Annotated in this window: 40 protein-coding genes and 3 tRNA genes (2 of these 43 cut by a window edge); 7 read left to right on the top strand and 36 right to left on the bottom strand. The window is 58.2% G+C overall.

The window, feature by feature from the left end:
- Both QZ298_RS02855 and QZ298_RS02850 read right to left on the bottom strand, forming a co-directional pair.
- A protein-coding gene (locus QZ298_RS02855; RefSeq protein WP_296005225.1) for an AsmA-like C-terminal region-containing protein crosses the window boundary here: on the bottom strand, positions 1-2,217 show its 5' portion. It extends 459 nt beyond the left edge of the window; only the first 2,217 of its 2,676 coding nucleotides appear in the window; it begins with the start codon at positions 2,215-2,217; its stop codon lies beyond the left edge, outside the window.
- Positions 2,214-2,651: an N-acetyltransferase gene (locus QZ298_RS02850; protein ID WP_296005224.1), complete on the bottom strand. Its 438-nt coding sequence runs from the start codon at positions 2,649-2,651 to the stop codon at positions 2,214-2,216. The genes QZ298_RS02855 and QZ298_RS02850 overlap by 4 nt, the downstream gene beginning before the upstream one ends.
- A gap of 118 nt (positions 2,652-2,769) precedes the next feature.
- Here QZ298_RS02850 and QZ298_RS02845 point away from each other — a divergent pair, with 118 nt between their 5' ends.
- Positions 2,770-4,797, top strand: a complete 2,028-nt coding sequence (locus tag QZ298_RS02845; protein ID WP_296005223.1) for a cytochrome c biogenesis protein CcdA — start codon at positions 2,770-2,772, stop codon at positions 4,795-4,797.
- Between the two features lie 125 nt (positions 4,798-4,922).
- On the opposite strand, the gene QZ298_RS02840 is transcribed toward QZ298_RS02845, so the two are convergent.
- The 5 genes from QZ298_RS02840 to QZ298_RS02820 form a co-directional block, all read right to left on the bottom strand.
- Positions 4,923-5,111 carry a hypothetical protein gene (locus QZ298_RS02840; RefSeq protein WP_296005222.1) on the bottom strand — a complete coding sequence of 63 codons (189 nt, stop codon included), beginning with the start codon at positions 5,109-5,111 and terminating at the stop codon, positions 4,923-4,925.
- Between the two features lie 167 nt (positions 5,112-5,278).
- A complete protein-coding gene (locus QZ298_RS02835; protein WP_296005221.1) occupies positions 5,279-6,205 on the bottom strand; it encodes a DMT family transporter in 927 nt (308 codons plus the stop codon).
- A gap of 28 nt (positions 6,206-6,233) precedes the next feature.
- Positions 6,234-6,629, bottom strand: a complete 396-nt coding sequence (locus tag QZ298_RS02830) for a thioesterase family protein (RefSeq protein ID WP_296005220.1) — start codon at positions 6,627-6,629, stop codon at positions 6,234-6,236.
- Positions 6,629-7,210 carry an L-threonylcarbamoyladenylate synthase gene (locus QZ298_RS02825; protein ID WP_296005219.1) on the bottom strand — a complete coding sequence of 194 codons (582 nt, stop codon included), beginning with the start codon at positions 7,208-7,210 and terminating at the stop codon, positions 6,629-6,631. Before QZ298_RS02825 ends, QZ298_RS02830 begins: the two co-directional genes overlap by 1 nt.
- Before the next feature lie 10 nt (positions 7,211-7,220).
- Positions 7,221-8,159 (bottom strand): hypothetical protein, encoded by a 939-nt coding sequence (locus QZ298_RS02820; RefSeq protein ID WP_296005218.1) that lies wholly within the window; start codon positions 8,157-8,159, stop codon positions 7,221-7,223.
- 233 nt (positions 8,160-8,392) lie between these two features.
- On the opposite strand from QZ298_RS02820, the gene QZ298_RS02815 reads away from it, so the two are divergent.
- Positions 8,393-8,474, top strand: a tRNA-Leu gene (locus QZ298_RS02815).
- A gap of 856 nt (positions 8,475-9,330) precedes the next feature.
- On the opposite strand, the gene QZ298_RS02810 is transcribed toward QZ298_RS02815, so the two are convergent.
- The 4 genes from QZ298_RS02810 to QZ298_RS02795 form a co-directional block, all read right to left on the bottom strand.
- Positions 9,331-10,452 carry an HNH endonuclease gene (locus tag QZ298_RS02810; RefSeq protein ID WP_296005217.1) on the bottom strand — a complete coding sequence of 374 codons (1,122 nt, stop codon included), beginning with the start codon at positions 10,450-10,452 and terminating at the stop codon, positions 9,331-9,333.
- 6 nt (positions 10,453-10,458) lie between these two features.
- Complete coding sequence (locus tag QZ298_RS02805; protein WP_296005216.1) at positions 10,459-11,460, bottom strand: DNA adenine methylase; 1,002 nt, start codon at positions 11,458-11,460, stop codon at positions 10,459-10,461.
- Complete coding sequence (locus QZ298_RS02800) at positions 11,460-12,458, bottom strand: DNA cytosine methyltransferase (RefSeq protein ID WP_296005215.1); 999 nt, start codon at positions 12,456-12,458, stop codon at positions 11,460-11,462. Before QZ298_RS02800 ends, QZ298_RS02805 begins: the two co-directional genes overlap by 1 nt.
- Before the next feature lie 539 nt (positions 12,459-12,997).
- Positions 12,998-13,156 (bottom strand): hypothetical protein, encoded by a 159-nt coding sequence (locus tag QZ298_RS02795; RefSeq protein ID WP_296005214.1) that lies wholly within the window; start codon positions 13,154-13,156, stop codon positions 12,998-13,000.
- Positions 13,157-13,915: 759 nt separating this feature from the next.
- Here QZ298_RS02795 and QZ298_RS02790 point away from each other — a divergent pair.
- Positions 13,916-14,506, top strand: coding sequence for an HdeD family acid-resistance protein (locus QZ298_RS02790; protein WP_296005213.1), 591 nt, complete (start codon positions 13,916-13,918; stop codon positions 14,504-14,506).
- A gap of 140 nt (positions 14,507-14,646) precedes the next feature.
- On the opposite strand, the gene QZ298_RS02785 is transcribed toward QZ298_RS02790, so the two are convergent.
- From QZ298_RS02785 to proS, 4 genes are all read right to left on the bottom strand, one after another.
- Entirely contained in the window at positions 14,647-14,796 is a 150-nt protein-coding gene (locus tag QZ298_RS02785) for a hypothetical protein (protein WP_296005212.1), read from the bottom strand.
- Positions 14,797-14,861: 65 nt separating this feature from the next.
- Positions 14,862-15,446 carry a sigma-70 family RNA polymerase sigma factor gene (locus QZ298_RS02780; protein WP_296005211.1) on the bottom strand — a complete coding sequence of 195 codons (585 nt, stop codon included), beginning with the start codon at positions 15,444-15,446 and terminating at the stop codon, positions 14,862-14,864.
- A gap of 460 nt (positions 15,447-15,906) precedes the next feature.
- Positions 15,907-16,251 carry a DUF805 domain-containing protein gene (locus QZ298_RS02775; RefSeq protein ID WP_296005210.1) on the bottom strand — a complete coding sequence of 115 codons (345 nt, stop codon included), beginning with the start codon at positions 16,249-16,251 and terminating at the stop codon, positions 15,907-15,909.
- A gap of 285 nt (positions 16,252-16,536) precedes the next feature.
- Complete coding sequence (gene proS, locus QZ298_RS02770; RefSeq protein WP_296005209.1) at positions 16,537-18,021, bottom strand: proline--tRNA ligase; 1,485 nt, start codon at positions 18,019-18,021, stop codon at positions 16,537-16,539.
- Positions 18,022-18,294: 273 nt separating this feature from the next.
- Here proS and QZ298_RS02765 point away from each other — a divergent pair, with 273 nt between their 5' ends.
- Positions 18,295-19,287 carry a manganese catalase family protein gene (locus QZ298_RS02765; protein WP_296005208.1) on the top strand — a complete coding sequence of 331 codons (993 nt, stop codon included), beginning with the start codon at positions 18,295-18,297 and terminating at the stop codon, positions 19,285-19,287.
- A gap of 132 nt (positions 19,288-19,419) precedes the next feature.
- Here QZ298_RS02765 and QZ298_RS02760 read toward each other — a convergent pair whose 3' ends face one another.
- Positions 19,420-21,105, bottom strand: coding sequence for an OmpP1/FadL family transporter (locus QZ298_RS02760; RefSeq protein ID WP_296005207.1), 1,686 nt, complete (start codon positions 21,103-21,105; stop codon positions 19,420-19,422).
- A gap of 53 nt (positions 21,106-21,158) precedes the next feature.
- Complete coding sequence (locus QZ298_RS02755) at positions 21,159-22,253, bottom strand: hypothetical protein (protein WP_296005206.1); 1,095 nt, start codon at positions 22,251-22,253, stop codon at positions 21,159-21,161.
- A gap of 320 nt (positions 22,254-22,573) precedes the next feature.
- Here QZ298_RS02755 and QZ298_RS02750 point away from each other — a divergent pair.
- From QZ298_RS02750 to QZ298_RS02740, 3 genes are all read left to right on the top strand, one after another.
- A tRNA-Ser gene (locus QZ298_RS02750) sits at positions 22,574-22,660 on the top strand.
- A 136-nt stretch (positions 22,661-22,796) separates the two neighbouring features.
- A complete protein-coding gene (locus QZ298_RS02745; RefSeq protein WP_296005205.1) occupies positions 22,797-24,008 on the top strand; it encodes an MFS transporter in 1,212 nt (403 codons plus the stop codon).
- Between the two features lie 157 nt (positions 24,009-24,165).
- Positions 24,166-24,253: transfer RNA gene (locus tag QZ298_RS02740), tRNA-Ser, on the top strand.
- Between the two features lie 169 nt (positions 24,254-24,422).
- Here QZ298_RS02740 and QZ298_RS02735 read toward each other — a convergent pair.
- From QZ298_RS02735 to QZ298_RS02645, 19 genes are all read right to left on the bottom strand, one after another.
- Positions 24,423-27,287 carry a glycoside hydrolase family 2 TIM barrel-domain containing protein gene (locus tag QZ298_RS02735; RefSeq protein ID WP_296005204.1) on the bottom strand — a complete coding sequence of 955 codons (2,865 nt, stop codon included), beginning with the start codon at positions 27,285-27,287 and terminating at the stop codon, positions 24,423-24,425.
- Between the two features lie 15 nt (positions 27,288-27,302).
- The gene (locus QZ298_RS02730; RefSeq protein WP_296005203.1) at positions 27,303-28,433 is read right to left on the bottom strand and encodes a glycoside hydrolase family 88 protein; all 1,131 of its coding nucleotides are present in this window, start codon (positions 28,431-28,433) and stop codon (positions 27,303-27,305) included.
- 2 nt (positions 28,434-28,435) lie between these two features.
- Complete coding sequence (locus tag QZ298_RS02725; protein ID WP_296005202.1) at positions 28,436-31,243, bottom strand: glycosyl hydrolase; 2,808 nt, start codon at positions 31,241-31,243, stop codon at positions 28,436-28,438.
- A gap of 72 nt (positions 31,244-31,315) precedes the next feature.
- Positions 31,316-34,486 carry a DUF4450 domain-containing protein gene (locus QZ298_RS02720; RefSeq protein ID WP_296005201.1) on the bottom strand — a complete coding sequence of 1,057 codons (3,171 nt, stop codon included), beginning with the start codon at positions 34,484-34,486 and terminating at the stop codon, positions 31,316-31,318.
- Positions 34,487-34,498: 12 nt separating this feature from the next.
- Complete coding sequence (locus QZ298_RS02715) at positions 34,499-36,598, bottom strand: hypothetical protein (RefSeq protein WP_296005200.1); 2,100 nt, start codon at positions 36,596-36,598, stop codon at positions 34,499-34,501.
- Positions 36,599-36,818: 220 nt separating this feature from the next.
- The gene (locus QZ298_RS02710; RefSeq protein WP_296005199.1) at positions 36,819-38,699 is read right to left on the bottom strand and encodes a hypothetical protein; all 1,881 of its coding nucleotides are present in this window, start codon (positions 38,697-38,699) and stop codon (positions 36,819-36,821) included.
- Positions 38,700-38,712: 13 nt separating this feature from the next.
- Entirely contained in the window at positions 38,713-40,281 is a 1,569-nt protein-coding gene (locus tag QZ298_RS02705) for a pectate lyase (RefSeq protein ID WP_296005198.1), read from the bottom strand.
- Between the two features lie 80 nt (positions 40,282-40,361).
- Positions 40,362-42,425, bottom strand: coding sequence for a RagB/SusD family nutrient uptake outer membrane protein (locus QZ298_RS02700; protein WP_296005197.1), 2,064 nt, complete (start codon positions 42,423-42,425; stop codon positions 40,362-40,364).
- Positions 42,426-42,446: 21 nt separating this feature from the next.
- Positions 42,447-45,719, bottom strand: a complete 3,273-nt coding sequence (locus QZ298_RS02695; protein ID WP_296005196.1) for a TonB-dependent receptor — start codon at positions 45,717-45,719, stop codon at positions 42,447-42,449.
- A gap of 169 nt (positions 45,720-45,888) precedes the next feature.
- Positions 45,889-46,803: an AraC family transcriptional regulator gene (locus tag QZ298_RS02690; RefSeq protein WP_296005195.1), complete on the bottom strand. Its 915-nt coding sequence runs from the start codon at positions 46,801-46,803 to the stop codon at positions 45,889-45,891.
- A gap of 43 nt (positions 46,804-46,846) precedes the next feature.
- Complete coding sequence (rhaD, locus tag QZ298_RS02685; protein WP_296005194.1) at positions 46,847-47,650, bottom strand: rhamnulose-1-phosphate aldolase; 804 nt, start codon at positions 47,648-47,650, stop codon at positions 46,847-46,849.
- A 2-nt stretch (positions 47,651-47,652) separates the two neighbouring features.
- Positions 47,653-48,666 carry an L-rhamnose/proton symporter RhaT gene (gene rhaT / locus QZ298_RS02680; protein WP_296005193.1) on the bottom strand — a complete coding sequence of 338 codons (1,014 nt, stop codon included), beginning with the start codon at positions 48,664-48,666 and terminating at the stop codon, positions 47,653-47,655.
- A gap of 11 nt (positions 48,667-48,677) precedes the next feature.
- Positions 48,678-49,832: a lactaldehyde reductase gene (fucO, locus tag QZ298_RS02675; protein ID WP_296005192.1), complete on the bottom strand. Its 1,155-nt coding sequence runs from the start codon at positions 49,830-49,832 to the stop codon at positions 48,678-48,680.
- Positions 49,833-49,835: 3 nt separating this feature from the next.
- Complete coding sequence (locus QZ298_RS02670) at positions 49,836-51,092, bottom strand: L-rhamnose isomerase (RefSeq protein ID WP_296005191.1); 1,257 nt, start codon at positions 51,090-51,092, stop codon at positions 49,836-49,838.
- Positions 51,089-52,537: a rhamnulokinase family protein gene (locus tag QZ298_RS02665; protein ID WP_296005190.1), complete on the bottom strand. Its 1,449-nt coding sequence runs from the start codon at positions 52,535-52,537 to the stop codon at positions 51,089-51,091. Before QZ298_RS02665 ends, QZ298_RS02670 begins: the two co-directional genes overlap by 4 nt.
- A gap of 9 nt (positions 52,538-52,546) precedes the next feature.
- The gene (locus QZ298_RS02660; protein WP_296005189.1) at positions 52,547-53,986 is read right to left on the bottom strand and encodes a glycosyl hydrolase family 28 protein; all 1,440 of its coding nucleotides are present in this window, start codon (positions 53,984-53,986) and stop codon (positions 52,547-52,549) included.
- Between the two features lie 244 nt (positions 53,987-54,230).
- The gene (locus tag QZ298_RS02655) at positions 54,231-55,832 is read right to left on the bottom strand and encodes a glycoside hydrolase family 28 protein (protein WP_296005188.1); all 1,602 of its coding nucleotides are present in this window, start codon (positions 55,830-55,832) and stop codon (positions 54,231-54,233) included.
- A gap of 12 nt (positions 55,833-55,844) precedes the next feature.
- The gene (locus QZ298_RS02650; RefSeq protein ID WP_296005187.1) at positions 55,845-57,653 is read right to left on the bottom strand and encodes an FG-GAP-like repeat-containing protein; all 1,809 of its coding nucleotides are present in this window, start codon (positions 57,651-57,653) and stop codon (positions 55,845-55,847) included.
- A gap of 5 nt (positions 57,654-57,658) precedes the next feature.
- Positions 57,659-57,671 carry the final stretch of a glycoside hydrolase family 88 protein gene (locus QZ298_RS02645; RefSeq protein ID WP_296005186.1) on the bottom strand. It continues 2,504 nt past the right edge of the window, so the window shows 13 of its 2,517 coding nt (coding positions 2,505-2,517); its start codon lies off the right edge, out of view; its stop codon occupies positions 57,659-57,661.

Below are 57,671 nucleotides of genomic sequence, written 5' to 3'. Positions count from 1 at the left end.
GCTCAAGGTAATGTTGGTGCCGGCGACCTTCAGATCGAAAGGCTGCGTGGCGACACGCCCGTCGCGGATGGCGAAGCGGATGGCCACGTCCCTGGCCTCGATATTACTCAACTTTTCGTTGTCCAGCGCCTTGGCGAGGGCATCGAAAGCCGCGATCCGCTGCACCTGGATATTGGCCGACTTGATTTCGCCCGAAGCATTGACCGAATGCAGATCGGGCGTCATGGTCTGATCGAGAAGGGCCGACATATCCATGGACAGCGAGTAATCGCCGCCCGTCTTGGCGAAGACCGGCACCAATCGGCGCACCATGTCCAACTGCTCGAACGTCTGCGAGAACGAAGCACCGGCCAGTCCGAGCGAAAGCCGCAGCGCCGGATGACGAGGATCTTTTGCAGTCGAATAACTGCCCGAAGCGGCAGCCTTGCCGCCGAAAAGACGCATCGCCAACTTTTCGAGCGAGAGCGTGCCGCCGGCCATGCGCATTTCGCCTGTGAGCGCAGATATTGTCATCTTGTCGAAGAGAATTTCGTGCAGGTCGGTATTCAACGACAGATTGAGGTTCTTGGGCACTTCGATCGCCTGCATCGGCTCTGAAGCCGCCGCCTCGGCGGGTGCCGCCCCTGCTTCGTCGGAAGCCGGCAGCGCCGCCATGATCTCGTTCAGATCGAGCAATTCCGACCTCACATAGAGCCGTCCCGACAACTTGTCGCCGCGCAACAGATAACCCAGGTAATCGGTCAGCTGGCCGTTGGCCGCCAAGTCGCTGCGTCCGACCGTCACGCCGAACTCGCCCAGAGTCATGGCCTGGGGCGTGATCGTTGCAGCGGCCCGCTTGATATGCACGGGCGGCAGATCATCGAGCGTCACGCCCAGACGCTCGATGACGAACGTACCGGAAGCCCCCAGGCGCTCGTAACGCTGCTTTTCGATGTCCGACATGCGGCCCGAAAGCTTCACATCGGCAGTAATCACACCGTCCAACTCGGTATCCTTGTCCAGCGGATAGACCTCCTTGACCGCTCCCAGGTCGACCTTGCCGGCCGCTGCCGCCCGGAATTTCGGATCGCTCGTCAAATTCGTGGCATAAGCCGTAGCGGACAGCGAATTGCCCGCCATCTTGAGCGTGAATTTCGACAGATCGGCTTCCGTCTTATCCATCGTACCGCCCGGATTGGCAATTCGGGCTGCGATGTTGATGTCCGTAACCGCCTTCGGCAACGAGGAGTACTGGAAACTGCCGTTGCGCACGTCGGCCTTCAACTCGAACGCCGGGAGCACGGCACCCTGCATCTTGCCCCGCGCCCAGAGCGAGAGCGCCAGCTCGCCCGACGCCAGAAGATGACGGAAGTCTTTGGTATAGAACGCCGGAATGAGCGACAACACGTCCTTGAAAAGCACCTTGTCGCAACCGGCCCTCATGTCCATGTCCATCGCCTCGTCGCCCAACTCGACCCAACCGTCGAGCGACAACGTGATGGCATTCAACCGCAGCGTATTCTCGGTAAGCGTGAAACGACGGGCAGCCAGATCGGCGGCGATCACGGCGTTGAGTTCGGCTTCGGCACCGCTCAACAAAGGCACGCCGTTCGAAACGAAGTGCATCCCCTGGGCCATGAAACGCAGCGCAAGATCGGTGCGGTCGGCCGCCATGTCGCCCCGCAGGCGCAAGGACAACGGCGCGGTCGAAAAACACATATGCGTCGAATCGTCCTCGTAGCGGATCGCGGCGGCGGAGATGCGGAAATCGCGGATCCGCAACCGGAAAGCCGAAGGCTCCCCGTCGGGAATCTCCTCTTTCTGGGGCGCCTCCTCCTCGGAAGGCTTCATCACATCCCAATTGACAGCGCCGTCGGCCAACTTATGCGCATGCACCGAGGGTGCGGCAAGAATCACTTTCGTGACCTCGAAACCCTCATCGCTGAAAAGCGACAAAAGATCGACGACCACCGAAATGCGCCGCGCCGCCACGATCGTATCGCCCGCGAAACGCTCCGTGCCGATCAACGTGAGACCTTTCAGATCGACCGAAGCATGGGGGAAGTGGCGCAGCAAACTGATGTCCAACTTCTCGAAATCGAGTTCGGCACGCAACATGGCGTTGGCCTCGCGTTTGACGATGCCGGCGACCTTGCCGCGCAGGGCCATCGGCGCCACGATCAACACCACCAACAAGACGGCCACAACGATGGCCGCGACTTTCAAAAGTTTCTTCATTTTTCCTTATCCGTTTTTCGGACGAAGAGCGTCGTCTCCGCCTCGCTGAATCCCTCTTTGCGATAGAGCGCCCGGGCCGCCTGACGTGCGGGCGACGAAGTGAGCTGCACCTGCGAAACACCGATCTGCCGGGCATAGGCCAAGGCGGCCCTGACCAACGCTGTGCCGGCGCCGCAACCCCGGGCTGCGCCGTCGGTCACCACATCCTCGATCCAGGCCTTGCGGCCCGAGACGGCATCGTACCAGACCAGAGTCAACATCCCCACCATGCGCTCCTGCATCCATGCGGTAAAGAACGCCGCGCCAGACGCTGCGGCCACGCGCTGCAACTCCTCGCGCGTCGGAACGGCCAACCGCGGCGAGAGCTGCGGGACGAGCTGCGCCACGGCGGCGGCGATGTCATCGGTGATCTCCTGGATGCGTCTAATTTCCATGGGACGTACATGTCTTCGCTTTTCCCGACAAAGATAGAGAATTCATCCCTGAGAATGTACAATTCGGAACTAAAAAAATAAGCATTATCTTTGCATGTATAAAACCAAATAACCGATCATGCGAAAAATTCTGTTGGCACTTACGGCGATGCTGGTCTCGGCGACGGCATCGGGGCAAAACGTGGCATGGACGCACCGCGTGGAACCGCTCGGCGGCGACAACTACCGTATCGTGCTGGAGGCAGCCATACCGGCACGCTACCACATGTACGACATGGGGCCTTACGAAGACGGGCCGAATGCCACGACCATCACGTTCGCACCGGGCGCCGGCGCAACGCTCGACGGCGGGGTCGAACTGCTTACCGCACCGCACCGAGCCTATGACGCGACCTATGGCATGGAGATCGGCACGATCGAAGGGAAGGCACTCTTTGCGCAACGTGTGCATCTGACCGCTCCTCATGCAACGGTCGAGGCAACGATGGAATGGATGCTCTGCACCGACACGCAATGCACCCCGCCGGACGACCTGCGACTGACGATCGGAATACCGGAAGAATCCGCAGAGACGCTCCGCACGGCGGAGATTCCCCCCTCCGCCCCCACGCAGGACACGGAACTTTCCGCGACCTCGAACGCCGCCGCTTCTGCCCCCATAAAGGATGCGGCCGGCAGCAAGGGGATGTGGGCCTTGATCGTCGAAGCGGTTCTGTGGGGATTCGCAGCACTGCTTACCCCGTGCGTCTTTCCGATGGTGCCGATGACCGTCTCGTATTTCCTCAAAGGCGAAGGCGGCCCGGCCTTGGGACGTCTGCGGGCCGCGCTCTACGGACTCTTCATCGTGGCGCTCTACACGCTGCCCATCGCGGCGATCATTCTCATTACCCGGGCGGCTGGCGGCGATGCCGTGACAGCCGACATCTTCAACTGGCTGGCGACGCACTGGCTGCCGAACATCGTATTTTTCCTTGTCTTCATGCTCTTTGCGGCATCGTTCTTCGGAGCCTTCGAAATCACGATGCCCTCGTGGATGGTCAACAAGGCCGACGCCAAGGCCGACACCAAAGGTATGGGCGGCATCTTCTTCCTGGCGCTGACGCTGGTGCTGGTGTCGTTCTCCTGCACGGGGCCGATCGTCGGCTCGGTGCTCATCAAATCCACGGCGGGCGAATTCTGGACGCCGATCATCACGATGCTGGCGTTCTCGGTGGCTTTCGCCCTGCCCTTCACGCTTTTTGCGCTTTTCCCGTCGGTGCTGAAAAAACTGCCCAAGAGCGGCGGCTGGCTCAACTCGGTAAAAGTGGTCATCGGATTCGTGGAACTGGCCCTGGGGTTCAAATTCCTCTCGGTAGCCGACCAGACCTACCACTGGGGGCTGCTCGACCGCGAAATCTACCTGGCGATCTGGATCGTGGTCTTCTCGCTACTGGGTCTCTACCTGCTGGGCAAACTGCGGTTCGCCCATGACAACGACCTGCCCTGCATAGGCGTAGGGCGGCTGGCGCTGGCCATCGCAGTCTTCTCGTTCGTAGTCTACATGATTCCGGGGATGTGGGGCGCACCGCTCAAAGGTCTCTCGGGCTACCTGCCGCCGCTGACGACGCAGGATTTCGTGATGAATTCCCCAGGCGCCGCCATCCCGCAGGGAGAAACAGGAATGCCGCACAACCGCAAATATGCCGACTTCCTGCACCTGCCCCACGGTCTGGAGGGGTTCTTCGACCTGCCGGAAGCCGAAGCCTATGCAGCCCGGGTCGGCAAACCGCTTTTCATCGATTTCACGGGGCACGGCTGCGTGAACTGCCGCGAAATGGAATCGCGCGTATGGTCGGATCCGGAAGTGTTGCGAATCTTGCGCGACGACTATGTGATCGTGGCGCTCTACTCGGATGACAAGAAACAACTGCCCGCAAGCGACTGGGTAACGACCGACGGGGGCAAAGTGCTGAAAAGCCTGGGCAAAATCAACTCCTATTACGCCCGGAAAACCTACGGAGTGAACGCGCAGCCCTACTATATCCTGCAAGGCCGCGACGGAAAAGTTCTGGTGCCGCCGCGAGGCTATGATCTGGATGTCGCCGGATTCGTAGCGTTTCTGAAAAACGGACTGGAAGCGTACGAGAACGTTGAAAATCAGGATTAGGAAACGGCCGCACGCCCCTGATTGAAGAACGGCCCGACGGACGGTATCGAAAACACCGTATACCATAACGCCGACACTGCACCATATTAAAAAGCCGGCGCCCACTCTTGGGCGCCGGCTTTTCGCTACTTGCCGGAGGAGCTGCCGGAGTTGCCGACCGGCTGTCGGGAGTAAGCCTCCTCGACTTCGCGGGCCTTTTCCCGGTGTTCCTTGGCCGTAGGTGCCTCGCCGTCGTGCACCAACTTGTCGACCGTGCGCTCGAAATTCTCCTCGCAGGACGAACAAGCGTTCTCGTTTTTGCTGTAATCTTTCATAATCCGAAGTATTGAATAACACAGAAAGAACAGCAAATCGCACGCCGAAAAACAAAAAGAAGTCGAAAAAGACGACCGCCGAACTCCCGCAGAAAAACCTGCGGCAACCTTGCAACATCCCCGCAACCACCCCACGGAAAGCCCTACCCAGAAAAAAGTACGCAGCTCTATGGTCTCTCCTTTTCCAGCTGCGCCCGCGACTTGGACTTGGTAACGAGCCAGACACCCGCGAAGACGCACAACGCAGCCGCAGCCTTGGTAAAACCGAACGAATCCAACCCGACGACGACAGTAAACACGACCGCGACGACGGGCTGCACGTAATTGTACATGGAGACGACCGTAGGCCGCAAAAACCGCTGTCCGACCGGCACCATGAGATAAGAAACGAACGTGGAGCAGACGACGACATACCCGATGCCGGCCCAAGCGGCAGGCGCCAAGGCAGCATAATCGACGCTCATCAACGGCCGGAAATAGATGGCGACGGCGACTACGGCAGCAAAGAGAAACATCCACTTCATGGTGGTAACGGGCGAATACTTGATGATGGTATCGCGAAAAGCAGTAAGGTAGACGGCGTAACTTATGGCACTGACGATGCACAACACGTCGCCGGCGACGCTGGACGTATGCCCTGCCCCGTGCTGACTGACATACACCAACAACAAGGCCCCGAAACACCCCAAAGCGACGCCGCCCGATTTCAACCAGGTAATCGGCTCACGGAGAAAAACGGTGGCGAGGATCATGGTCAACACGGGAACGATCGTGGCGATGATCGACGAATCGATGGGCGAAGTGAGCGACAGCCCCCACAAAAAAAGCATCTGGTTGAGCTGGATGCCGAACACCGACGCGAAAAGCAACATGACGACATCGCGCGGCGCGACCCGCTCGCGGGGCAGGAAACACGAGACCGTCCAAAACAACAAGGCGGCGCCCACCATGCGATAGACGCTCAAGGCGAAAGGGTTGACGCCTCCGGGATTGGCGCCGGAGATCAAGACGCTTTTACAAATCGGGGCATTCAATCCCCAGACGATGTTGGCGACCCACAAAGCCGCATGCCCTTTGAACCTACCGCTATCCATACCTAACCCGAACAAACGCCAAACGCCGCTACTCAGCCAACAACCGTTCGCGCCACGCATCGGGCACGGGACGACTGACCTGCACGGCGAAATCGAAGACTACCATGACCGACCGGCTCTCGGAACGCACCTCGCCGTCGACGGTCAAACGCTGCAAAAGGACGATGCTCTTGGTGCCGACCTTCTCGCAAGTGGTGGAGACGCAAACATCATCGTAGAAACGCACCTGCCCGAGGTAGGAGGTGGAAGTGGAAGCAGTGACGATACGCAGATCGCCCATCAAAACCTCGGCGCCGAGCACCTGCCGATAATAATCGACCTTGCCGACGTCGAAATAACTCTGCTGGGCGACGTTATTGACGTGCTGGAACGGATCGATGTCTGCGAACCGCTTCTGGATGGGAGTTTCGAGCGTACGGGCCATCACTCGCGGATGATTTCGACCTCGCCGCCCTCGCCGAAGGCAATGATCGACGAAGCCTTGCGGGTGGGTTTGCCCTCGAAACGCGGGTTGACGACGAAATCGACGCCTTCGACCACCTCGCGGGCGATCTCCTGCAAACCGACGGGCGTCTGCTGCCCGGAGAGGTTGGCGGAAGTGGAGACGACAGGCCGGCCGAAAGCACGGAGCAACTGACGGCAGAACTCGTGATCGGGAATCCGCACGCCGAGCGTACCCTCGTCGGGAACGAGGTTGGGAGCGACGCCGACGGCACCGGGCAAAACGAGAGTCAACGGCTTGGTGGCCAACTCCATGACCTCGAACGCGATACCTGGCGCACGGTCGACGTAACGCACGACCATGTCGGCCGAAGCGCACAACACCAACATAGACTTTTTATTCTCGGACTGCTTAAGACGGTAGATTTTGGCCACGGCCTCCGCGTTGGTCGCGTCGCATCCCAGGCCCCAAACCGTATCGGTGGGATAAAGGATGACGCCGCCCCCGCGCAAAACCTGCACGGCGGCGGCGACTTCCTGCTGCATGGCATTCTGCTGCTGCATAACGGAAAGGCTACTTCATGACGACCTCGGACGAACCGATCAAACGCCCCTCGCAATAGAGCTGGATGCCGTAGGTGCCGGCGGTAAAACCGCTGCTGTTGAAGTAGATGCCGACCTCCAGATCCTGGTTGCGGTAATCGACCTCGCGCATGGCGGAATAAGGCAGCCGCTCGCCCTCGAACTCGAACGTAGGTGTGGTCTCGGTCGTGAGCACATAACCGTCGGGCGAAGTGATGCGGACGTAGATGGCTTTCTCGCCGGGAGCAGCCAAGTCGTTGGCCGAGAGAATGAAATCGACACGCAGCCGCGCAGCGTTCCGGACGCGCGACACAGGCTTGCTCTTGCTGTTGAGACCTGTCATGATGATGTCGCGGGCGCGGATGACCGAACCGACGCGCACCTTGTTATCCAACTCGGCGGCCTTCTCCTCGGCCATGTCGGCGCGCAGATTGGCGGACGAAATCTCCTTGCGGAACGAGACGTTCTCCTGGATCAACTGCTTATTGAGCGTATTGAGCGAATCGATCTGCTTGATGTAACCGCGCATGATCGAACGCAACGTCCCGACCTCCTTCTCGTACTGCTTGATCTTGGCCAGGCTCCACGAACGCTCCTGCTTGAGCCGAGCCATCAACGAATCGGCCCGCCCCCGCTCGAACGACAAACTGGCGGAGATGGTGTCGTTGGTAATTTGCAGGTTGTCGAAATCGGTCATCAGACGGCCCAGATCGCTCTGGATCGAATCGCGGTCGGCCTGCAAAAGCCGGTTGTCGAGCATCTGCTGGCGATGGATGCTGAAATAAAGCGCCGAAAGCGCCACGAGAATTACCGAAAGAATGATGATGACGATGCGGTAACCGCGGATCGACTTGGCGGCGCCGGATTCCGGAACGCGGAAATCGTCGTCCTCGAACTCCGAAGGATCGTATCCCAACTTCTCCTCTTCCATAACAATCTGAATTTGAAGTCCCGGCATGGCACGACGCCCAGAGCGAGAATCCCTCCCCGGCCTGCTGCACGACGGCCTGCCCGAACTACGGTTTGCTACCGACAAAGATAATGCAAGCCCGGCGCAAAACCAAACATTGCCCACACTTTTCCTCCCTTTCCCCACCGACACCGGACGAATTCGCCGCCAACGGTTGGGATTCGGTTTTTTTATTGTATATTTGCGAACAAGAAGCGGATATGGTGTAATTGGTAGCCACGTCAGACTTAGGATCTGATGCCTTACGGCGTGGGGGTTCGAGTCCCTTTATCCGCACAAAAGAGACCTTTCGGGGTCTCTTTTTTTGTTGCACCTCTCGGCAACAAAAGGCAAATTGACTAAAAATCATCGCTTTATAAATTCCTCCGATTTTTCCGCAGTGCAACCGGATGCAACGGGAAGCAGCTTATCCGGCGACGAAAAGGGAGCAGAGCCTTCGGTAAAAAGTTGCTCCCAAATTTGAACATAATGCACTGTATTGCAGTGTTTTGATTCGTAATAAATTGCATTTTCAAGCGTATTTTTTAAGGTAATTCGGGAGCAGATTTTCGGTCGCAAGCTCTGTTCCCGATTATGCTCCCAAATTAGCGTTTAATAATCTGAAAACCAAAGCATTAATGCGCACAAATTCGATTAAACAGACAAAGACAACCATAAAATAATTTGAACAATGAAAAACCAGAGTTTCAACATCTTATTCATCATGCGGAGCACCCGCATAAATAAAGAATGGACTTGCATCAATTTATGCACGCATCACGACAGGCGGAATGCGGCAGCATGAATCGGACATAAAATCATCCACCAAAATGCCCCAAAATTGATCTTCCGGAATCCAGAGATTCCCCGCATGAACGGGTTATCATATCATTGCAATAAGGCAAAGCAATGCAGACTATGCACCACTATACAAGCCGATTTCCCAGATGCAATATGATGATTCCGGAAAGTAAAAAAGCTCGCCGAACGACTATAAACAGATAGGAACAAACACAAATTATAGTAGGCTAAAAAGTCATATAACCAATATGACAGCAAATTTTTTCAATTTTATCCATCAATCAACCTTTAGACAGCAAAGGGTCGAGCAACTTTAGAACATCAACGGTTTGAATAATAGGGACAATGCAAACTATACTGCGTTTTCCTGAAATACATATTTTCGCGCAGATAACGATTTGTATCTTTTTTCAAAAATATGATTGCGATGATACTCCATATACTCCATTCTCTTTGCATTAATAAAATCTTTATGAAGCCTATATTGCGACAAATAGTTAATCATATCACTATCGAGCACTCTGGAAGGGACAATAATACCATTGTCATCAAAAGTCATATAGCCTAAATCGAACAAAGAATCCAAGTTCCTACTAAGCAAAAGACCGTTATTTACATCAAATTGAGCCAAAGCGTCTGATTGACAATGACTATACGGTTTAATATGACTTGCAATAAGCACCGGATGCCCCAACCCTTCTAACATACACCTTGGTGCTTCACATCCAAAATGCGCACAACTTTCGTCTTCTAACTCGGATTTATAGATTCGTTGCAAATACGGATCTCGCAATTCTTTGTTGATTCTTTCACTACCAAATAAACGATCTGCATCAGACTTAAAATAAACACCTCCATCATGTATTCTCAAATCGTCTAAATCACGCAACAAACTCATTAAATGAGATATTTGATTGTACTTCCTTTCAACAAAGGACATATCTGTCACTTTATTGTATTGTTCGGCCAACTCTTCTTTAGTGAGATACCCTTTAGGATAATCATTAATATCAACAGTCATCAAACTAACCAATGCCCTCTTATCAAGACGCCCGACTTCTTCCAATGTGTTGATTAAAAATTTTATTTGAGCTGCCGTGTCATAATCCGGTTTGGTCATAGCATTTTGAAGATTGCTATAATTGTAAACCACTTTTGACAAAATATGAGACTTTTTCTTATTGGTCGACGCATTTATAAACTCTTTCGCTTCAGGAATATATCCCTGCATTTCAGTCTTTAGAAACCCTATTTTTACAAACTGATTTATACCTTTTCTCAACGATGTTCCCGACAAATGAGCAACCCGGCTAAGTTGCTCCTGGAAATCCGCATAGTCCTTCGAAGAGTAAGGCCTAATTCCATGAATGTCAAAATATTCAACACACGCTTTTAACGCCGCATTAAATTTCGGAGCGTATACATCAGTCCACGCAGCTGTGTATGCCCAATAATCTTCATAAATCTGAACCATCGCCACCTACCTATTTTTTATTAGAAATAAGTATTCAATATCCTTTTGTTTCTTTTCCTTTCCTGTAACTCTGTATGCATAAGACATTTCATGAACTTCGACATCAGAAGAGTATTGAGAAAGAAGTTTTAGGATTTCTTCTTTTGTCGGCTTAGAGCGACTATTATAACTCAACATCCAATATTTGTATTTCCACAATTTACTGAATAATCTATCAAATTGATCAATGATCGTGTTTTTATCTGTAAAATTATTGTCAAAAGGATGAGGAACAGCACTTTCGATGTAAGCATCAAGAAAACCGTAGAATGCAAAATAATCATTCATTGTGCCCGCATAAGGAGGATCTAAATATATTATATCCGCATCTATTGATTCTACTGCATCATAAACATCGAGATTGAATGCCTTATTTTCTTTCCCGTTATTAAAAACAGAATTATTATATTCTTGCAAGTTATCCTTGAAATGAAATTCAAACGACTGATTATGATAATGCCGCCTTCTTCCATATTTCGCATAACTGAATTCTTCATCTCTTAATTCTTTGACCTTATCCCATTTAATCGTAAACCTCGAATAAGGCATTTTTCGAATCATGGCCCGGCGCATCAATGTCAGAGCTAAGGCTTTCTTATATTTGTCAGGAATCTTGGAAATATTCTCTCGAATCATATCCAAGTCTTTGCATTCGTCAGGGAAATAGTAACGGTCTGCAAAATTATGAAACACAAAACCCTCTATAGGCTCTCCTGCAAATATACAATCGACATCAGCATCCTCAAGTATTGTGTGATTATTCTCTATAAGAGCTTGTGCTATATGATAATTAATTTTTAAGATATCGTTTGCATAAACAGTCAGCCCTTTTAATTTGGCCATATATCCCACAGAACAGCCACCACAAAAAACATCAAGAATAGATGAGGCATCTTCTGGAATCAGAGACGATATCCATTCAACTATTTTTTCTTTATTACCTATATAATTTATTTTAGGATAAGCCATTATAACATTTTTTTTACCGCCGCGGCTATAGCTTCGGCCAATACAGGGGGAACGGAATTACCAACCATTTGCTGCTGCTTAATCTTATTTCCCAAGAATATAAAACTATCCGGATAGCTCTGAATAGCAGCAAGTTCTCTTACTGTAAGCGCTCTATTCTGGTCGTAATGAAAAACCTTTCTCATGTCTCCAGTAATACAAATCGATGGCTTCGAGCTATCATATCTTATATATTTTCTAACATCTCCTTTTTGCGGCCGGATAGATTCCGGAATATCCTCTCGCCCTCCTCCATCTTTGACATAAGACATCTTCTTCAGCATTTGTGCTGAGTGAGCCATTGCCTCGTGATTCGGAATATTGGAATTTTCTCCGCTCTTAAGCGACGGATAATGACCAATAGCATCCTTAATAGTTTTTGTTGGTTTATTTACCTTTTTAGGGAATTCAATGCGATATTCTGTATTATTAGTTAATTTACCAATAAAAAGCACTCTATATCTGTTTTGAGCAATTCCATATTCCGATGCACATACAATCTTAGCCTCTACGACATACCCAATATCTTCAAACCTTTTTATAATCTCCTCCCTTGTCTGACCATTTAGCCGTGTATATAATCTAGCCACATTCTCCATTACAAAGCAAGTTGGCCGAACTAATTTAACAATCCGTATAAACTCCTTAAACAGCTGATTTCTTGGATCATCCATGAATTGCCGACCAATATTACCAGCCATACTAAACCCTTGACACGGAGGCCCACCTATAACGACATCAATCTTTTTATTTTTTACGAGTTCTAATACAGTCTCATCTCTTAATACAGAAATATCGCATTCTATAAGCTGATGATAAGGAAAGTTGTGACGATAGGTCTCACATATCTCATGATCATATTCAACTGAAAACACATTTTCAAAGCCCGCCCAATCAAAACCCAACGAAAATCCTCCTGCTCCAGAGAATAAATCTATATAGTTATAACTTTTCCGCATTCCTTGATTTTACAATTAAGTTCCGCCCCAATAAGATCTTTGAAATTTATTTTTAACAGCAGCGTATTTCTACAAATGAGTCATTGCTGGTTGAATCTATTTGGTTCTCCAACACGGAACAGCCACGCGCTCCCCATTTGCTTCCTCAACTAACAATTGGGCACTCCTTTCCTCTCTAAAACAATGTACAATCAATTAGAAGTCCTTTTTTATCACTACATTTTTTCTCACATAATTGTACAAATATATATACAAATTGTTAGGGACACAAATTAGAAAAGGAACAACGTGTGCTACAAACTCAACCAGATGCCAAACAAAGCGTAATAAATCTAAAAATATGATTTTAAGATAAAATACCCCTTAAAAACCAATGTATTACTATCCAACAGACGCGAATCGTCGGGACGGTAGAGAATCTGGTTATTCCCAAGAACCAGAGGAACAAGGATACGCTTGTTGTCGCCGCTAAACGAATGATTCTTGACCATCAAATAAAGTAAATTGGTCGCTTTCTCTTCGACGCTCAGGTAAAGATACTATCCACCGAACGTTTGGCAAATAGCGTCCATCGTATTTTTGAACGATTCATCCTTTTCGTAAGCGCCCCATTCGCTGCCGCCAAACTTGTCGCGCAACACTTGCAACGCCGCCATTACATTTTCACACATCGCCCGAAACGGCTTTTCGGCAGTCATAGCAGAGACTTTCAACTGTTGCCATCATAATAATCAAGCGCATCAATCCCATAGGTATAGCCCGTAATTACGCGCAACACTCCGACTTGCCTTGAACCTTGCAACCTCTTTTGCGGATAAGACATTGGAGAGCAGGCGAGCCGTCGTTTCAATTCCTTCAACTGCTCGATTTTCTCGCCTGTGCATTAACGGCATAGCCCTTTATAAGACATTCTTTCAACACCTTATTGGCCCAAATACGTAACTACATAGAATATTGCAAATTAGAGCAATAATTTACCAACAAAATCATGTCAAGATTATAGGTGTCGATCCAGCGCTTTACGCTACGTTCGCCTTCCAAAGGAATTCCATTTTGGAAACAGTTGCCTCACGCTCCGACTCTCTGCTTTGAAAAATATTGCAGATATCATAGATATTTTTGTTGTGAATAATTACGCAATTTGCGCCTGCGCCAACTACACGCTGTCGTTCTCCATGCGAACGTCTAAACGGGCCTTCCCGTCAGTTGTCTGATAAACAATGCTTCCTCCTTTATCCGCAAGACTTACCATGACTGCTGGGGAGTCGAAAGGATTGTCGTGCAATTTATCATTGCACGCATATCGCTCGCATCCGAGCAATCGGCAAACACACTCTTATGAGGTCTCTTTTATCGAGACAGCCACAAGGCAGGGCGCTCCCGCAGACGGCCGCACCTGCGCCGCAACTTCTTCGGCACGCAAATTGTCCGGACGGGAAGCGGTAAAACCATTCGCTATGAAAAACATCTCCTTATTGATCGAACGGTCGAAGCAGGCCGTACGCTACTGGTGGCTGATGCTTCTGATCGGCATCGCCCTGCTGGTACTGGGCATTCTGGTATTCGTCTATCCGGCGCAAAGCTATGTGAGCATGGCCGTCATCTTCGGCTGGGCGATGCTGGCAGCAGGTATCCTGGAAACGGTAATCTCGACAGCCAACGACCACTTCGTGACGGGCCGCGGCTGGATGCTGGCCAGCGGCATCATCCAGATCATCCTGGGTCTGATCCTGATCTTCAACGTGGCGCTTTCGGCCGCCATGCTGCCCATCGTTCTGGGGTTCTGGCTCCTGCTTCGCGCCTTCGCCACAATCGGCCTGGGCGGCGACATGCGTGCCTTGGAAGTGTCCGGCTCAGGCTGGACGATCGCCAGCGGAGTGCTGCTGCTGATCTGCGCCCTGTGGATGCTCTTCCAACCGCTGGTCTTCGGCACGACCGTAGTCATCGTATGGGTAGGCATCGCGCTGCTGCTGGCCGGAATCGCGGCCATTACGCTGTCGCTCCAACTCCATGCAGCGCATCGCTGCGCCGTGAAACACGAATGCTGAAACTTCCGGCAACCGCACAACGGGGAAGCTCGCGAACCGAGGCTTCCCCGTTTTCATTTGCCCGGACGCACGGCCCGAAACCCGAGAAAAGCGAAAGGAACCGGTCGCCCGATCCCTTTCTCCCATCAAAAAATTAACCCTTAAAAATTATCCCCAGGCCGAAGCATGTCCGAAAGATAGTGATGCAGATAGAAAAGATCCGCATCGTCTTGAATGACCTCTTTCATCATCATGTCCTCCTCCTCGGAGATGGCATTGTCTGCGACTTCGTTTTTGTCGATATCCTCCATAGGCTTGCAAGTTTTACGTTGTTATCCGAATAACGGAAAGCCTCCGGCGAATATTGTGCAAAAAGTCAACACAAAACCAGATTTTTTTCTTTAATCATGCGCCGCAGGTTGATGAGCGCATAACGCATGCGGCCCAACGCGGTATTGATGCTCACGCCCGTCTGCTCGGCGATCTCCTTGAAACTCGCCCCGGCGAAGTAGCGCATCATTACCACCTCGCGCTGCTCGGGCGGCAGAAGTTCGATCAAGGCCCGCACGTCGCACTCGGTCTGCCGCGCGACCAGATCGTCCTCGACGGTCTTCTCGGCCAGGCGCAGAGTACCCAACACATCGAAACCGGCTTCGGCCTCGGTAAGAGTCTTGTTCTGGCGCCGGGCGCGGAAATGATCGATCACTTGGTTGTGGGCGATGCGCAGAATCCACGAAAGGAACTTGCCGTTATCGGCATAACGTCCCTCGTCGATGACCCGCACGGCCTTGATGAATGTCTCTTGGAAAATATCCTCCGCCACATCGCGATCCTTGACCAGCATCCGAATATAATCGCGTACGCGTCGGCTGTGTCGTTCGATGAGCTGGGATATGGCGCTCCGATCGCCCGAAAGATAACGGCCGAGCAACACCCGGTCGCTTGATGCTTGTACGTTCATACTCTTCCTCCTAAATTAGTTGCAAAGAGTAGAATTTTCCGATAGGCAATCTTCGTTTTAAAGTTGAAAAAACCGTTCCGTACGACGGTGCAACCCTCGGAATCCGCTATGATCGGAATCCTCGGCGTTGGCAAGATAACCACTTTTTCCGAGAAAACCAAATCGCTTCCACTCCGTCCCGATCCGTCCGGACTGCATTTGCAACCCGAAAAACCTGCAAATATTGTGCCGCAAGAGGTCTTCGGAGCGGCTTCTCGGAGGACTTTGCGCAGCTGCCTCCGTACCGGCGAAACGGCAAGAACAACGGGTAAAGCAGAAAAAACCGGACCATCCCAGAACGTTGCGCTCCGAAGCCCCGGCCGGCCTACGGCGAAACCCCGCATAAACGAGAGACTTCCGGCTTTTTGGCCGGAAGTCTCCAGAATTTTGCAGCCGCGCTTTGCGCGGTCAGCATGCCAAGTTAGGCCTTGGGATTGGCACCCCACTCGTTGGCCTCGGCCTGGCTGTCCTGGCACCAGAGGTAGATCAGGTAGATGGCGCCTACGATGGGTACCAAGGCGATCAGATACCACCAGCCGCTCTTGCCCATATCGTGCAGACGACGAACGCCGACGCCCAGGGTGGGAACCAATACAGCCAGGCTGTATATCGAACCCAGGAGGGTAAAGTGGATCAAGCCGCCGATGATAGCCAGAACCATAGAGATCACCCAGTTGATGAGCATGAACATCCAGAACTCCTTACGACGGGCACGGCCCTTGAAATCTGCATAATGCTCCTTGATAACAGTCAAATACCAATTCATAACAATAAGAATTTGAGTTAATAATTTATTAAGCGCCTACTCTTTTAGAGGATTTTCGGCAACTTCCATATTAAATTCACAATATTTTAATATCCGCAAAATACCCGGGCCGGAGACACCGCCCGACACCGCTCATATGACCAGGAATGCGTCCTATCGGCAAGCAAAGATAATAAAAATCGGGCAAAATAAGCCATGCCGGCGCTCCAGATACTGCAAAAATCAAAAAAGAGATGGCAAAAGCGGCGCTGAAGCGCCGCTTCCCATTTGTTATTCTGCTATATATCAATAACTTCGAGCAAATAGCACGCGGCGATGCGACGGCTTGCCGGAGAAGACGCAGACGCCCTCCTCGTCTTCGGCATCGACCGGAATGCAGCGGATCGTAGCTTTGGTAGCCTCCTTGATGGCGACCTCGGTCTCGACCGTACCGTCCCAGTGGGCCGAGATGAAACCGCCCTTCTCGTCGAGCACGCGCTTGAACTCGTCCCACGTGTCGACGCGCGTAATCATCGAGTTGCGGTAGTCGAGCGCCTTCTTGAAGATATTCTCCTGGATGGCGGTCATCAAACCTTCGATATGATCGACCAGCCCCTCCTGCGGAAGGGTCTCCTTTTCGAGCGTATCGCGGCGCACGAGTTCGACGGTGCCGTTCTCCATGTCGCGGCCGCCCATGGCCAGGCGCACGGGTACGCCCTTGAGTTCGTATTCGGCGAACTTGAAGCCCGGACGCACGTTGTCGCGGTCGTCGATCTTCACGCTGATGCCCTTGGCACGCAGACCGGCGGCGATTTCCTCGAAGCGGGCGACGATTTCCGCCAGCTGCTCCGGTGTCTTGTAGATCGGCACCATCACGACCTGGATGGGCGCCAGCTTCGGCGGCAGGACGAGACCGTTGTTATCGGAATGGGCCATGATGAGAGCGCCCATCAGACGGGTCGAAACGCCCCACGAAGTGGCCCACACATATTCGAGTTTGCCTTCCTTGTTGACATACTGCACGTCGAACGCCTTGGCGAAGTTCTGCCCCAGGAAGTGCGACGTGCCGCTCTGCAACGCCTTGCCGTCCTGCATCAGCGCCTCGATAGTCAACGTATCCTCGGCGCCGGCGAAACGCTCGTTGGGCGACTTGTGGCCCACCACCACCGGCACGGCCATCCACTCCTGGGCGAAACGCTCGTAGACATGGATCATCTTCGTGGCTTCCTCGATAGCTTCCTCGCGCGTGGCGTGGGCCGTGTGGCCCTCCTGCCAGAGGAACTCGGCCGTACGCAGGAACAGACGCGTACGCATCTCCCAGCGCACGACGTTGGCCCACTGGTTGCAGAGGATAGGCAGGTCGCGGTAGGACTGGATCCAATTCTTATAAGTATTCCAGATGATCGTCTCCGACGTCGGACGCACGATCAACTCTTCTTCCAGCTTGGCGTCGGGGTCGACCACCACGCCCTTGCCCTCGGGATCGTTCTTCAGCCGGTAGTGGGTTACCACAGCGCATTCCTTGGCAAAACCCTCGACATGGTGCGCCTCCTTGGAAAAGAACGACTTGGGGATGAAGAGCGGGAAGTAGGCGTTCTGATGTCCCGTATCCTTGAACATCTTGTCCAACGCGTCGTGCATCTTCTCCCAGATGGCATAGCCGTAGGGTTTGATGACCATACATCCGCGCACGGCCGAATTTTCGGCCAGTCCCGCCTTGACTACCAGGTCGTTGTACCACTGCGAGTAGTTGTCGTCCGACTTGGTGAGGTCTTTGAGTTCCTTTGCCATAATAATATGCTGTTTCTTAAATTTTCGCACCGCAAAATTAGAAAATATAATTCATAAATCACAATTTGCCGTTCACAATATCCTAAAACCCGGAACACCTGGCTGCACATGTCCTACCCGAACCGGACAGCACCGTTTCTGGCAACGGTTTTGCACGTTCCGACACACGCGGCGGTCTTTTCGGAACAAACCCGGAGACGGAATCCGGGATTTCCATCCCGACGACCGCTGGGAGCACGCACGAAAATAAACCGAGTCAAAAAAAACAAGCCTATGTTCTATCACTCCAAGGAACTCCAGTTCAAGGCCCGGGTGTCGAAACCCGACCCCCGGTTCGCACGCCTGCTGCTCGAACAGTTCGGCGGCGGCAACGGCGAGCTGAAAGCCGCCATGCAGTATTTTGTGCAGGCATTCGCCTGCCACAACCCCTATCCCGACAAGTACGACATGCTGATGGACATCGCCACAGAAGAGTTGGGACACCTGGAAATCGTGGGCGCCACGATTCAGATGCTGCTGGCGGGTGTCAACGGCAATCTGAAAGATGCAGCCGAAAGCAACGACGTTTTCGGCGAAACCGGCTTCTCGAAAGACGACTTCATCCATGCAGCCTTCTCGGTCAACCCCCAGTTCGGTGTGGTAACGGGCGGCGGCCCGTGTCTGACGGACAGCAACGGCATGCCCTGGCAAGGCAGCTACGTCAACGCCAACGGCGACCTGACGGTCGATCTGCGGTCGAACATCGCCGCCGAGTCGCGCGCGAAGATCGTCTACGAATACCTCATGCAATTTACCGACGACAAGGACGTGCTGGCCACGCTCAACTTCCTGCTCACACGCGAAGTGGCCCACTTCCAGCAGTTCGAGGCGGCGCTCGACACCATCCGCCCCAACTTCCCGCCGGGCGTGCTTCAGAGCGATCCCCGGTACAGCAACATCTACTCGAACCATTCGACCGGCGACGATGCGCGCGGCCCCTGGAACGAAGGCCGCAGCATGGGGCTGGACGAAGAATGGCTCTACGTCGAAGACCCCGGGCGCCAAGCGATGGAAACCGACGGACTCACGCAGCTCGAACCGCAAGGCACGTCCCGCACCGAAGCCTCAGTGCGCAGCGACGACCGCAAGCTGAGCAAAGAACGCAGCCGCGAAATCCGCCGCGCCACACCCGAGAGCAACCTCGAATGGTGCGACTATTCGACCGCGGAACGCGAGAAAAAAGGGACGACGGCTCGTGCCCGCCGCCGCCCGGTCGAACAAGAATGATCCCTAATGCCTGCAGGCAGCCGCCCGGATATGCCGGGCGGCTTTTTTCACAACATCCCGGCACCGCGCAAGCCGGCAAAAACAAAGGCGGCCGAACAAATGTTCGGCCGCCTTTTGCTCCCTGCACTCGGATCAGAAGCGGAATCCGAGCGTGAGCGCCACGTTATGCCGTTTGAACTCGGTACTATATAAGGCACTTTTCGCATAACCGACCTCGTCCTCGACGAAGAAAAGATAGTAATCGGTGGTATCCTGCGCCATATACTGATAAGCCAGATCGAGCGAACAAACCCGCGAAAGGGCCAATCCGAGACCGGCCCCGCAATAGACCGTGCGCTTGATGACCGGCGTCATAAAGGCAGCGTCGTCGCGGAGCATCGACCCGCTGTAACCGAAGCCGGCACGCAGCGCCAACGCCGGTGCAGGCTTGAACTCAGCACCCACACGCACGACGTTCGCCCCCTTGAAGTGCTGGCGGAACTTGTCATTGTAGAAAGTCCGGGTGTCGAGTCCGGAAGGATTATCCTTCAAACGGATGCCGTTGTACCAGTCGCGCTCGTAATCGATCGAAATCAACCCTCGGGCGCCGAACGCATAGGAAACGCCCAACAACAAACGCGCAGGCGTGCAAAACGACCAGTTGTAGGGATTTTCATCCACCCACAAAGGGGTCGTCATGTACTTCGTGCCCGAGGAGACGAAGCCGTTGATGGGATTCACATTGGGATCCGTATCGTGGTTGGCATAGGCCATGCCGGCGGCCGAACTCTGGAACTTGCGGTCGACAGAATAATAAGTTGGCGTATGGAACGCGGCACCCAGCCGCAGCCCCACCACGGGCCGATAGACGATGCCCGCCTTGAAATTGACGCCGGCGCCGCTGACGGTCGTCGCCTGGTTGAGCTTGGAATAGAGCAGCTGGTAATCGAGCGAAGGATCGGTGCCGTAAGGATGCAACGCATTAGGGTCGGCATAATAATAATCCTCGCCATAGTCGACATAGAGCTTTTGATGGATGTCCTGGATGCCGAGCGTAGCGCCCACATACAACTTGTTGTTGATGTTGGCACCGATCGACAAGGCGAACTCGCCGGCCGATCCGCGGCTTTTGACCGTCGTATAATGCGTTATGGATGCCTCCTCGCCGATCCAAGTCGGCACCCAACTCTGCGGATCGGACGCATCGACCTGATCGATCATAAAAGCCCGGTAGGCCAGAGCGGCGTTCCACAACTCAAGCGGAATATTGTCCCAACTCCACTCGCCCGCACCGCCATCGGTATAGAAACTGTTCTTCGAACGCCCGCTCCATATCATCTGCCGGGCGAACACGTCGGCGACCGTCGCGGCCTGATCCTGCCGCTGGAAAGAATAATCGTAGTTGAAGTCGGCGATGCGGTTGTAACCGACCCCGAACGTCAGGCTCACAAGCCCCCGAGTGCCCTCGTAAGCCTTGATGGCGACGCCGAAGTTGGCGATCGAAAACCGGGAGGTGGAATTTTTTCCGAATGGCGAAGCATCGGTGCGGCTTCGGCCGAAAGTCATCGCCGGCGTGAGCGACACATCGTTCTTGCGGTACATGCCCAGACCCGCCGGGTTGATGGTCATGGACGAAACATCGGCGCCCAACGAAGTGAAAGCCCCGGCCATAGCCATGGCGCGCGCCGACCCGAAGTTGAACTGGGTCTGCGAAAGCGAGAAGATGTCGGCAGGCATCAACAGATCCTTGTCCATCAACAAACCGCCCATGCTTCCCTCCTGGGCTGCGGCCGATCCGACGACGGCGACCGCGGCCAACATGATCACAATGCGCTTCATAATTGCCTCACTTTAAATTATTAACCAACGAACAGCCCCGCTCCTACTCTCGTCTAACGCCCGCCGGCATTGCGATAGCTGCCGCCCGACGAACGGCTTCCCGAACCGCCCGAGAACCCCGACGAACCGCCGCGCGACGGACTGCCCGAATTGTAACTGCCGCCGCGGTTATAACTATTTCCGCCCCGGTTGTAGGAACTGCTGCCCGAATTATCGCGGGACGAAGAACCCGATCCCCGATTGTAACGGTTACTGCCGCCCGACGAATTGCGCACGCCGAAACTACCGCCGTTGCGGATGGACGAAGCCGCCGAACCGCCGCCGAACCGCTGTCCGGGGCCGCCGTAACGCTGGCCCGAAGGCGAAGTATTCGGATCGGCACGATGCACGATGTCGGCGGCATAACGCCGGTGCGGATGGCCGTGGCCGCCGCCCCAATGGGGATGTCCGGGCCGGAGCGGCCCCCAGGCAGGCCCCCACCAGGAATGATACCAGGGATGATACCAGGAAGCGTACCACGGATCATACCAGGGATCGTACCAAGAATAACCTAACCCGAAGCCCCAGCCCCAGCTGCCGATCGAGAAGCCCCAGCGGCTACGGGAACTCCAACCGTAATACCACGGATCGGCATAGATGGCCGGACGGCCCCAAGTGCCGAACATGGCGGTAATGTATTTAGGCTCCACCCACACCTGGTCGCCCATGACCATGACGTTGTAGAACGCCGGATCATAAGCCGAGACGTAATTGAACGCATTGCCGTAGCGGAAGTTGTAGTAGCTGCTCGGCATGTTGTAGGTCGGCGACTCGAACCCTCTCAACCGACGCGCATAAGCACTCTCGTAGGTATCGGCCAGCACCTCTTCGTAAGGATTCGACGAAACCGCAGACTGCGAATAATAGCGGTTCTGCGCCGCAGCGGCTTCCGCTTCGGCGATCCGGGCCTCCCATTCGGCCCTGCGGGCCTCGGCCTCGGCTTTCTTGGCAGCCGCCTCGGCCTCCTTGCGGCGGGCGATCTCCTCCCGGCTATGCACGGCATACAAATCGTCGTTGGCATACCCTGCCGTAGCAAAGTAAGCAGACGAACATCCGGCTGCCCCCACTGCGAGGAAAGCCGCTGCGATGATATATCCCCACTTTTTCATAACGCACTTGCTGTTAACGTCATCCATCTACCGATCAAACGAAAGCCATACCGGTTTTAGTATCGTCCGGCGCAACGAACGGCCGAAAAAAATGCTCCCGGCCGAAAGTTCCCGGGCAAAAATAATGCAAACCGTTACCCTGCACGGCCCGTATCGGTCTGCGACAAAGGTAAAAATTATTCGACAACTACCAACAACGAACACTGCACGAGGAAAGATTTTTTATGATCCGACGATTTTTTCGGCCGGAAAATGCGCAAAAACAAAAATTATGTCTATATTTGCACTCCTGAAGTCCCGATTCAAGGGGCCGAGGTCACGGAGAGATGCCGGAGTGGTCGATCGGGCCGCACTCGAAATGCGGTGTACGGGCAACTGTACCGGGGGTTCGAATCCCTCTCTCTCCGCAGAACAAGCCCAAGGCGACAGACTGCAAACGAATGTTTGCAGTTTTTTTGTTTCCGAACACACCGCGCAACCCGCGTCTTGCGACAATCCCGAGGTTGCACGCCATTTATAAGATTGCACGCCATTTTCAGACCGATGAGCAAAAACGAATTCCATACGACAACCGGATGCCGCACCGTCTACCCGGTTCTGCTGGCCATCGGCTTCGCCCATCTGCTCAACGACATGTTGCAGTCGGTCATTCCGGCCGTCTACCCGTTATTGAAAGATAAATTCGGTTTCACGTTCGCGCAGATCGGGGTCATCACTTTGGTATTCCAACTCACATCGTCGCTGTTGCAACCTGTCGCCGGACGGCTTGCCGATAAACATCCGCAGCCTTATTCGCTTGCTATCGGGATGGGATTCACATTGGTCGGTTTGTTGAGTCTTGCCGCAGCTTTCTCTTTCGGCTGGATGCTCGTGGCCGTGGGATTGATCGGCAGCGGATCGTCGGTCTTCCATCCTGAATCGTCGCGCGTGGCCCAACTCGCCTCGGGCGGACGCAAGGGATTGGCCCAGTCGATTTTCCAGGTCGGCGGCAACGCCGGGAGCGCTTTGGGACCGTTGTTGGCCGCAGCGGTCGTCATTCCGTTCGGCCAGCGATCGATCGGATGGTTCGCCCTGGCGGCGCTGCTGGCAATCTTCGTGCTCGTACGCATAGGACGTTGGTACGCCCGCAGACTGCATGCCGCAGCCCGACGACCGGACATCGCATCGCCCGACGCTGCGCCCCTGTTTCCGAAGCGGACGGTGCGCAGGGCGCTTTTCATCCTGGGTCTGCTGGTCTTCTCCAAATATTTCTACATCGCGTCGATGACCAACTATTTTACTTTCTTTCTGATGGATAAGTTCGCGATGTCGGTGCAGGGTGCGCAATACTGCCTTTTTGCCTTTTTGGCGGCCTCGGCGGCAGGCACCTTTTTCGGCGGGCCGCTGGGCGACCGCATCGGACGCAAATATGTGATCTGGGGGTCGATCCTCGGGGCAGCGCCTTTTACCTTGTTGCTTCCTTATGTCGGGCAAACCGCAACCGTTTTATTAGCTGTCATCATCGGACTGGTAATCTCGTCGGCCTTTTCGGCGATTCTGGTCTATGCCACCGACCTGATGCCTGACAAGGTGGGTATGATCGCCGGAGTCTTCTTCGGCCTGATGTTCGGGTTGGGCGGCTTGGGATCCGCATTTTTCGGATGGCTGGCCGACAAGACGGGCGTGCAGTTCATCTTCCAGATCAGCACATTGCTTCCGCTGCTGGGCATAGTCGCCGGATTCTTGCCCAACATCGAGACCCGACGGCAAAACTAAACGCCTGCCCCGCCGGAAACCCCTCGCACACCGCCCGAACGACGACAAGCAATTCGCCGGAAATCCGTTTTCCGATGATTCGAAAACCGTTTCGGGTAAATTAACGGCGGCGGGGTTTGCAGATTTGCAAAAGATTGTCTACTTTTGGGCCATCGTTGGAGAGGTGCAGGAGTGGTTGAACTGGCCCGCCTGGAAAGCGAGTAAACGTCAAAAGCGTTTCAGGGGTTCGAATCCCCTTCTCTCCGCAATAAACAGCAAACACAATGTTTGCTGTTTTTATTTTCCGAACCGGCAACGGGAAATCACAAAAACCCCATATCGGAACATTTTTCCGCAGATCAAGAAACGGCGAACATTCTGTTTCTTCAGCCGGAAGACGCCGAACATTATTTTTTCTGCCGGAAACTACCCACCTTATTTCTTCTGCCGGAAATCGAACATCAGGTCGATGTGCAGTCCCTCATCGCCTTTCTTGATGCGGATGTTGCCCGGCTGGCTGCCGGGGCCTTGCTGTTCGATAGGTTTGAACGACCGGATAGCCGGAATATCGAGCAGAAAAGAGATGTCGCCCGCAGGGAATGCCGGCATCGTATCCTCCTGCCGGCCATCAGGTTCGCGCGGCGTGAAGATACGCAAAAAAATCCCGTCGCTCAACGCATGGACGCTCCACGGCGCTGTGTCGCTTTCGAGCGTCGCCCAATAAAGCCCCGCATGGTAGCCCTTGAACTCAGGATATACCAGGTTCTCGAAACTCTCGCCCGTTACCGTATCGTTGTAGACCTTGTGCCAGATGCCGTGGCGCGTACCCTCGATGCGATTCTTCCACACCCGATAGGGGCCACGGCCCAGCCAACGCATGCCCGTGCAGCTCGTCTCCGGATAGGAAAAGGAGAATCCCAAGTTGTAGACCTCCGTATCGGTAAACGCGTCGTCGAAGCCGCCGCCGCCCGAAGCGCGGTTCAGCAACAGCGCTTTCATCTCCAGCAGTCCGCCGGGTGTCAGGCGCCAGACGATCGAATCGACCCCGCCCCGATAACGCGCACAGAAAACGGCACCTTCAGGCGTATTGCGCACGCCGCTGCGGGACGGATCGAAGCGCATCTTCATGCCGATGGCCACCGGGCCGTTGTTGAACGGCACTTCCCGATCTGCCGACCGCACCCCGCGCAACATGCCCGTAACCGCATCGAACGCGACCTGCACGTCGCAGCTGCGCAGCTCGATCGTCGAATCCGTACAGATCGCCACGGACGGCACTACGGTCGACGACCCGGCATCGGCATGACGATCGAAATAATCTCGGGCGAACCGGATCGGCCAACTCCACTCGCAGATGCTCCGTCCGTCGGGGCCGAAAGCCTCCAGCTCCAGCACATCGCCCTCGCGGAAATCGGGAGGCAGCGCGAACCGGGCCGTGCGGGTCTCGCCCGGCGCCGCATCGGGCAGCGCCACATCGCCCGAAGCGATCGTCCGCACCTCGGTCTCTTGCCCCTCCAAAGGCGAGGGACACGTGCGCACGGCATAGGTCATGCGGCACTGCGACAAGGACGTGAACAAATATTCGTTAGTTACCAAAAACGAGCCGTCGAACCTTTCGGTAACGACAAAAGGCTTGATCCTCAACGGCGACCATTGTGCACGGATGGCATGGAAGCTCCCCTCTTTCTCGCGTCGAGGCCCCACCACGCCGTCCGGAGCATTCGACCCGTCGGAATCGAGCACGCCCCCGCGGTCGCTGCGGCGCGGCGCCTCGTCGCAGAAGGCCCAGACGAACCCGCCGGCGAAGAAAGGCGACGCACACCACCGATCCCAGAAATCGCGCAAGCCCGCGCCGCCGCCCTGGTCGTACATGGCGTGCATGAACTCGGTGGGCAGGAAGACCTTATGACCATTGGTAAACCGCCCGACCCCCGTCAGGTAGGCGGGATAATGGTGTGTATCGATGCCGTCGAAATCGGCCCACGGATGGATCGTGTGCCGGCGCTGCAAGCGGTCGCGGCATGCGAAAAGGGTGTCTACTTTTGTGTTCCATCCGCCCTCGTTGCCGTTGCTCCAAAGCACGATGCACGGATGGTTCGCATCGCGGTCGATCATCTCGCCGAGGAGCTTCGTCCCCGTGGGCGTATCGTAGGCGCCGTGCCAGCCGGCCAGCTCGTCAATATAGACCAGCCCCAGCGAATCGCACATGTCCAGAAAATGCTCGTCGGGCGGATAATGCGAACGCACGGCGTTCATGTTCATGCCGCGGATCAGTTCGGCGTCGATCCGGCTCAACGCCGCGCTCGTCGCCCGGCCGCCGTCGACCGAGAACGAATGGCGGTTAATCCCCTTCATTACCAGTTTGCGGCCGTTGAGATAGATGCCGTCCTGCGGCACGAACTCCACCGTGCGGAAGCCCACCCGCGTTTCGCGCTGCTGAATTGTCCGGCCTGCGGAATCGAGTAGTTCGAGCCGCGCCACATAGAGATTCGGGGCCTCGGTCGACCAAGGGCGGACATCGGCCCAAGCACTCTCCGACAGGGTTTCGGCACCGGCGAGCGGCACCGTGACGCTCGTTGCGCCGCCGACCGTCGCCAAAGGCGCGCCATCGGTCAAGGCCCGCAGCGAAAGACGGAACGAATGGCCCTGCGTGTCGCCCTCGGCATCCACGAGCACCCGCAGCCGGCCGTCGTGCGAAGCGTCGAGCAGATGACGACGGATGTTGGTTTGCGGCACCGTCTCCAGCCATACCGGCCGGTAGATGCCGCCATAGAGCCACCAGTCGGCCCGGCGCTCGGCCGCGTTGACGCTCTTGTTCGCCGAGTGTTTGGCGACCCGCACCTCCAGCAGGTTGCGCCGCCCGAAATGCACCAATGGCGTGATGTCGTAGCTGAAGCGGTAGAATCCGCCCCGATGGACTTCGCCGGCCGGGCGTCCGTTGACCCAAACCTCTGCATCAGTCAGCACGCCGTCGAAAAAGAGCTTTACCCGACGCCCCGCCCACCCGGCAGGCACGTCGAAGCGCCGCCGGTAGAGGCCCTCCTCATCGCTGGGCCGGGCACCCTTGACGGTGTACCAGCGGCCGTAGGTGTAGTCGCCGAACCCTTGCAGTTCCCAGCAGCCGGGCACGCCGATCTTGTGCCAGGCGCCGCTGTTCCGCCCGGCCGAACAACGGAAATCCCACATCACGGCATCGTCCGTTCCCCGGCCCGAAAGATAGACGCGTTCGGGATGGGGAGCCTGGGCAAAGAGGCCGACAGAGCAAAGAAGCAGTGAAAGAACGAACAGGAACCGGCGCATATACCTCGCTTAAATTTATTGCAACTTATAGACTTCCGACCCGGCCAGCAGGAAGCACCCCGTGCCGTAGTCCTCGAAATCGGGCACCGAATCGTACTTGACCGGCTGTCCGTCCTTGGGTTCCTTGCCCGTGCCCTGCACATAACCCAAGAAACCGTTGGGATGCACGGCCTCGGAGACCATGGCGTTCCACGCCTTGAGCACCACGGGCAGATACTCCTTGCGGTCGAGCACGCCGTTGTTGATACCCCACGCCATGCCGTAGACGAAAAGCGCCGTGCCGCTGGTCTCCTTGCCGCCGAAGTTCGATTCGTCGTGGAGGCTGACGTTCCAGAAGCCGTCCTCGCGCTGGCAGGCTTTCAGCGCCTTGCACATGGCCTTGAGGTCGGCAATGTAAGTGGCGCGGTGCGGCTCGTCGGCCGGAATGTCCTGCAATACGCGCACCAGAGCCGCCACGACCCAGCCGTTGCCGCGCGACCAGTAGCAGTTGCGTCCGTTGGGTTCCTTGTAGGGCGGCACGAAATCCTTGTCGCGCCACCACAGCCCCTCCTTGGGGTTGTAGAGTCCCCCGGCGAGCGTATTGCGGCTCCAGGCATACATCTCCCAGGCTTTTTCGAAATAGCGGGCATCGCCTTTCAGCCGGCCCAGCTTCGAGAGCACGGGCATCCCCATCTGGATGGCGTCGATCCATGTCCAATCGTCGATCTGCGGCGTGTTGACCAACATGTTCATCGAAGCCAGCGTTTTGGTCAGCCGGTGCGGCTCGGGGCACAGCTCGTAGAGGTCGATGTAGGTCTGCGAGCAACAATAGTTGTCGGCATTGCGCGTTGTGGTGTCGTCCTTGCGCATGCCCCACTTGTGGAAATCGGCCCAGCGGCAGGCATAGTCGTAGTAACGGTTCTCAGGATAGACCGAATAAAGCGCCATCAGTCCCTCGTAGTAGACGGCCCGCGTCCAGATGTTGGACTCATAGACTTTTTTGCGCGAATAATAAGGCATGACGGCCGTCGGATCGGCGAACTTCTTCATGAAGTAGTCGTTGACCCGCACCATCGTCTTGAGGGTCTCTTTGCGCGAGGGAATCTCCTGGGCGCCGGCCGTCGCCGCCGTCAGGCAGAGCAGCACGAACGTAAGCAGTTTTTTCATGGTTATCGAATGGTTTTTGTTGTGACAGGATAGAGTTTTACGGCACCGTTCAGTCCCGAAGGCTCGGGCGCCCACGCCGAGGTGTCGAGCGGCCGGTTGAGCGCGCTGACGACGTTGGCATCCTTGAACTTGCGCCATTGTATGCCGCGCCGGTCGTAGTCGGCGATGCGGTTGGCCGGCAGATTGGTAACTTCGATTTCGAAGAGGTTGTCGCCCGCGACGAGCCAGCGCCCGACCTCCAGCCGGAACGGCACCGCCCAGACGATGCCGGCATCGTGGCCATTGATCCGCACACGAGCCGATTCGCACAGGCCGCCCAGATCGAGCACCCATTCGTCGGCCGCCGCAGGATCGGGCACAGTAAAGCGGGCGGCATAGCGCCCCGTGCCGCAAAATACGGCCAACTCGGGCGAAAGATCCGTCCATGAACAAGGGCCGTCGAGCCGGAAAACGCTGTCGACGGCCGGCTCCGCATCGGGGAACGACAACTCCCAGTCGCGCCCCTCGATCCCCTCGCCGAAGCGCTCGGCATAGCGCCAGACGGGAACGTCGCCGCCGCAAGACTGCATGCGCGTCTCCAGCAACAACGACTCGCCGGGCTGCAACTGGAGATAGACCTCCGTGGTGCCGCGGCCGGTGGGACGCGAAGCCGCCGTGCCCCGGCGCCCGGTCAGCGGATCGGCAACCACGACCTGCCGGGCCGCAGCGCCGATTTCGTACCAACCGTCGAGAGCCGGCCCCCGAGTCAGCCAAAGGAAGTAGCGTTTGCCGGCATCGCCGCTCTGTCGGATCAGCTGGCAGCCCGCCTCCTTGAGCGGCTCGCGCGTGGCGCCCGCAGCGGCCAGCAATTCGGCGAGGTCGCAGCCGGTAAGGATACGCCCTCGGCCGAACGCATGCTCCGCCGAACGTCCGAAGTCGGCAGCGGGAAGTTGCCGAAGGAACCGGCCGAGCGTCTTGCGGCGGCTTTCGAGACGGGCGAATCCCGGCACGTCGTCGGGATAACGCCCCAGAAAGACGACCGTGGCCCCGCAGCGCGCCAACTCCAGCACCTTGGCGAGGGTTTCGTGCGGGATCAACCGGCAGTCGGGCAGCACGAGCATCTTATAGCGGGTGCCGGCATCAGTAACGCACATCCCGTCTGCTACTTGCAATCGTTGCAGGTATCGGTCGGAAATGTAATCGGCATCGTAGCCGCCGCGCACGATAGCATTCATGGTGCGCTTCAAGGCGGGCATCGTCCGCTCCATCTTGTGAATGTCGAAAAGCAGCAGATTCTTGCCCTGCTGCGAACGTCCGATATCCTCCATAGGGATGTACAGAAGCACCTCGTTGTCAGGCGCGCCCTCCTGCAAGAAGCGCTGGCAGCGGGCCACGTAGTCGAACAACCCGCCGGCATCGCGCCAGAGCGTAGCTGCGGGCGACAGGTTGATCGAAGCATAGAACAACCACCCCGGGAATGCCGCGCCCTGCGGCGAATAGGGTGCGCCGTGGAAATAGACATGGTTGACGCCCGAAGCCAGAATCTGGTCGATCTCGGGCTTGCACTGGGCCAGCGAAGTATGGAAGTGCTCGGTCAGCCAAGTGAGCGTCTCGCACGAAACGAGGCGCTTGCCCGTGACGTGGGCAGCCGACGAAGCGAACTTCAGCACCGCGGGGTCGGCATCGCTGGGCTTGGCGTCGGAATCGCGGCGCAAACCTGGAATCGCGAACTCCGTACGGCCGAACGACTCGCACTCGGGGATGTCGACCGCGGCATAGAAATCGAAGATGTTGCCCGGCGAGCCGTGGGCCTGGTTGCGGACGCGGCAGCCGCGGGCATGCGCCCAGCCGACCCACGTCTGCGTGAAGTTGCGCAAGAGCATGTCGGCCAACGTCTGCCGGTAATCGCGCACGATGCGGGCCGAGAGGTCGTCGGCACCCGCCGCAGCGAATTCTGGCAGATAATCCTGCAAGCGGTAGCCGTGGTCGCGCTCGAACTCGTCGAAGAGCGTCGCATCCCAACTGGCGCCGTAGACCTCGAACGAATCGTTGAAAAACGTGTCGGGCCACGGAGCGTCTGATGCAGCGAACGCCCGGTCGAAACGGGCCAGATAGCGCTCGACAGCCGCGCGGTTATAGTGGTTGAGCACCAGTCCCTCGCCGCCCGGCGCGGCGCGCTTGACTTTCTGGAACGTGCGCCCGGCATAGAGCGCATAGAGCGTCCAGTCGCCCCCGGGAGCCGTCCAGTCGAGCGAGCCGTCGGCCGCGACATGGGGCATCAGATCGAGGCGCCGGTCGCCGCACACGGCTTGCAGGGCTTGCAACTGCGCCACGGCCTGCTGCCGGGCGTCGGCCGGGCGCAACGGCCCATCGAGCCGCGCGCCGGCCCGCAACGCATGGGTTTCGAGAATATATTTCTGGGCGCTCTCGTCCGTCGTGACCCACGGGCCGCCGAAAGGCCACCCCGTGCCGTTGTTCATGTCGACCTGCAAACCCAGCTCGGCAGCCCGGGCGACGGTATATGCGTAGGCCTCCATCCACTCGGGCGAAAGGTAACGCAAGTCGTTGGCTTCGTTGCCCCGCACGCCATAGATGGGCGTGATCTCCACCCCGCCGATGCCCTGCCGGGCGAACTCGGAAAGGTTCCAATCCAGTCCCCGGCTGTCGACAGCGCTGCCCAGCCACCACCAACGCACATAAGGCTTGTGCTCGGGACGGGCCGGCACCGAATCCGCAACGGAAACGGGAGCCGACGGCCGGGGCGATGCTCCGACCGGCACCCACGCGGCCCATGCGGCGAACCAACAAAACAGAAGAAGCGATTGTCTCATGTTATTATCTTTTCAAAAATCGGCTGCGGCACGGCAAAACACAAACAAGATTGCTCCTGCCCTCGCCTTGCACTACCTTTGCAACGTAATGGCCATCAAACCGATTACCACGTCGTTCGACAAAGTTTCCAATTCCAGCGCATCGAGTTCGCGCGACGGATCGAGCCGCACATCCAAAAGCAAGCCGGCACCGCCGTCGATCGACCGGCCGTAAACCCCCTCGATGCCCAGTTCGTCGCCCAGGCAGCGGCTGACAAGCCCCGATCCGAAGTGGATGCGCAAAGGACGCACGGCGCCCTCCTCGGGGCGGAACGCATAGTCATCGTAGTAGATGTCCTGCTCGATGGGCACCCAAGTCGTGGGGTTGACCAGATCGAGCGTCTGCACCGTGCCGTCCTTATAGCGGATGCGCACCGCGCCGTTGGCGATGCCGTACTGCATGTGGTTGGTCGACCCGGCCAGCAACAGGTAGGCGTGCGACGCCCGGCCTGCCAGCGGCACCATGGCTGCATCGGGATAGTTGTCCCACAAGGAGGTGTAGAGGATGTTGCGGCCCTCGCGAGGCGTGCGGAACGGAATGCCGACGGAGGTGTTCAGCACCCCGTCGTCGCCGACCAGCGCACGCAGGCCGCTGTCGTCGATCTCGGCCGTCTGGGTAGGATGGCACCACTCGCCGATGCCCTGCACGGGAATCTGCAAGGTGGTGCACGCAGGACGGGGCGAAAGGTAACGGTTTCTGAAGATATCGTCGACCGATGCGTTGAAATCCATGACGACCGGCTCGCACTCGGAAGTAACGATTTCGTCGAAGCCCGCCTCGACGACAGGCGCAGTCTCGCGCGGCAGCTCCTCGGAGCGCCACCACCGCAACCCGCCGGCCGCGACCTCGCGGAAAAGCGTATGGCCCAAGCGTTTCTCGGCCCCCATGAAGCGAACTTTATCCTCTTTGCCCCACACGACCTCGACGGTCGCACGGCGCGCCGACCCGACCTCGACGATCACGGTCGCGGCGCCCACCGAAGGTTCTTCGAGACACCACGAAGCCTTGCGGCCGTCGACGAGCACCTCGCGGACGCTTCCGCGTGCCCGCAAGCAAAGCTGCACAGCGAGGGGGTGTTCGAAACGCTGCTCGATCCGGTAGATGTCGCGCTGCCCCTTGCGGACGAACTTATAAGCCAGATCCTGCATCGAGACCTCGGCATCGTTCCAGGCCGCGGGGAATCCGGGCCGGATCGCCAGCCGCCCGTTGAGCGCATCGGGCCGGATGCCGTAGAGGCCCTCGACCAGCGCTCTGGCCCACACGCCCACGGGATCGCCGAAGTCGCGGTAACACTCGCCGCGTGCGGCGTCGTAGTGGCTGATCTGGCCGAAATTGAGCGGCGAGGCGCCCATGTACATGTTGTCGAGCGCGACGCTTTTCATCAACCGGAACGCCTCCTCGGCGCGTCCGGCCTGCCAATAAGCCAACGCCGTGTGCATGACCTCGGCGACGGCCACATTGTTGATGCTCCACGAATAGGGCTTCCAATCGGTGGTCGAAACGACGGCATACCCCTCCTCCACTCCTTCGGCTCGAAGAGGAATGTGCGGAATTTCGGTATCGACGTACCGCGTGGCGGCGTAAGCCTGGAATGGATCGGCGGTTTCGGAATCGATGGCATGGTAGATCGTCCACAGGGCAGCATCGGGGTGCAGCCGGGCGTGGCCCATCAAATCCTTGCACTCGGCCCAATGGCCGCGGTCGTCCATCCACAACGTGGCGTTGAGCGCCTCCAGAATGGCGTCGGCCTCGGCCCGGTAAGGCGCCGGATCGAGTCCCAGCAGAGCGGCTATTTCGGCCGCCTTGCGGTTGGCATAGTAATTATAAGCAGTCGAATGGGTCACGGCGCCGCCCGAATAATAAAGCGCATCGCTGGCCCAGATGCAACAATAGGCATCGTAGAGGTGGTCGCCGTCGGGGTCGAAGTTGCGCTTCTCCCACGCCAGATGCCGCTCGATGACGGGGAAAATCTTCCGGGCATACTCCCGGTCGCCCGTCCAAGCCAGATGGCGCAGCAATTCGTCGATGTAACACAAGTTCATGTCGTAGTGCGACATCTCCTCCTTTTTGCCGGGGCGTCGGGCGATATACCCGTCGCTGTACATCTGCGTGCCCCACAGCTTTTCGGCCCGGGCCAGGTTGAGCGCCGAATCCTGCCGCGGATGACCATAGAGGGGCGGGATGCCGGTCGCCTGGTTGGCAGCGTAGGTGTCGAAATGCTTGCGCGCCCGCTCGTGCCAGCCCAAGGCATCGCCCACATAGGCGCCGCGCCAGCCGCTGTACGGGGCGCGCCACCCTACGGCGCCGTGCAGCCACACCTCGCCGCTCCACAGACCGTCGGCGGCCAAGGCCAACGCTTCGCCGATGGGCGTGATGTAGGGGTCGGGCGTACGCATGGTCAACGCACCGGCCAACTCGGCACGCCGGGACTCGGCTTCGGCGAAGCGGGCGGGCAAAGCATCGGACGAGAAGTCGCCGCCCGAAATTTCGGGATAGACGGCCATATAACGCGTTTCGCCCGGAGACAGAACGAACGTCGCCGTCAGGGCCGGAGGGTCGGCAACTCCGATGTCGTCGGTCGGCAGCGTGAGCCGCAGCACCGAACGCTTTTTCCGGCCATATTCCACCTCGACCCGATCGCGGTCGACGGTATAGACGTTGCCCCGGCAATATTCGGGCTTGAACGCGAAGCAGTCGGGTTTGTCGACGCCGATGTCGCCCTCGCGGTAAAACTTCACGTCGGCGACTCCGCCGAAACGCAGGCCTACACGCAGCGGCTGGGCGCCGAGGTTGGCGATGCGCCACAAGGCCGCATCCTCCGTGCGGAGCACCTGCGCCTCGATCTCGGCCCGGTCGTCGAGCCGGTAGAGCATGCGCCCCGCCTCATAACGAGCCGTACAATGTTCGTAGGGGATGTCGAACAGCAGGTTGCCGCCCATGCGTGGCAGGTACAGCCCGAATTCGGGCACATCGCTGCACTCCAGACGGAAACCCGTGTAGGCGCCGTAGAGCGCCCGATTGAAACGCCGCCTGCCGTCGATGATCTCCACGCCGTTGCCCGCAGGCCGGTAACGCAAGGTGCGCCCCCCGACGGACGGGTCGTTCCACGAATAATCCTCGTTGACGGCGGCAGGCTTCACACTCTGCGCCACGGTCGGCACCATGCCCGCAAGCAGGGCCGCGACAAGTAAAATGGATCGCATCGCTGATCGGTATTAAGGCATCGGCTTGAGTCCCTCCCAACGCACGTCCCAACGGCCGTCCTTGGGGAATCCGGGATTTTCGACCGTGCAGCCGTCCCAGCCGGCGCACATCAACGCCACAGCGGTCAACAGACCGCCGTTGCCGGGCAGGTAGCAGCGTAGACGGGTATCCTGGTAGTTGTGGCCGTTGACCAGATAGGTATTCGTACGCTTATCCATCAGCAGGGCGTCGAGCGCCTTTTCGGGTTCGCCCAGACGCACGGCGTTCATAGCCGTCATGGGATAGTCCCAGCCCCACGTGCGGCCCCAGTTCCAGTTGTCGTAAATCCAGTCGAAAGTATTGTGCATCAGATCGTCGCGCACCAACGGGCACTTGGGCAAAATGCCCAGCGCCCCCAGCACGGCCATGTGGTCGGAAGTGAAGCGGATGTCCTTGTAGGTGTCTTCAGCGGTTTCGGCCGCGAGGTACAGCCCCTCCTTGGCAGCCAGGGGCGAGAGCTTGTCGATCAGCTCGTCCCATTGCAGGTTGCGCCCCTCGCCCCTGCGCTCGCGCCACTTCTGGGCGGTGGAGAGGGCGAAGTGCCAATAAGAAAGCTCGAACGGCGGATTGACCGTCTCGGCGGCCCGCAAAGTCTCCTGGGCGGGAATGGCGCCCCGCAAGATGTAGCGGTTGCCCAGACCGTCGTACTCGGCGAACGAAGCCATGAACTGGGCGGTCTTCTGCACCAGATCGTAGTAGGTCTCCAACGTCTGCGGCGAGGGATCGGCGCGGTAGACCAATTCGGCCAGATAGATGTAGTGGGGCTGCTGCCAGATGAGGAACGAACCCACCTTGGAGGGGGCTTCGGTGCCCGAAGGGTCGGTCATCTTCATCCAACGCAGGCCCTCGAAACCCTGTCTGCGAGCGATTTCGCGCGCAACGGGTTCGACGGACGGATACCACTTCAACGTACGGGCCAACAACTCTTCGCGGCCCCACAGCGCGAACTGCGCCTGGTGCCACCAGATCATTTCGAGGTGGAACTTGCCGAACCACGAGTTGTACGTGAGACCCGTCTCCTGCGGAGGATAGCTGCCGGCGCACTGGATGCCCAGCAGATACTGCGACAACACCACGCGGCGCTCCAACTCGGCGGCCCGGGGGTCTTTGCAGCGGCTGAAATCGACCGCAGCGCCGTCGCTCCAGTAGCTGCGCCAATAATCGGCCGCAGCGGCGATGACAGCCTCGGTATCGGGCGCCGGAAGCACGGGCGGCTCGGCGCAGAACTCGGCCCGGAGAGTATAGTGCTCGCTGTCGGGAGTGAGCACGAAGCGGTTGCGGCCCGTCTGCGCGAGGGCGGCTCCGGAGAAGTGCAGGTCGACGTAATAGGTCGTTGCATCGAGCGTGCGACGAATCAAGGCATGGCCGTCGCCCTGCTCCACCAACTCCGACTTGTGGGCCTCGTCGCGCGTCCAGTCGCAGGCGTCGTCGCAATGGCCGCCGGTGGGATAGGCGAAGCGGATGACCACGGGCAAGGCGGCCTGCGTACGGATGTCGGCGGCCAACATGTCGCGCTCGGGATGGCAGACGGTCGTCACCTCGACAGGATGCCCGTCGACCATGAAGCGCGAGTCGATGCGTCCCTGCCAGAGGTCGAGCGTCTGATCGATACGCTCCACCTGCCCGGGCGTCAGTCCCTCGAAGCCGATGGTTCCGAGATGGAGCCGATGGGGATTGACGCGATACCAGTCGGCAGCTCGCTTGGGCCGCCCCGGCTCGTTGAACTGCACAGAATAAGGCTCCGTGCGGCCGCGGCCGAAGTCGTAGCCGCGCATCGTTTCGTCGTGGGTGTAGCTTTCCGGGTTGGCGAAACTGTGCCAGCCCCACTGGCTCTGGGTGCCCAGCGGCACCCCCTTGCTGTACAACTCGGGGAAACTCTGCAAACCGGTCGCATCGACCGTCACGGCGAACTCGCCGTTGCCCACCGAGAGCGAAGCGAGCGAGTCGAGACGCACGACCTGCGGGTTGTTGCGGGCAACGAGCGCTTCGCGGTCGATGGGTTCCTGCCGGGAACATCCGCCGGCCGTCCACAAGGCGGCCGCAGCACTCAAAACAATCCAAAATCTATTCATGTCGAAAGGGTTCTTCGCCGGAAACTCCGGCCTGGAAAGATGGCGCACGGCCCGATCGCACCTCGCAACCAAGCCAACGCCGAAATTCTGTAACAAATATAGTCGTTTTTTCGGAGAAAAAAACCGCACGAACGAACGAAAACGAGCGGATAATAGAAGATGGCCCGTGCCGCAGCGCGAAGCCATCTTCCGAAAACAGACCCGGAAACCGGGAAAATCGCTATCTCTCCTTCACGCAACGCACGCAGTAAGCATTACCGCGGGCATTGCCCTTCTTGGCCACATCGGGCTTCTTGCCCTTGACGATGATGTAACCGCTGTTGCTCTTGGTCTTGATGGGACAACTCTTCTGCGTCGAACCGTCGACACCGATATCCTGGAGGTTGCCGTTCGAACGGTTGTAGATACCCGAAGCAGGATAGAACGTGCGGTTGCCGTTGATGGTCACGAGCAGGCCCTTGTTCTTGTTGACCTCGACCCAACCCTCGCCGGCGCCGAACTCGGCTTCGGCCGGGAAGATCGACGTCTCGGAACCGGCCTTCCACCAAACGTCGTTGGGAGCGACCATGTAGCCCTCGGGGCACGGGTCGTAGACGCTCTTCTTGATGGTCGACGGATCGGGGTTGTCGAAGCCGGTCGGGTTGCCCCACAAAGCATCGTTGTAGACGATCATCCAGTCGTTGCCGATGTAGTTGCCCGACGATGACTTGCTCTTGTACTTGATGTAGGTCGTAGGATGGGCCACGGCATAAGCCACCGTACCGTTGGTGCTGTTGCTTGCCACGGCCGTTTCGAGCGACGTCTCGCCCGACTCCTTGTAGAGCTTGTGGGAAGCGGAAGCGCTGGCCGAAGCATCGCCGCTGGGGAACGGATCCTTGCGGCCCCACTGGTAGAGGAGGCTGTTGGCCTGGTAGGTGCCCGGCACGATCGACACGGCACCCAGGTTGCGATCCATGACGGTATACCCGTTGCCGTAATCGTGATCGGCGATGTCGGTTACCCAAATGTGGAACGACCACAAGATATTGCCCTTGGTATCGCGGATGGCGACCAGCGCATTGCCCTTTTCGCCCGAGAGCTTGGCCTTGATCGACTTCTTGCCGTTGGTCAGCTGCACGCCTGTGATGAAGTCCTTGGAGACGTCGTTCCAAAGCACCTCGGCCTTGGATGCGAGCGGCTGGGCAGCCTCATCGGCGGGCGGCAGCAACTCGCCCTTGTCGTTCTTGGTATAGGCGTAAGTCAGCGACTCGGAAGTATGCGGCGCACAATCGAACTCGACTTCGGTGCTGCCGGGCGCTACGACGATGCAGTTCGCCGAACCGTAGTAGGGCGTGAGCACCTTCCACTGCGGCTCGACAGCGACGGCCAACGCCTTGCCGCGCTCGATGTACTGGCCCTGCACCTTCAGGGGAAGCGTCTGCGTGACCTTCTCGTTGACGAGCTTGACGGTCAGGTCTTCGAGGAACCGCATGGGCGGCATGGCGCAGTAGACCTCGGCGCCGTTGAGGATGTTGATCGTGCCGTTGACTGTCAGTTTCTGCGTGGCATTGCCCAAGATGTAGGTTTCGTCCGTAGCGGCATCGACCTGCAAATCGCTGGTCAGCACATAAGCCTTGCAAGTGATCTCGACGCTGGAAATCTCCTTGAACGCCTCCTCGCCCGAAGGCGGGATGACGATTTTCAAAGCACCCACGGCGGGCTTGAAGACGATATGCGCCAACCCGGCATTGTCGGTAAGCGCATAGAGCGGGCAGGCAGCCTTGGAGAGACCGCCCTCACGGTAGGTCTGCGTCGAAGGGATGCCGAAACCGACTTTGGTGCCCTCGACCATGACGGCCTCCTGGGTGTGCACCACATACTGCTCGGCTCCGGGGATGTTGTGGAAACCGGCCTCGCCGGTAGGCAGGATCGGACAACGATAACCGTTGACGTAGAGGTTGTCGCCCGGCTCGGGAAGCGCGGGGTTCAACTCGCACTCGACCACCTCCCCGACGGTCATGGTCGTGGGTTTGGTAACGTATTCGATGTTCGTCTTTTCGCATCCCGCAAAGCCGACGAAAGCCAACGCCGCGGCGGCGCACGAAATTATCTGTTTTTTCATCGTTTTTTAAGCATTAGTTGTTGGCAATCTTGGCTTCCAGCTCGAAGAAGTAGTTTTCGACGTTGGAGTAGCCGTTCTCGGCGAGCTTGGCGGCGTCGGACGGATCGTTCTTGTCCAGACCGTGGGCATCCTCCCACTCGTCGGGCATGCCGTCGCCGTCGGTGTCGAGGGCGGGAGCGACCGTTACGGGCGTAGCGAAATCGTTCATCCATGCGTTGTAGACGCTCGTGCCATCGTCATAGCGGTACTGGGGCGCCTTGCGCTGGTCGCGCAGGATGGTACCCTTCGTGCCCAGCGACTTCAGCTCCTCAAGCATGAAGGCATCCACGCGGTCGCGGGCGGGCAGCGTAGGGCCTACGTTTTCGACGATCCACTCGTAGGCTTCGGCAGCCGTCATCATTTCCGGCAGAGCAGGATGCAGTCGTGCGGGAGCCGAAAGAAAGACGGGCTGAGCCGAGCAGTACTGATCCCAGTTCTCCTGCGTCAATTCGATACCGTTGAGCTGGCCGTCGAGATTGTCGTCGTAGAAGTTGCCCACGCAGTAGGTGTCGAAATCGCCGTCGCCGTCGCCGCCGATGAACGGAGGCGTGGGCGTCACCTGACGCAGGATCTCATAGTATTTGCCCGGGGTCGTTTCGCTCGCAATGTCGGGATTCTGAAGCATGGCTTCCCAGTCGTTGGGCCATTTGGCCTTGATGTCGTCGATGCCGAAGTTCTCCCACGTCCAGGCCGGACCCTTGATGAAGTAGTTGTTTTCGATCTGCGTGTCGGAGTGGCCCGCCGAGTCGCCGCCCATGTTGTAGGCGGCGCCGTTGCCCCAGTTGTAGACGACGTTGTTGACATACTGGTTCAGACCCTTGATCTTGAAATTGCGGGTCTTGTTGTCGATCAGCAAATTGCGGTAGATGGTCACACCCTCCTTGTCGCCGGTCTGAATCAGACCGCCGCACGAGTGGTTCATGCAGCCCTGGCCGATGATGCAGTTCTGGATAGTGATGTTCTGCGGACGCGTGCCCTTGTTGTCGGTATTGATCGAGAAGCACTCGTCGGTGCCCCACGTGAAGGAGCAATGGTCGTAGATCACATCCTTGCCGCTGGCCAGGCCCGCAGCGTCCATGTTGTCCTTGCTGTCGACCTGACGGCCGCAGCGCACGCGCATGTAGCGCACGATGACGTTCGAAGCGCCCGACGAAGAAACGCGGCCGTTGTAGATCACGATACCCGGAGCGGGTGCAGTCTGGAACAGCAGGGTCTGATTGCTCTTCAGCACGAGCGTTCCCTTGTTCAGATCGATGCGGCCGGCAACGTCGAAGACGATGATGCGGCCCGACTTGCTGACGGCGTCGGAGATGGAGCCGTCGCCAGTCAGATCGGTCGTAGTGACGTGGAAGACCTCGCCGCCGCGGCCGCCCGTGGCGAACCGCCCGAAACCTACGGCACCGGGGAACGCCAGCGTCTCGCCGTAGTCGGGGAACTGCCCTTCGGGTTCGACGACCCGGATTTCGGTCTTATCGTCGCCGCATCCTCCCCCTAAGGCGACGGTAAACAGCGCGCAGATAATATATGCAATATAACGTTTCATGGTTCTAAAACTCGATTATTCGTTTGTGATTTTAATGGGGAGCCTTCCGCGGAAGGCTCCCGCACATGCTTGCCGACGGCTTACTGGAGGTAGCCGGGGTGCTGGCTCAAGTTGGGGTTGTCTACGCGGGGATGCCCTGCCGACGCATCGGCCAGCGGCAGCAGCTCGCAGCAATTCTCCTTGAACCCGTAGTAGATGCCGTCCGAATTGTCATCGGTGTAGATCCACACGGGGTACTTGTCCTTGTTGAACTTCTTGCCGGTGGGCGACTCGGCGATGTTGACGCCCACGTGCACCTTGTTGGTGGTAAAGCCGACGGCCTTGCGGCAATTGTTGTTGAAGTCGGAAACCATACCCTCGAACATGTTGCAGGCATACCACTTGTCCTTCTCGTCCCACGCATAGCCGTGCGCCTCGACGATAGGCTTCAGAGCGGCCTGGTAAGCGGCTTTGCCCGGCTCGGTAAGAGTGGGTGCGACCGATACGACAGCCACTTCGGCGGGGTCGGTAATGTCGATGTGGTCGATGGCCAGCACCGAGTTGTCGGCCCACTTCTGGGGATCGGCCGTCAACTTGTAAAGCCGGTAAGTCGGCGTATTGGAATAGTCGCCTTCCTGGGCCGACAGCTGACGCATGGAAGTCTGGGTGGCGAGCACCTGCTTGGTAAGCTGGCCCATGCGGATGAGGTCGGTGCGCAGCCACAGCTCGCCGGCGAACTCCCATTTACGCTCCTGGGCGAGCGCCTCGGTAAAGCCCTCCATGTCGGACGGCACGGCCATGTCGCCGATGCCGGCACGGGCACGCACCTGCTGGAGCGCATCGATGGCGGCACCCGTAGGGCCATTGTTCAAGAAGTTCTGCGCCTCGGCATAACCCAGCAGCACATCGGCATAACGCAGGATGGGGATGTCCATGTTCATCTCCTTGGCGGCCGAGACCGACTGCACGCGCCACTGCTGGCGGAACTTGCCGAGCGTGATGCACGAGTAGGTCGTGCCGACCAGCACCACGTCTTCGAGGTTCTTGCCGGTCATGGAGTAGCTGCTATATGGCGTGCAAGTAACGTCGCGGCGCTGGTCTTTCTCGTCGAACGACAGATAATAGGTCGGCAGGACGATCTGCATGGCCTTCTCGGTGCCGTAGATGCCATAGCGGCAGCCGGGGTGGGCGTAGCGGTTGAAATCGGAGTTGGTGTTCTTGCCGTAGCAAGCCTGCTGCCACAACATTTCGAGGTTCGAAGTGGAGAACGAACGGCTGTCGTAACTGTACCACAAGTTCTGGTAGGCGGTCATCTTGCCCGACGGCTGCACCAGGCCGTTGCCGGCCATGCCCATGACTTTCTCGCAGGCGTCGCTGGCGATCTGGTAGAGTTCGCGCACGCGGTTCTCATCGCTGCGGCGCGCAACCTTCATGGTGGCGGGGTCGAGCGTCTGCAAATCCCAGCGGAGCGAGTAGCCGGCGGCGTAGAGCGCGATGCGGGCCAGCAAGGCGTAGGCGCCGTCGCGCGTCAGACGCTGCACCGAACCGCCGTAGGCTCCCTCGGCCTTGGCAGGCAGGCAATCGATCGAACCCAGCATGTCGGCGATCACATGATCGTAGATCTCGTCGCGCGAAGCACGATGGGGATAGAACGTCTCTTCGGCTTCGGGATCCATCGACTCCATGGGCTGCCATACGGCAGGCATGTCGCCGTAGATGCGGATGAGGTTGTAGTACATGAAAGCGCGGATGCAGTAGCACTCGGCCAGCAGGGCGTTGCGCTTGTCGCTCTCGGGCATCTTCGAGAGGCGGTCGATACCGATGTTGGTCGCCTCGATGATGCGGTAGGACTCCTTATAACTGGTGGTAAGGGTATAGGGCGACTTCGAGTCGTAGAAGAAGTTGCTCAACGCGTTCTTCGAACCGCCGGCGGCATCCTCCGAAGCGTGGATCACGCTGTCGCCCGAACCGAGCTGGTAATACATCTCCTTGGAAATCATGCCGCGGTAGCAACCCTCGACGTACATTTCGGCCGTCTCCTCGCTGGAGAAGATCTTCTCCGTGTTGGTCTCGTTGTAAGGCGGCATCTCCAACCAATCCGCACAAGAAGTCAGACCCGTCGTTGCGAGGGCCAAGGCGGAAAATATGATGAATGCTTTTTTCATAATGCTTGCTGTAAACTGTGATTAGAACGTCAGATTAAGACCTACAACATAACTTCTTGCACGCGGATAGGTCGAACTGTCGTAACCCGGCTTGATGACCACGTTGTCGTTGGACTCGGCGGCCGGAATCTCGGGGTCGATGCCCGAGTAGCCGGTAATGGTAGCCAGGTTGTTGACCGTGAAGTAGATGCGGGCCTTGTTGATGCGCGCCTTCTGCATCCACGAACGGGGGAACGTATAACCCACCGTCAACTGGGCGATGCGCAGGTAAGAACCGTCCTCGACGAAGTAGGACGACGGGTAGGTAATCTTGTCGCGGTTGGCCGACGAGAGGCTCCAGGTGCGGGCGCCCTCATCGGGGTTCAGCTCGCGCAGACGGGCCAGCGAAGCGGCACGATCGCCGGTCACGGGGTCGATCATACGGTAGAAGTTGGTGCCGAACTCGGTCAGCGGAGTCTCGAACGAAGCGTAGGGCGACATGCTGTGGCGGGTAGCGTTGTAGATGTCGTTGCCGATCGAGAACTTCATGAACACCGAGAGGTCGACGCCATAGAACGTAAAGGTGTTGTTGAAACCGCCCACGCACAGCGGCGCGCCGTTGCCGATCTTGGTCATCTTGCCGCGCGAGAAGACGGGGTTGCCGTTTTCGTCGTAGGAATCGGCGGCGAACTTCATGTCGCCCGGCTGCACGGTGCCCGTCGAGGGGCGCACCACGCCGTCGCGGACGATCAAGGTGCCGTTGGCCAGCTCGATGAAGTCGTCGGTGGTGTAGATGCCGTCGTACTTATAACCGTACATGTCGCCCAGACGCTGACCGACGGTAGCATAGTAGGTTACCGTACCCGAACGGTTGCTGCCCTGGCTGAAAGTCATCTCCTCCTGGTCGTCGTTCAGGCTGATGACTTTCGAACGGTTGAACGTGAGGTTCAGGTCGGAAGTCCAGCGGAAGTTCTTCTTCTGGATGTTGATCGTATTGAGGGTAACCTCCCAGCCGCGGTTGCGCATCTTGCCGACGTTGCGGTACTGCTGCTTGTAACCCGTGGCATCGGGAATCTTGCACTTGAGCAAGAGGTCGTTCGACTGGTTGTTGTACCACTCGGCCGTGATGTTGAGCCGGTTGTTGAACATCGAGAGTTCGAGGCCGACGTTCGACGTGATGACCGTTTCCCAGCGCAGTTTAGGGTTGCCCAGGGTCTCCTCGGGCAGGAACACGGGATGGTTCTCGTTGTCGAGCATCGGGTAGGACGACGGCTTGAGGCTGGTGCTGTAGCTGTATGAATCGATGCTGTTGTTACCGGTCGTACCGTAGCCCACGCGGAGCTTCAGACCGTTGATGACGTCGGCCACCTTGTGATCCTTCCAGAAATTCTCCTCCGAGATGCGCCATGCGGCCGACACGGCGGGAAAGACGCCCCACTTGTGACCGGTCATGAACTTCGATGAACCGTCGCCGCGCACCGTGGCGGTCAACAGATAACGGTCGTCGAACGAATAATTCACACGCGCAAAGAGCGACACCATGCCGCTGCGCGAATGGGAAGTCTTCTTCTCGGAAACCTCGGCGTTGCTGATGTCGTCGAGACCGAAGTTGGGATCGGGGAATTTCTTAAGCGACAGCGAATTGCCTTCGGACTCGCTGTAACGCGTCTCCTGGCCGAGCAGGATGCCCAGCTTGTGTTTTTCGTTGAACGTCTGGTTGTAGCTCAACGTATTGGTAATCTGGTAGGAATAAGACTCGCTGTTGCTGATGCTGCCCTTGATGCCCGTATTTTCGGGGTCGGTCAGATAGTCGGTCGAATTCTTATCGGAGAACGACTTGTTCTTGGAATTGTTCCACGAATAGCTGCCGGCCGTGCGCCAGGTAAAATATTTGAGGAAGTCGAACTCCAGACCTGCGTTGACGTTGAACGAACGGCTGCGTTTTACCGACTCGGTGGACAACGACTGCACGATGGGGTTCAGAGCGCCGAACGCATCGTCGTAGGCACGGTAGTCGAGGAGCGTCTGCTGGTTGAGCAGGTGATCCTCGGAGAACATCGTACCGCCATGCAGGGGCGACATCAGGACGTTGCGCAGACCGAGACCCGCGCCTTCCACTTTCTTGTTGTTGAAGCTCGTATTGAGGTCGAGACGCACGCCTTTCCACAACTCCGACTGCACCTTGGCGCGGATGGTATTCTTATAGGCGCCCTGGGCCACCGACAGACCGTCCTGGCCGTTGTAGTTGTAGCTCAACATGACCTGCGTCTTATCGGTGCCGGTCATGATGTTGACGTTGTGGCTCTGGGTCAGGGCGTAACCGCCGAAAACCTGCTCCTGCCAGTCGATGCCGCGGGCGTTGCCGTAACGCTGGGCGATGCGCGAATAGACGCCGGGGCCGAACTCGGGGCTGTCGGCGGCCAGTCCGTCATCGAAGACGGCGGCATAGCTGGGCCGCTTGTTGTTCAAGGCCATCAACTCGTACTGGTACTTGACGTAATCTTCGACGTCGGAAACCATGTCGATGCTGTTGGCCAGCGTGTCGAACGAGAAATAGGTGTTGTACGAGACCTGGGTCTTGCCCTTCTGGGCGGACTTGGTGGTAATGAGGATGATACCGTTCGAACCGCGCGAACCGTAGATGGCGGTTGCCGACGCGTCCTTGAGCACGTCGATGGTCTCGATGTCGTTGATGTCGACGTTCTCCAGGGCGTCGCCCATTTCGAAACCGTCGACGATGTAAAGGGGCTTGGTCGAACCCGTGATGGAGGAACCGCCACGGATCGAAATCTGCGACGAAGCGCCCGGGGCGCCGCTGGTGGAGATGATGTTCACACCGGCCGCCTTGCCCTGCAAGGCCTGCGCGGCGGTCATGACCGGAACGGCGGCCAGTTCCTGACCCGAAACGGAGACCGTAGAACCGGTTACGTCCTTACGCTTGACCTTGGCGTAACCGATGGCCACGACCTCCTCCATCATCACGGAGGAGTCTTTCAGCGAAAAGTCATAGACGTTTCTCCCCCCCCCGATAGAAATCGTTTGCTGTTCATAACCAATGAATTGCGCCGAGATAGCGCGTGCATTGGCAGGGATACTCAACGAGTAGCGGCCGTTGGCATCGGTCGTCGTACCGGCCAGCGGGACATTGACCTTCTGGCCGTCCGTGGCGAATACCGTAGCACCGACGACCGGCAGATTGTCAGGCCCGACGACCGTACCCGTGACGGTACGGTTCTGAGCCGACACGACCGTCGCCGCCATGCAGAACAATGCGGTCAAAGCCAGCATTGCGACACGTTGTAGAGATGCTCTCATAAATTTTTAGTTTAGATTAGTGTTCGGTTCGTTCCATACGGAGTCCCCTCCGCATTTTACAATATCAAAATTAGTTCATTACACACACTCCGCACGTGGCGGATTTGATGTTTCGCATATACGAAATGATAATTTTGGGTTACAGTGCCGGATCCGGCACTCCTGCACCCTATTTGCGTCCGTAATTGCGGTAGGCCGTGGGAGTACACCCGGCGTGCTTCTTGAAGATCGAGAAGAAGTGTTCGGTGGACTTGTAGCCCAGCGAATAGGCGATTTCCTTGACCGAACAGGAGGTATCGGAGAGCAGCCGCTGCGCCCGGCGCAGCTTGAGCTGCTGGAAATATTTGGCCGGCGAAAGCCCCGTATAGTCCTTGAATGTCTTGCGGAACCACGAATAAGAAAGATTCAACTGCGAAGCCAGCATGCAGAGATCGATCTCCTCGTTGATCTTCTCGTCCATGATGATCTTGGCCCGCTCGACCGCCTGCTCCAGCAGGCTGGCCCCCGGCCCGGTGCGATTGCGGATCATGTAGCAGACCAGGCCGAGCATGTGCCAGACGATGCCCGTCAGCAGCGCCTGCGCCCCGGTCTTGTTCTCGGAAGCGATCTCCAGCGCCCGCATGTAGAGCTGCGTCAACTCGTTGTTCAGCCCGATCTCCCAAAGCTGCGCCCCCTTGTCGAGACCCAGCTGGCGGATCAGCCGGTCGAACATAGCCCCCTCGAATCCGATGTAATACTCCATCCATCCGGTAGCCGGATGAGGATAATAAGAATGCAGCTCGCCGGGGCGCAAGAGAATCAACGTACCTTTATTGACCGGCACCTCCTCGGACGATCCGGCGGCCGAACGGAACGAACCTTTGCCCTGCGTGATGTAGAGCAGCTGGTATTCGTGGAGCACACGCCCCTTCTCCGTGTCGAAAAAGTAATCGGCCGGATGCACGCGGAGCGGATACCCGTCGTTGGGGATGATGTCTTGCGATCCGACCGCATTGACCACGGCGCTGATCTTGCGGTCGTGGTCGTTGGCGATCAGATATTTGAATACGGCGGCCGATCGGCGCGAGGGCGTCTCTTCATTCATGGTCTCGGTCGGATTGGTTTGCACTGCGGGTCGGAACGGCGGATCAGAGATTGAAGGCCCGTTGGAGTTCGTCCATCTGCTCCTGGGTGGTTCCGGTCGGGACGAACCCCATGGCCCGGGCTGTCTGGTAGATCTGGGCCGCTTTGGAGAGGACGTCCACCTGGTCGAAAGCCTCGATGATGTCGGGGCCTACGGCACAGACGCCGTGCTTCTCCCACATCACCACGTCGTAGTCCTTCAATGCTTCGACGGTCGCCCGGGCCAGCTTTACCGACGAGGGCATTTCGTAAGGCACGATGCCCAGCCCCTTGGGGCAGAAGGCGCGCGTCTCGGGGATCATGCTCCACAGCAACTTGGTCAGCACGTCCTTTGCGAGGAATGCCGGGTTGTGGGTCATGGCCACCAGGTCGATGGGATGGGTGTGCAGGGCGGCCTTGTAGCCATTGCCCGTGGCGATCATCTGCTCGTGCATGGCCAGATGCGAGGCCAACTCGGACGTAGGTTTCACAGGAGCGTCGGCGATGATTTCGTAGGAAGCGCCGTCGTCGAGGATGCGGATGACCGCGCCGTTCTCCATGGGCCGGCGCGCCAAGTCGCGCATGCGGCGGTTGGTGCCCTTGCAGAAGAAGTAACACCCCTTGAGTCGGGGCAGCTCGGTGCCGATCGGATAGCGTTCGGAAATGGCCGGCAGGGCGCGGATCGCCTCGTCGGCATGCTCCGTGACGTTCACGGTAATGTTGCCGCCGTTGCGCTCGGCCCACCCCTTCTGCCAGAGGTATCCGGCCACTTCGGCGACCTTTTCGATCTCGGCCCGGAGCGCCGGGCGGTTTTCAAGTACGGATTTCATAGTCAGAACAGATTGGGGAATACCAAAGAGAAAATCAAGATGGCGAGACCTGCGGCCAACACCGCGAACGTCTTGCGCGAAGCGCCTTTCCACTCCTTGAGCAGAATGCCCCAGACGTTGGAGAAAGTGACGTTCAGCGCCATGAGGATGCACCAAGCGAAAGCGGCCACGACGGAACCCGCATCGAAGAAACTCCGCCCGATGGCCAGCCCGAAGAACTGCGAGTACCACAATCCGCCGGCCAGAGCGCAGAAAAGCAGGTTGTTGGCCCAGAGTTCGGTGCGGGCATAATCGCCGAAAGTACGGTTTTTCGCATTCTGATAGAGACAATAGACCGCATTGGTCACAAAACCGCCCAAGGTAACCATCCAGGTAGCGGGAAGCGCAGCAAAAAGCGGATTCATCTCCGGAAGCTGCAACGAACGCCCGGCTTCGAGACCCAAGTTGAAGCAGGCGCTCATCACACCGGCCAACAAAGCGACGGCAAGCCCTTTCGTGAGGGCGAAATCCTTCACAGCGGCGCGTTTCTCGTCGGACGACATGCTCCGGGCGCGCAACGATCCGGCATAACCGATCACGGCGATGCCGGCCAACGTGACGGCGACCCCCGCCAAGAGGATCAACCCGGGGCCGCGGAACAAATCCGCACCGCCGAAGATCGCGGGGAACAACGTACCGAACGCGGCGCAGGTGCCCAACGAAATGGACTGCCCGAGGGCCACGCCCAAGTAACGCATCGAGAGACCGAACGTCAGACCGCCCACGCCCCACAGCACGCCGTAGCCGGCAGCCTTGAAAGCGGCGGCCGGATCGGCGCCGATTACCCCGGCGAGCGAACCGCCTGCGGGCACGGCCAGCAAGGCCCCCAGCAACGGAAAGACGAGCCAGGCGAAGAGACCCTGCGAGAGCCAGAAGCTCTCCCAGCTCCACTCCCTGACCTTTTTGATGGGCACGTAGGAACTCGACTGACAAAACGAACCTACGGCGATGATCAAAAGACCGAACAACGTATTCATAAGCCTAAGTATCAGAATGCCGTACGATACAACTCTTCAATATCTGCGACCGCCGCGGGCCGGGGATTGCCGCCCGTGCAAACGTCGTTGAACGCCGCCGCGGCCAGCGCGGGGATATCCTCCTCACGGACGCCGATTTCATGCAGCCGCTGCGGAATGCCGATGCTCAACGAGAGCTTGCGAACGGCTTCGATGGCAGCAGCCACGCCCTCGTCGACGCTCATGCCGGAGACATCGACGCCCATGGCCCGGGCGATATCGATGAACTTGGCCCGCGCGGGCGACTCGGCGTTGTACTCCATGACATAGGGCAGCAACAGGGCGTTGGCCACGCCGTGCGGCGTATCGTAGAATGCCCCCAGCGGATGCGCCATGGAGTGGACGATACCCAGCCCGACGTTGGAGAAGCCCATGCCGGCGATATACTGCGCCTCGGCCATGCCGTTGCGGGCGACCGGATCGCTGCCGTTGTCGACGGCGTTTTTCAAATGCTCGGCGATCAACCCGATGGCTTTCAGCTCGAACATGTCGCTCATCGTCCACGCCCCGGGCGTGATGTAGGCCTCGATGGCGTGCGTCAACGCGTCCATGCCGGTGGCGGCCGTCAGCCCCTTAGGCATGGACATCATCAACTCGCAGTCGATCACGGCGCACATCGGAATGTCGTTGGGATCGACGCAAACCATCTTCTTACGGTTCTCCTCGTCGGTAATGACATAGTTGATCGTTACCTCGGCCGCCGTACCCGCCGTGGTCGGCACGGCGAACGTCGGCACGGCGCGATGTTTCGTCGGGGCTACGCCCTCCAGCGAACGCACGTCGGCGAACTCGGGATTGTTGACGATGATCCCCACGGCCTTGGCCGTGTCGATCGACGAACCGCCGCCCAGCGCCACCATGCAGTCGGCGCCCGAAGCCTTGAACGCCTCGACGCCCTGCTGCACGTTGCGGATGGTGGGATTGGCCTTGATCTCGCTATAAATCTCGTAGGGAATGCCCGCGCCGCGGAGCACCTCCTCGATCTTGGCAGCGACGCCGAACTTGATGAGGTCTTTGTCGGTAACGAGCAATGCTTTCTTGAAACCGCGCTTCTTGATCTCGTCGGCGATTACCGACCGGCAGCCGGCACCATAATAGGATGTCTCATTCAATACGATGCGATACATGGCTCAGGCGCGTTTGGAAGTGACCTCCTTTTCGTACTGCTGCACCCCGGCGATGAATTCTTCGCCCACGGGCACATCGTTCTTCAGGCAGAACATGTCCCACACGGCATTCCAAGGCAGCGACTTAGCCTCCTCCAGGAGTGCCAGACGCTCGAAACCCTGGTCATTGGCCTCGTATTCGCGCAACTTGGCCAGCGGCTCCAGAAGCGCCTGGATCAAGCACTTCTGCGTAGCGCGCGAACCGACGACATAAGCGCCGATGCGGTTGATCGAAGCATCGAAATAATCCAACCCGATATGCACCTTGCCGAGGGCGTCGCACCGCACGATCTCCTTGCACAATTCGAGCGTCTCGTCGTTGATGATGGTCACGTGGTCGGAGTCCCAACGCACCGGACGCGACACATGAAGCATGACCTCGGGCGTAAAGAGCAGCAGCGACGAAATCTTGTCGGCAACGCTCTCCGTAGGGTGGAAATGCCCCGTGTCGAGGGTAACCATCTTGCCGCGGCTGGCGCCGTAGCCGATGTAAAAGTCGTTCGAACCGACGGTGTAGCTCTCCAGACCGATGCCGAAGACCTTCGACTCGATGCAATCCTTCATATGGCGGTATTCGACGGCGAAAATGCGGTCGAGCGAATCCTTCAGCAACTCGCGGTAGAGCATGCGGTTGACGGTCATGTCCTTCGAACCGTCGTGCACCCACACATTCATGATCGAGGGGTCGCCCTGCGCCTTACCCATCTCCTCGGCTACGGCGCGGCAGCGCATGGTGTGCTCGATCCAGAACTCCCGGATCGCCGGATCGGGATTGGAGAGCGAAAGACTGCCGGAAAGCGGATGGGAGAACGACGTGGAGTTGAAGTCGAGCTTCATACCCTGCTCGGCGGCCCACTGGATCCAGCCGGCGAAGTGCTCGGGGCCGACCTGGTTGCGGTCGACGCTCTTGCCGCCGAACTCGCCGTAGATTTCGTGCAGGTTCAGACGATGGGTGCCGGGAATGAAACTTTTGGCCTTGACGATATCGGCCCGCAATTCGTCGATGTTACGCGCCCGGCCAGGGTAGTTGCCCGTAGCCTGGATGCCGCCCGAAAGGCTGCCGCCCCGGCACTCGAAGCCGACCACATCGTCGGCCTGCCAGCAATGCAGCGAAAGGGAGACTTGCTGCAAGGTATTCAACACGGCATCGGTATCGACACCCACGGCGGCGTAACGCTCCTTGGCGATGGCGTAGGCCTGCTCTACTAACTGTTGTTTCATATGGAATGGATTTTAAGTTTTTGCTGCGGTTCGAAAATTCGGGTCTCGACGCTCTGCATGACGCATTGACGCATCTGGGAGAGCGACCCGACCAATCCTGCGGCGCGGGCCTGCACCAGCACGTTGCCCAAAGCCGTGGCCTCGGACGGCCCGGCGATGACGGGCACGCCGCAAGCCTGGGCCGTCAAACGGTTCAAGAACTCGTTCTGGGCGCCGCCGCCGATGACGTGCAAGGCAGAGACGGAGAAGCCGCAAGCCTGCTGCAACTCCTCCAACACCCGGGCGTAACGCGCGGCGAGCGACTCGAAGATCAGCCGCATGAGGGCCGCATCGTCCTGGGGGACGGGCACTCCGTGGGCCGCGCAGTAGGTGCGGATGGCCTTAGGCATGTCGGTGGGTGCTGCGAACTCGGGAGCGTCGGGGTCGATGAGGCCCTCGGCGGGAGCTGCGGCCTGCACGGCCTGCATGATCTGGGCATAGGAATAGGATTTCCCTTCCTTGGTCCAGGCCTCGCGACACTGCTCCAGCAACCACATACCGGTAATGTTCTTCAAGAAACGGACGCTGCCGTCGACACCGCCTTCATTCGTAAAATTGAGGTTGCAAGACAACTCGTTGATGACAGGCTGCTCCAACTCGGCGCCCAACAAAGACCAAGTGCCGGACGAAAGATAGGCGAAATGCTTGTCCGAAGCGGGCACGGCTGCGACGGCCGATGCGGTATCATGGCCTGCGACGGCGACAACGGGAATCTGCCCCAGACCGGTGGCCTGCCCGATGGCCCGGCTAAGCAATCCGACCCGCTCCCCGGGCATGACGACCGGCGAAAACAAGGCGGGAGAGATCCCCACGGCCTGCAACAAAGCGGCATCGGGCTGACGGGAGAACGCATTCATGCACTGCGATGTGGAAAAGACGGTATACTCGGTTACCATCTCGCCGGTAAGCATATAGGCGAGCGCATCGGGTATAAAGAGAATGCGCTGTGCGGTCTCCAGCGCAGAACACCCCTCCTTCTGAAGGGCGAAAAGCTGGAACAACGAGTTGAACGACAGAAACTGGATGCCCGTGCGGTCGTAGACCTCCCGGCGCGGCATCTTCGCCGCGAAGAACTCCTCCTGAACGCCCTCGGTAAAGGGATCGCGGTAAGCCCGCGGCAACCCGGCGATGGAGCCGTCCCGGGCGACGAACGCCATGTCGACGCCCCACGTATCGATACCGATCGAGACGATAGGCACCTGACGGCCGGCAGCGATGGTAAAACCGGCGATCAGCTCCTGATAGAGCGAAAAGATATTCCAGCAATAACGGTCGCCCACCCGCACCAATGGAGTAGGGAAACGGTGCAACGGCTCCAAGGAGACCTTGCCGCCATCGAAGCAGCCCAGCATGACCCGGCCGCTGGTGGCGCCCAGATCGACGGAGAGAAAATACAAAGCAGACATGGCCCGGAACTATTCGACATCTACACCCTGGCAATGCTCGACCGAGAGCGGCTTCTCCGACGCGGCGACATCGAACCCGCGAAGCGTCCAGTCGCAGGCCCAGGCGATCGACCCGCCGTTGCGGCCCTGGAACGAGACGTTCTCGAACGTAAATCCGTCGATGGTCGAACTCTCGATACCCCCGACCTTGATGCAGGTTGCGGCATCCGTAGCCCGAACGTTGCGGAAATGCACGTCGCGGAACTTGGGCGTACCCCGCTCGGGATCGACCGGTGCGAGCATCTTCAGCCAATGCTCGGGCAGCTCCTTGCCCTCGAACTCGGCAGGCAGACGCGAAGTGCTGTAAGCGGGGTTCCAATTGAGATCGACGACGAACGGATCGCGCACGCCGCGCATCTCGACATTGCCGAGCCAGATGTCCTCGATCGTACCGCCGCGCTGGCAGGTCGACTTGAAGCGCAGACCGTATTTGGTGCCGATGCCCGTCATGTTGTAAGCCGCGATGTGGCGGATCGACCCCGAGGTCTCGCTGCCGCACGTAAAGAGACCGTCGCCGTGGCCGGCCACGCAGTTGCGGATGACCACATATTCGCACGGACGTCCGACACGCAGGCCGTCGCTGTCGCGGCCGGCCTTGAGGCAGAAGTTGTCGTCGTTGCAGTTGATCTGGCTGTTCTCGACGAGAATATGGTGCGACGAGTCGATGTCCACGCCGTCGGTCGACGGGCCGCGTCCCTCGATGTTGTTCGAAATGATGACGTTATCGACGGTCACATACTCCGAATAAAGGATGTGGAGCGACCAGAATCCGGGTTGGTAGAGCACGATGTCGCGCACCGTGATGTCGCTGCACTCGGAGATCAGGATGCCGCGCGGACGCTCGCAGTCGTAGTCGACGATCCAGCGCAGACCTTTGGGGTTGTATTCGCGGCGCATAGCCCAATACTTGTCCCAGAACACCTTGCCGCGCGCGTTGATGGTGCCCTGGCCCGTGATGGCGGAGTTGGAGCAATTCATCACGTTGATAAGCGCCGCCGGCCACTCCATCTCGACGCCCGCCACGCGGGTCTCGATACGGCGGTAATCGGCGATGTCCTGGCTGCCGATCAAAGTCGTGCCGCGCGGAATCTCGAACTCGATGTTGTCGCCGTCGATGAAGAGCGACCCGATCAGGTAGATGCCCGGCTCGAAAGTTACCTTGCCGCCGCCGTTGGCCTTGCAAGCCTCGATGGCGGCCTGCACGGCCTGCGTGGCGTCGGTCATGGCATCGCCCACGGCACCGTAGGCATTGGCGCAAAAGACCTTTTCGGAACGCGGAAAGCTGCGCGCCCCGACCTCGGCGATCCACTCCAGCTCGGGGAAAGGATTGTCTGCCGAAACGTTGCGGTTGCAATCGACTGTAAAAAATGACATCGCACAAAGAGCGAGCAAACGAAGAATTCGATTCATAAAATTCGGGTTAGTGCTTGGTGTATATTCTTAAAATTTATCAAAGGTAAAGAGTTTTGCCGGAAAAGAAGACTGAAAAAATGATTTTTACACTATCCTATATGATAGTAAATTTATTCAGAAAATATGTAAATTATTTTAATTATTACTCGATTTGGCAGGAGCGATTCATACGAAAAAAGCCCTGCAAACCACTTTGCAAGGCATTTCCAAAGGAAGACTATATAAAATATGACTCTACCGGCTACTTTTCCTCTCCGACCAGCTCTCCACGGAAAGAACGGACATCCACAGCACTGCAATTCGAAATTTTTAAATCAGGGCCTTGATCGGCCAAAATCTCAACATTGCGCAAAATGATTTTTTCAGCATAGCGGATTTCGCCGCCCGACGAAGAAGCGATCCGGGTATCTTCGATCCGCACGCCGGAAATGGGCATCTCGGGAATGCCATTGAAGAAAAGGGCGCGCCGGGCACCAAGACACCTCAACCGCCGGATGTCGATGTTGCGGAAAGCGGGCGTCGTCTCGTCGACAGGCGGCACGAGCGCTGCGGCCCGCTCCTCGGTGCCCGATTCGAGCACCTCGACGGCCGACTTGCCGCCGTAGAACAAGTCGAAAAGCAACGGTTCGGTGGCGATGTCCGACATGGAAGTATCGTAGACGAAGATATTTTCGACCACGCCGCCGCGTCCGCGCCGGCTCTTGAAACGCAGCCCCACATCCGTAGAGACGAAGTTGCAGCGCGACACCAGCACGTTGCGCACGCCGCCCGACATTTCGCTGCCGACGACGAAGCCGCCGTGACCGCGGAATACCGTACAACCCACGACGACAACGTTTTCGGTCGGCACGCCGCGCCGGCGGCCGTCCTCGTCCTTGCCGCTCTTGATGCAGATGCCGTCGTCGCCCACGTCGAAACGGCTGTCGGCGACAAGCACATTGCGGCACGACTCGATATCGAGTCCGTCGCCGTTCTGGGCATAGGAAGGGTTGCGCACGGTCACACCGTCGACGATCACGTTGCGGCACAGCAGCGGGTGGATGTTCCACGCCGGGGAATTCTGGAAGACGACGCCCTGCAACAACACATTCTCGCAATCGATCAAGCTGACCATCACGGGACGCAGGAAATCTTTCACGGCGGCCCACTCCTCGTCGGTCGAGAGCATGCGGGGCACATTCATGTCGGCCACGGCGTCGCCCCGCAGCGCCTGCTCGCTGGGGAACCAGTAGGTCGGTCGCTTGTAACACCCGCCGCGCGAAGTGATCCGCCGCCAAGTGCCCTCATTGACCTTTTCGCGCTTGAGCGGACGCCAGAACTCGCCGTTGCCGTCGATGACGCCCTGTCCCGTGATGGCGATGTTACGGACGCCGCGCGCCGAGATGGGCGACTGGCAACGCCGCGTGTTGTCGTAGCCCTCGAACGAAGTCTCGACCAGCGGATAAAGACTCTTGTCGGCCGAAAACAGGATGATGGCACCGCGCTCGACATGCAGACGGATGTTGTCGCGCAGAACGATCGGCCCGGTGTGCCACACCCCCGCAGGAACGGTTACCGTACCGCCGCCGGCCTCCGCAAGACGGTCGATGGCGGCCGCGAAAGCAGCCGTGGATAACTCCGCACCGCTGGGATCGCCGCCGAAATCGGCCACCGAGACGCTGCGGTCGGGGAAGACCGGAGCCGCGGGACAAGGCATGTCGAAAGGCAAGTCGGCACAATAGACCGCATAGGGATTCTGCGGCACATCCTGTCGGGTTCCGCGCGGTGTCTTCCGCTGCGCTGCGGCCGCATCGGCGGACGTCATCGTCAGAGCGCAAAGCAAAAACATCAAAAGGTATTTCATAACCAGAATATTTTATTTACCTAAATAATACGACGGCACGGGCGCCTGGGGATAACCCATGCTGCGATGAAGCACATAGCTGCGGTAGAGCGGATCCTGCATGAGCGCGGGACGCCGGTCGGCGGCGGGGATGTCGGTCATATAGATGCGCAACTCGCCCGGCAAAGCCGTGACGATCTCCTCGCGCCAGTCGCCCAGGATGTCGGCGATCATGACGATCGATCCCTCGATCCCCTCGGCGAGCACCCGGTCGGGCCATTCGACCACGCACTGGGTGTCGCGCCGCCCCCTGAACGTCTCGCGCAGCCGGTCGGCGCCCCACCACACCCAGTTGCGGCAGTCGGGAACCGCCTCGGGAAACAGCTCCTCGCCCTGCGCCGTGAGCAGATAACGCGCGGTGCTGCCGCCTTTCCTGTCCTCCTTGCCGATGCACTCCATGCCCGGATGCGAGGGGTCGAAATCGACGACCATGCCGTCGCCTACGTGATACGTCGGCCGGCCGATATTCCACACCTGACGCCCGGTCGCTGCATCGACCACGCAGACGCCGCGGCCGTCGTCGTGGCGCACCTCGCCGCACAAGAAGACCTCCAAACCCGGCCGTGCGGGATCGATGTCAGCCAAATAGGCTTTATCGGGATGTCCGATGCCGGCCGACCAGAGCAGCGTCCCGTTGTCGTCGAGCATACAGCCACCCAAAAGGATTTCGTCGCGCCCGTCGCCGTCGACATCGCCTGCCACCATGCTGTGGGCACCCTGACTGCGGATCACGGGATTCTCCTCGTCGCCGTCCCAACGCCAGAGCCGCGTCAGGCGGCCGTCGTGGAACTGCCAGGCATCGGCCAGCATGGCGCGATAGGTGCCCCGCGCAGCGATGATGCAAGGCGTCCGCCCGTCGAGAAAGGCCATGCCCAGCTGGTTGCGGTTCTGCCGGTTGAGATCGCCCAGCCGCCACGACCGCTCGGGCCAGTCGACGCGCGCCAGTTCCTCGCCGGTCATGCCGTCGAGCACCGAAAGATACTCCTCGCCCGAATCGACCCGGTGCCGGGCGTTGCGCCGCGCATCGGCCGGAGCGGTCTTCAAAGCCACCTCCGCCTTGCCGTCGCCGTCGAAATCATAGGCCACGAAAGGCGAATACCAAATGCCCGGCTCGATGCCCAGCCCCAGATCACGGCTCCAAAGATGGGTGCCGTCGTGCAAATAAGCCGAAATCGTGTAGGTCAGGCCCATGGGATCGCCCGGCATGCCGGGATCGACATTGCGGTCGGGCGTGCGGACGATGAAATCGTATTTGCCATCGCCGTTCAGATCGGCCAGAGCCACCTTGCCCGCCCGCTCGTTGTCGCGAAGCCGAACGGAACGATAGCGCGGTGCCTGCCGCAACGTATCGCACACGATGGCCACCGGCTCGCAGGCCAGGCCGCTTTCGAGGTTGTAGCAGGGTTCGACCCAATACTCCGCTTCCACGCCTGCGGGGAGGGTTGCATCGAGATAGTCCGTGGTTTTCGACACCGACCGTCGGTCGAGCAACTCGGTGCGGCCCGCGATACGACGGTAGACGTTGAACCCCACCTCGGGATGGTCGGCGGCGAGCATGCGCCAGCTCAAATAGACGCCCGTCGTGTCGCGTGCGGGCTGCACGGTCAGTCCGCGGTCCAAACGCTCCCCGACCCGCACGGCAGCATAGCCCGTCACGGGCGGCTTCTGCTCGTGACTGGGGTGGAGCACCTCGTAGTTGTAGACCCGTTCGCGAGGATCCTGCGCAAAAAGGCCGGCCGCGGAAAGAGCCGCAGCCAACGCCAGAAAGAACCTGTTTTTCATATCCCTTACTTATTCAAT

The organism is uncultured Alistipes sp. (assembly GCF_910580175.1).
Classification (GTDB): domain Bacteria; phylum Bacteroidota; class Bacteroidia; order Bacteroidales; family Rikenellaceae; genus Alistipes.
Note: the sequence above shows the minus strand (reverse complement) of the source record. Positions and strands in the feature narration are given on the sequence as shown.

Coding starts and splice junctions, on each gene's coding strand:
- QZ298_RS02850 (WP_296005224.1), bottom strand. CDS start 2,651: ATGGAAATTAGACGCATCCAGGAGATCACCGATGACATCGCCGCCGCC.
- QZ298_RS02845 (WP_296005223.1), top strand. CDS start 2,770: ATGCGAAAAATTCTGTTGGCACTTACGGCGATGCTGGTCTCGGCGACG.
- QZ298_RS02840 (WP_296005222.1), bottom strand. CDS start 5,111: ATGAAAGATTACAGCAAAAACGAGAACGCTTGTTCGTCCTGCGAGGAG.
- QZ298_RS02835 (WP_296005221.1), bottom strand. CDS start 6,205: ATGGATAGCGGTAGGTTCAAAGGGCATGCGGCTTTGTGGGTCGCCAAC.
- QZ298_RS02830 (WP_296005220.1), bottom strand. CDS start 6,629: ATGGCCCGTACGCTCGAAACTCCCATCCAGAAGCGGTTCGCAGACATC.
- QZ298_RS02825 (WP_296005219.1), bottom strand. CDS start 7,210: ATGCAGCAGCAGAATGCCATGCAGCAGGAAGTCGCCGCCGCCGTGCAG.
- QZ298_RS02820 (WP_296005218.1), bottom strand. CDS start 8,159: ATGGAAGAGGAGAAGTTGGGATACGATCCTTCGGAGTTCGAGGACGAC.
- QZ298_RS02810 (WP_296005217.1), bottom strand. CDS start 10,452: ATGGTTCAGATTTATGAAGATTATTGGGCATACACAGCTGCGTGGACT.
- QZ298_RS02805 (WP_296005216.1), bottom strand. CDS start 11,460: ATGGCTTATCCTAAAATAAATTATATAGGTAATAAAGAAAAAATAGTT.
- QZ298_RS02800 (WP_296005215.1), bottom strand. CDS start 12,458: ATGCGGAAAAGTTATAACTATATAGATTTATTCTCTGGAGCAGGAGGA.
- QZ298_RS02795 (WP_296005214.1), bottom strand. CDS start 13,156: ATGACTGCCGAAAAGCCGTTTCGGGCGATGTGTGAAAATGTAATGGCG.
- QZ298_RS02790 (WP_296005213.1), top strand. CDS start 13,916: ATGAAAAACATCTCCTTATTGATCGAACGGTCGAAGCAGGCCGTACGC.
- QZ298_RS02785 (WP_296005212.1), bottom strand. CDS start 14,796: ATGGAGGATATCGACAAAAACGAAGTCGCAGACAATGCCATCTCCGAG.
- QZ298_RS02780 (WP_296005211.1), bottom strand. CDS start 15,446: ATGAACGTACAAGCATCAAGCGACCGGGTGTTGCTCGGCCGTTATCTT.
- QZ298_RS02775 (WP_296005210.1), bottom strand. CDS start 16,251: ATGAATTGGTATTTGACTGTTATCAAGGAGCATTATGCAGATTTCAAG.
- proS (WP_296005209.1), bottom strand. CDS start 18,021: ATGGCAAAGGAACTCAAAGACCTCACCAAGTCGGACGACAACTACTCG.
- QZ298_RS02765 (WP_296005208.1), top strand. CDS start 18,295: ATGTTCTATCACTCCAAGGAACTCCAGTTCAAGGCCCGGGTGTCGAAA.
- QZ298_RS02760 (WP_296005207.1), bottom strand. CDS start 21,105: ATGAAGCGCATTGTGATCATGTTGGCCGCGGTCGCCGTCGTCGGATCG.
- QZ298_RS02755 (WP_296005206.1), bottom strand. CDS start 22,253: ATGAAAAAGTGGGGATATATCATCGCAGCGGCTTTCCTCGCAGTGGGG.
- QZ298_RS02745 (WP_296005205.1), top strand. CDS start 22,797: ATGAGCAAAAACGAATTCCATACGACAACCGGATGCCGCACCGTCTAC.
- QZ298_RS02735 (WP_296005204.1), bottom strand. CDS start 27,287: ATGCGCCGGTTCCTGTTCGTTCTTTCACTGCTTCTTTGCTCTGTCGGC.
- QZ298_RS02730 (WP_296005203.1), bottom strand. CDS start 28,433: ATGAAAAAACTGCTTACGTTCGTGCTGCTCTGCCTGACGGCGGCGACG.
- QZ298_RS02725 (WP_296005202.1), bottom strand. CDS start 31,243: ATGAGACAATCGCTTCTTCTGTTTTGTTGGTTCGCCGCATGGGCCGCG.
- QZ298_RS02720 (WP_296005201.1), bottom strand. CDS start 34,486: ATGCGATCCATTTTACTTGTCGCGGCCCTGCTTGCGGGCATGGTGCCG.
- QZ298_RS02715 (WP_296005200.1), bottom strand. CDS start 36,598: ATGAATAGATTTTGGATTGTTTTGAGTGCTGCGGCCGCCTTGTGGACG.
- QZ298_RS02710 (WP_296005199.1), bottom strand. CDS start 38,699: ATGAAAAAACAGATAATTTCGTGCGCCGCCGCGGCGTTGGCTTTCGTC.
- QZ298_RS02705 (WP_296005198.1), bottom strand. CDS start 40,281: ATGAAACGTTATATTGCATATATTATCTGCGCGCTGTTTACCGTCGCC.
- QZ298_RS02700 (WP_296005197.1), bottom strand. CDS start 42,425: ATGAAAAAAGCATTCATCATATTTTCCGCCTTGGCCCTCGCAACGACG.
- QZ298_RS02695 (WP_296005196.1), bottom strand. CDS start 45,719: ATGAGAGCATCTCTACAACGTGTCGCAATGCTGGCTTTGACCGCATTG.
- QZ298_RS02690 (WP_296005195.1), bottom strand. CDS start 46,803: ATGAATGAAGAGACGCCCTCGCGCCGATCGGCCGCCGTATTCAAATAT.
- rhaD (WP_296005194.1), bottom strand. CDS start 47,650: ATGAAATCCGTACTTGAAAACCGCCCGGCGCTCCGGGCCGAGATCGAA.
- rhaT (WP_296005193.1), bottom strand. CDS start 48,666: ATGAATACGTTGTTCGGTCTTTTGATCATCGCCGTAGGTTCGTTTTGT.
- fucO (WP_296005192.1), bottom strand. CDS start 49,832: ATGTATCGCATCGTATTGAATGAGACATCCTATTATGGTGCCGGCTGC.
- QZ298_RS02670 (WP_296005191.1), bottom strand. CDS start 51,092: ATGAAACAACAGTTAGTAGAGCAGGCCTACGCCATCGCCAAGGAGCGT.
- QZ298_RS02665 (WP_296005190.1), bottom strand. CDS start 52,537: ATGTCTGCTTTGTATTTTCTCTCCGTCGATCTGGGCGCCACCAGCGGC.
- QZ298_RS02660 (WP_296005189.1), bottom strand. CDS start 53,986: ATGAATCGAATTCTTCGTTTGCTCGCTCTTTGTGCGATGTCATTTTTT.
- QZ298_RS02655 (WP_296005188.1), bottom strand. CDS start 55,832: ATGAAATACCTTTTGATGTTTTTGCTTTGCGCTCTGACGATGACGTCC.
- QZ298_RS02650 (WP_296005187.1), bottom strand. CDS start 57,653: ATGAAAAACAGGTTCTTTCTGGCGTTGGCTGCGGCTCTTTCCGCGGCC.